The sequence below is a fragment of the Aminobacter sp. Piv2-1 genome, assembly GCF_037625995.1.
GTDB lineage: Bacteria > Pseudomonadota > Alphaproteobacteria > Rhizobiales > Rhizobiaceae > Aminobacter.
This window is the reverse complement of record NZ_JARKMU010000001.1, coordinates 506,124-561,369: the sequence shown is the minus strand read 5'-3', so window position 1 is coordinate 561,369 and position 55,246 is coordinate 506,124. Positions and strand designations below refer to the sequence as shown.

Sequence of the window (55,246 nt, the reverse complement as noted above, 5' to 3'; positions counted from 1 at the left end):
AGCCGCTCGACGCTTGGCTGGCTGCATACCGGCCTTCGGCTGCCAATCGAGCACGGCTTCCACGCACTGGCCATCGACGAACATCGTGGAACCTTTTCGCCAACGTTGTGGACGACCCGAAAGCCGCACGACCCCAAGGCGAAGGTCGCAACACCACGGTCGCTGTCGAGCGTGGAGCAGCGTTGGTTCTGCGGCGCGCATGCCAATGTCGGCGGAGGTTACCGCAGCGACCTGCTTGCACAGATTCCGCTTCGCTGGATCATGCAGAAGGCGTCCGCGCATGGGCTGACCTTCCGCAACGACGTCGAACTCGACGGCGATGCAACCACCGCGCCGATTGCCGATTCCTATCGTGCATTCCTCGGGGGTGGCTACGCTCTGCTCAAAAGTCGATACCACCGCATCATTGCCGCGCCGCCCGATAAGCGATCCGACGGCATCCACAGCACCGTCAACGAAACGATCGACAAGTCGGTGTTCGATCGGTGGCGCACCGATCCGCACTATCGCCCCGAGAGCCTTTCAAACTGGGCAAAGCGCTTCGAGTTGTCGATCGAGCAGCTGAATGGCTCCGTCCATGCGGACAAGCCTGACGTCAAGCTGGTTGAGTAGACACCCGTCATTCAGACCAGCGTGATCGGGCACCCAGTGTTCCCCTCCTACCTGTACCCGGTCGCGTCGGCCGGCTTGCCTGCCGCCTCCACCTCGTCGAGATAGCGCCAGGCGTCGGGCCGCGAGCCGTCGAGGTCGGTGAAGCCGTAGACCTGAGCGAGCCCGCCGCTCGACAGCGACTGGCCGTTCCAGCGCGCCACGTCCGGATCGGCGGCCAGTGCGGCCACGGCGCGGCCGACGAAGCGCGGCGTCTCTGAGATGACGAAATGCGGCACCTTTGTTGTCGCATCGCGCCAGTTGTCCTCGCTGACGCCAAAGTGCTCCAGCATCATCTCCGAGCGCAGCCAGCCGGGGGTGATCGCCACCGCGGTCGCGCCGTGCGTAGCAAGGTCCTTGGCGTGCGCCCAGGCCATGCGCAGCACCGAGGTCTTGGCGAGATCGTAGAAGGGCGACAGCCTGTAGTTCCTGGCATTGTAGTCGGCGGTGCCGTCGGTCACCTCGACCAGCAGGCCGCCGGGCCGCTCGATCATTAGCGGCAGGGCGAAATGCGCGGTGATCAGATGCGTGTCAACGCCAAGCCGCAGCAGGCGCAGGCCGTTGTCGAGGTTGTGGTCCCATACCGGCTTGTTCCACTCGAACAGCTTTTCGCCACCCCAGATGTCGTTGACCAGCACGTCGAGCCTGCCCTCGTCCCTGCGCAGGCGCTCGACGAGTGCGCGCACCTCCTCGGCCACCAGATGGTCGGTGGGCACGGCGATGCCCTTGCCGCCGGCGGCGGTGACGAGCTCGGCCGTCTCCTCGATGGTTTCCGGCCGGTCGTATTCGGAGCGGCGGTCGCGCGTGGTGCGGCCACTGACATAGACCGTCGCCCCGGCCGCGCCCAGTTCGACGGCGATGCCGCGGCCTGCGCCGCGTGTCGCGCCGGCAACCAGCGCCACCTTTCCCTGAAGCGTCATCGAACTCTCCCTTGCAACATTGTTGTCGCATGGCCCTCGCGGCGGCGCTGCGCCACCGCGGGCATTCGTCGCGCCCGATGCACACCTCGCGCACGCGGACTAGCATTTCACCTCGATACGATTTATAAATGAATATTCGTTTATAAACAAAAGGTCAACATGGCCCGCCCCAGAACCCTCTCCAACCTCGACATCCTCGATGCCGCCAACCGGCTACTCCACCAGTATGGCCCCGAGGCCCTCACCTTCGAAAGCCTCGGCCGCGCCTGTGGCCTGTCGCCCGCGACGCTCGTGCAGCGCTTCAAGTCGAAGGCCGGCCTCAAGCAGGCGGCCCTGCTCCGCGCCTGGGACGGCCTCGACGAGATGACCGCGGCGCTTGCCGCCTCAGCGCCGAAGACGCCCGACGGCGCCGTCAGCCTGCTTGTCGGCCTGTCGCACTATGGCGGCATCGAGACCTATGCCGAGGGGCTGCTGCTGCTGCGCGAGGACCTGCGCGATCCGGTGCTACGGGCGCGCGGCACAGCCTGGAAGGCAGCGCTGTGTTCGGCGCTCGACGAACGCCTGTCGGGCATCGCCGGCGCGCCGCAGGGCCTGGGCCTGCTGATGGCCTCCCAATGGCAGGGATCGCTGCTGTGGTGGGCGTTCGAGCCCGAGGGCAAGGTCGAGGATTTCGTCGAGGCCGGCCTCAGGCGTTTCGTGGCCGCGGTCCTCGCGGTACCCGCCGGAGAGGATTGAGCCGCCGCTCGCCCGGACGTCCAGGGCTTTCGGCTTCAGGGCCCGCCGCTCCCCATCGCCGGATCGTTTCGCCGGTGTCCTCGCGGATCGCCACGAATTCGGACGACGCCAGCACCGCATGCATGTGCAAGGTCGCCTCGCCCGGGTTGCGGAAGCCGTGGCTCTGCCCGGCAGGCACGATCATTGACTGGCCAGCGACCAGTTTCGCATGTTCATCGCCGAACCAGACCTCGGCCTCGCCGGCCAGGACCGTCAGCACTTCCTCGACCGGGTGAAAATGAGTCGGCGCGCCGGCGCCCGGCGCTACCCATTGCTCGAAGATGCAGAGCTGCCGTGCTCCGGAGCCGGCTGAAACCAGCATGCGGCTCTCGACGCCCGCGCGCCACTGTTCGCGCGCATGATCCGTGTGGACGACAGGCTGCATCGCGCTGGTCCCCCGAGCCGGCAGCGAAGGCCGCCATCTCGAGGGTAGGCCGTCAACTCACGGTTGGCAAACAGCCATCCGCCGGTCGCCGGGACTACGCCCGCTCTTCCCACACCCTGGCGAGCTCGACGATGGTCCGGACCGCCTTTTCCATGTCCTGCCGGCTCACCCATTCGAGCGGCGAGTGGAAGGCGTGGCCGCCGGCGAAGATGTTGGGGCAAGGCAGGCCCATGAACGACAGCCTGGAGCCGTCGGTGCCGCCGCGGATGCTGCCGCGCACCGGCTCCATGCCGGCGCGGCGGATCGCCTCGACCGCGTGTTCGACGATCTCGGGGTGGCGGTCGAGCACCACCTTCATGTTGCGGTACTGCTCCTTGACCACAAAGCCGTAGCTCGAGTCGGGGAAACCCTTGAGCACGTCCCTGACGATCGCCTCCAGCATCGCCTCCTTCTCGGCCAGGCCCTCGTCGCGGAAGTCGCGCACGATCAGGCTGATCGTCGCCTTCTCCATCGAGCCGGTCACACCGGTGGGGTGCACGAAGCCCTGCCGCCCGTCGGTCGTCTCGGGCGCCTGGTCCTTCGGCAGGCGGTCGATGATCGCGCCGGCGATCTTGATGGCGTTCTCCATCCGGTCCTTGGCGAAGCCCGGATGCATGGCCACGCCCTGGATGGTGATCTCGACGCCGTCGGCCGAAAACGTCTCGTCCTCGATGGTGCCGGCGGTCTCGCCGTCCATGGTGTAGGCGAATTTCGCGCCGAGCTTGGCGAAGTCGACCTTGTCGACGCCGCGGCCGATCTCCTCGTCCGGCGTGAACAGGATCTTGATCGTGCCGTGCCGGATGTCGGGATTGGCGACCAGCACCTGCGCCGCCGCCATGATCTCGGCCACGCCCGCCTTGTCGTCGGCGCCGAGCAGCGTCGTGCCGTCGGTGGTGACGATGTCGTTGCCGATCTGGTTCTTGAGCTCCAGATGCTCGCTGACCTTGATGACGCGCGACGGATCGCCCGCCAGCACGATATCGCCGCCCTCATATTTCCGGATCATCTGCGGCCTCACGCCGGTGCCGGTGAAATCGGGCGCGGTGTCCATGTGCGAACAGAAGCAGATGACCGGCACTTGCTTGTCGCTGTTGGAGGGGACCGTCGCATAGACGTAGCCGTGCGCGTCGAGATGCGCGTCGGACAGGCCCATCGCCAAAAGCTCCTCGACCAGCAGGCGGCCGAGGTTCTTCTGCTTCTCCGTCGAGGGCAGCGCCGAGGACTTCGGGTCCGACTGGGTGTCGATGACGACGTAGCGGAGGAAACGGTCGAGCACGGTGTCGGTCATGGCAAGGTCCAATGCGTCTGTCGGTCCGCCTGCTATAGCCGCCCCGCCCGCCGCCGTGAATGCCTTTCGCCGTCGTCGCCCGTTGGGCCAGCGGCTAGCGAGCGCCGGATTAAAACATGAGTTTTATTGTCATATTAATATGCAAGCCGAAAGAATCCTGATAACGACGCTCATCTTTCTTCGCCCCCACCCCGAAAGCCACGCCTATGCATCATTCTCGCCGAACCGCCTTCCGCCTCGCACTTGCAGGCACCACCGCTCTTACGCTCGCCACCGCTGCCCACTCCCAGGAACAGCAGCGTCCGGCCGGGGTCGACGACGCGTTCGTGCTCGAAAAGCTCTTCTTCTCCGGCGGCAGCGGTGGCGTGATCGACGCCGAGGGATATGTCGGCAAGGGCAGCGCCACGGGTGCAAAGATCGACACGCCCTTTATCGAGACGCCGCAGTCGATCTCGTCGGTGACGCAGCAGCAATTGGAAGATCGCAATCCGCAGAGCCTGCTCGACACGCTCGCCTATACGCCCGGCACGCGGGTCGGCGCCTTCGGCTTCGATCCGCGTTTCGATTCGTTCACCGTGCGCGGCTTCGACGTAAGTTATACCGGCGTCTTCCGCGACAACCTGCTCCAGCCGGGCGCCGGGTCCTCGCTGTTCAAGACCGAACCCTATGGGCTCGAGGGCGTCTCCATCCTGCGCGGCCCGTCATCCGCGCTCTACGGCGCTTCCGGTGCGGGCGGCCTGTACAATCTGATCAGCAAGCGTCCGACGGAGGAGACGCTGCGGGAGGTGCAGCTCCAATACGGCAGCCACAACCGGTACCAGGGACAGTTCGATCTCTCCGGGCCGGTCATGGACGATGGCCCGTTCTACTATCGCCTCACCGGCCTGTTCAGGGATTCCGACACCGAACAGGTCGCCGTTCCGGATGATCGTGCCTACATCGCACCGGCGCTGACCTGGAAGCCGGACGAGGACACCCGCCTCACCATCCTGGGCGAGTATTCACGCACGGAAACAGGAGGCACCGCCGCCTATTACTACGATCAGGCCACTGGCGAGGTGACCGACATTTTCGCTGGCAATCCGGCATTCAACGAATCCGTCCAGAACCAGGCCCGCATCGGCTACGAATTCGAGCACAGGCTCAACGACACCTTCGTGTTTCGGCAGAATGCCCGTGCGTCGACGCTCAACATCGATGCCGACTGGGCCTTCGCCTACCAGGCGAACGAAGACGACCCGCTGCTCCTCGACAGCAGCGCCGGTACGTTCGACGAACGCCTGACGGCCTACACGATCGACAACCAGCTGGAGGCGAAGTTCGACACCGCGGCCCTGCAGCACACGCTGCTCGCCGGTGTCGATTTCACCAAGGTCGACTGGCGCTCGCTCAACGGCTATGGCACCACGCCGCCGCTCGACACGCGAAATCCGACGGCGGGACGCCCGACGGCGCCGATCCCGTTCCAGACCGAAACCGTTCAGGACCAGTTCCTTACCGGTCTCTACATGCAGGACCAGATACGCTACGGCGCCTGGACCCTCACGCTGGGAGGGCGCCAAGACTGGGTCTCGACGGGTACCGACAACACCGACCTCGCGACCGGCTCGGTGACCAATATCGACCAGCAGGACAAAGCCTTTTCCTGGCGCACCGGCGTGGCCTACGAGACCGCCTGGGGCATGACGCCCTACGCCAGCTACTCGACCGCCTTCTCGCCGAATGCCGGCGTCAACCAGGAAACGGGCGACCCGTTCAAGCCCACCGAGAGCGTCCAGCAGGAGGTCGGCGTCAAGTATCTCCTGCCCGACACCAACCTTTTGCTGACGGCCGCCCTGTTCAACATCGATCAGGAAAACGGCCTTTACTACGAGGTGTTCGACCTTCCGAGCGGGCCGACCAACATCCAGGTCCAGCGCGGCAAGCTGCGCTCGCGCGGCATGGAGCTGGAAGCGACCGCGAGCCTGGACAACGGCCTGTCGCTCCTTGCCTCCTACACCTACACCGAAGCAAAGATCGTCGAGGGACCGGAAGAAACGATCGGCAACTATGTGTCCTCCGTCCCGCGTCACATGGCTTCGCTCTGGGCGCACTACGACATGCCGGAAGACAGCACATTCGATGGTCTCGGCGTCGGCGCGGGCGTTCGCTTCGTCGGATCGAGCTTCGGCAGCGACCTCAACACGACCAAGAACAGCGCGCGTGCCCTCGTCGATGCGGCCATCGATTTCGACTTTGCCGCGATCGACAAGGAACTGAAGGGGCTGAAGCTCCAGATCAACGCGACGAACCTCTTCGACCGGCGCGAGGCCGTCTGTTCGGCGGGCTTCTGCTACCGCGATCAGGGTCGCACGATCATCGGCAGCCTGAAGCACAGCTGGTGACCGCTTGACGCCGTCCTCCCCATTGGCGCCCCCGGGCCTGAAGGCGATCTTTGCCGGCGACCAGGCCTGGTGCGGCGAGAAGATGATGCTCTCTTCGGATCTCGAGGGCGCCATGCCGCTCGGCGCCTTCCTCGCCGGAGACGGTTTTGCGCACGCGCTCGATCGGCTCGCCGCCGCTCACGGCAATGCGGATCGGCGGGCCGCCGCCTCGTTCTGGTCGCTCTACTACTTCTCCGCCCTGACGATCCCCTATGTCGTCGCCGGCAGGATGCAGGCGGCATTGCCTGTCGGCTACGACGAAATGACGATTGCACTGGCAGAGGACGGATTGCCGCGCGCATTTGGCCTGCCGCACGAGGGAAGCTGGGGCGATGGCGGCGGCCTGCTGGGGCTGGTCACTCCGCTCGTGGAAGGTCACCTCGCCCGGGTCGTGGAGTTGTTCAAGGAAAAGGCCGGCATCTCGGCAAAACTCGCCTGGAACAATGCCGCAGTCTACATCGACTACGCCGTCAACGCGACCGAGCCGACTTCAAACGGCGAGGACCACTGGCCCTCGCGCCCGCTTTTCGACCGGCCACAGCTTGCCGGCGGCAGGCGCAATCCGTTTCACGGCTGCCTGCGACGGGAGATCGAGGGCGGTCAGGCGCACTGTCGCCGCCGGGTGTGCTGCCTGCGCTACATGCTGCCCGGCATTCCAAGTTGCGGCGAGCTGTGCGCCCTGCCAAGCCAAAGAAAGCAATGAGAATGCGCCTGATCCTTTTTGTCCTCGCCGCCTTCCTTTGCCTCTCGCCAGGCCCGGCCGGGGCCGAAGTGCGGTTTCCGCTGACCGTCAAAGATGCGCTCGGCCGCAAGGTGACTGTCCCGGCGGAGCCGAAGGCCATCCTGCTTGGCAGCGGCTTCAACCTGGTCGCACTCTCGCTCATCCATCCCGATCCGGTGAGCCTGCTTGCGGGCTGGTCGGACGACATGAAAAACGACAACCCCGAGATCTACGCGCGCTTCCGCGACAAGTTCCCGAAGATCGCGCAGGTTCCGATCATCGGCGACGGCAACACCGTATCGTTGGAAACGGTCCTGTCGCTCAAGGCGGACCTCGCCATCTTCTCCAACTGGCAGGCCGACATCGAGCTTGGCCGGCAGGCGATCGCCCATCTGGAGCAGGCGGGCGTTCCGGTCATTGTCGTCGACTTCAGCAGCGACGTCTTGAAGAACACTGCCGATAACATGCGCCTGCTCGGACGCGTGCTCGATCGCGAGGACCGGGCCAATGCCTTTGCCGACTTCTACGACGCGCGCGTCGAACGCATCCGGGCCCGCGTCGCGGCCCATCCCGAACCCGGGCCCACCGTGCTGATGCAAGCCTTTCCCAATCCGGACAGGTGCTGCTACGCCTTTGGCGTCGGCGGGCTGGGGGAGTTCATCGCCATCACCGGCAGCCGCAACGTCGGCGACAAGCTGCCGCGGCCGGGCGCCTTCGTCAGCAACGAATTCATCGTCGCCTCGGATCCGGACGTCTACATCGCCACCGCCTCGCCGGGTGGCACCTACAGCTCGTTTTCCGTCGGCCCCGGCGTCGATCCAGGGGAAGCGCGCACGACGCTGGCCAATGCGGTACGAGACCCCTTCCTTGCCAGGCTGAAGGCGGTGCGCGATGGCCGGGTGCATGGGCTGTGGAACTTCTTCAACGCCGTGCCGCTCAACATCCTGGCAGCCGAGGCATTCGCCCGCTGGCTGCGCCCGGACCTGTTTGCCGACATCGACCCGGCCGACACCATGAAGGAAATCAACGAGCGCTTTGCTGCCGTGCCGTTCGACGGCGCCTACTGGATCAGTCTCCGCGAAAAATGAGCATCCGCCGACAAGGCTGAGGGCGTCTTTCGACGTGCTGCGCTGTCAGCCGCAGGACCAGGACAGCAGCGGGCTGCCGGCCACGGGAAAATCCTGGGCGGGAGCTGCGGCGGACACAACGTCGCCGCAGCCTGGCAGAATGCGACAGGCCGGTTCCGGCGGTCGTCGCCGGACCGGCCCATCTCTGGCCCGCGCCGACGGCTGTCAGGAAACGTCGCTGGCACTGGCAGCGGCCTTGCGGCCCGTCAGCATGGCGCGCACCAGATTCTCGCGGTGGCGAATGCTGGAGAACACAACGCCGGCGACATGCAGGCCGACCAGCGCCAGCATCAGGTTCGCGGCGACCTCGTGGGCCTCCTCCACCCACTCGATTCCCCAGAACATATCGGTCGTCTGCAGCCATCCTGTCACGGCTACCGCCGCCACGGCCCCGAGAAGCCAGACAATCATCACGCCGCCGAGAGGATTATGGCCCAGATATCGGGCTTCCCGTCCCGCCAGGACATCCCGGGCATAGCCGAGCGTCTTGCGCGGTCTGCGAATGAACTGCGTGAAACGGGCATAGCGGGAACCGATCAGCCCCCACACCAGGCGGGAGGCGACAAGCGCGCCGGCCGCATAGCCTGCCAGATCGTGCACAATCCTTGTCTCGTCGGCGGCAAGCCACGCCACCGCGAGGCTGGCCACGAGGCTCCAATGGAAGACCCTGACGAATGGATCCCAAACCTTCACGGTGGCGGGCATTGATCAACCCTCGCTGTCTTCGCTCGAACCGCCGACCCGCTCGAGGGATTTCGGATTGAAGTAGGCCTCCACCTTCTTGCCAGCCGCGTCGATTGCGTAGGCCTCGTAGCAGCCGTCCTCGGTCTTGATGGAGCGAACCTGCCATCCATCCGACTTCAACTTGGCTTCGAGCGCCTCGCGCGGCTGCCATTCTCCAACAGGAACGTCGCATTTGTTGCCTGCGAATGCCGGTGCGCTCGCCAGCGCGCCCACCAGGACAACGGGTATGAGGATCGTTTTCATTTCAAGCTCCTTCGGTTGATCCGACACCCGCCTTCTGGAGCGCGAAGCTGACAGCAGCCTGAACGGGAACCGAGACCATGTGGGACATTGCGTTCAGGCTGTTGTCAGGTCTTCATTCTATCCGCTGGCGACCCAATCGAAGGACTTGCAGATCGACATGCGCATACTTCTGGTCGAAGACGACAGGGCGATCGGCGGCGCTTTGAAGGACCACGCCAGCGGCAACGGCCACGCCGTCGACTGGGCAAAGACCCTGGCGGAGGCAGATGAGTTCGTGTCAGTCGTGGCCTATGACCTCGTGCTTCTCGACCTGCACCTGCCCGATGGCAACGGCCTCGCCTTCCTTCAGGCGCTTCGCGATCGCGCCAACTTCGTCCCGGTTATCGTCCTGACGGCGCGCGACCAAATCTCGGACCGGATTTCCGGGTTGAACGCGGGCGCTGACGACTATCTGGTCAAGCCGTTCAATCTGGACGAACTGTCCGCACGGATACACGCCGTCGCCCGGCGCTATGGCCAGAACACGCAGACGAGGCTCGACGTTGGCCCGCTGACGATCGCACCCGCAGAGCGGACCATCACGCGCGACGATCTTTCCATCGATCTGACGGCGCGCGAGTGGGCCGTGCTCGACCGGCTGCTCCATCGTCGAGGCGCCGTTGTCTCGAAAGCCCAGATCGAAGATGCGCTCTACGAACTCGGCGCCGAAGTGGAGAGCAACACCGTTGAGGTCTACGTCAGCCGGCTGCGCAAGAAGCTCGGCAACGAGATCATCACCACCGTGCGCGGCGTAGGCTACAGGATCGTCGAGGCATGAGCAGGCAGATAAGCGTGACCCGCCAGCTCATGCGCTGGCTCATCGGCGTCGCGGTCGTTTTCTGGTTCGCTGCCGCGGGTCTGGCCGCGTTTGTCATGCACCACGAGTATCAGGAAGTCTTCGACAGCGCGCTCCAGGAAACCACCCAGCGGCTGATGCCTCTCGTTGTGGACGATCTCTACCAACGGGCCAACACATCGGTTCCGCGAAGCATCGATGAAGCGACCCTCTCCCACGAGGAGCATCTCCTTTACCAGGCGCGCGATGCCCGTGGGCAAGTTCTGCTGCATTCGCACGATGCCCCTCAAGCGCCCTTCGAGGCGCCGCTCAGGCCCGGTTTCTATCAGACGGCGACGCACCGCATCTACACCGAAACAGCTCTCAGCGGCACACTCTTCCTTCAGGTTGCCGACCCGCTCGATCACCGATGGGAAGCGATGCGCGAAAGTGCGCTCTCGCTTCTTGTCCCGGTGCTTCCCCTCGCCCCGCTGAGCCTCGTGGTGATCTGGCTGGTCGTCAGGCGGTCCCTGAAGCCGATCGGTACCTTCAGGCATGAGATCGGGGCCCGCGACAGCGCCAATCTGATGCCTATCGAGGTCGAGAAGCTGCCGGTCGAATTGGCAACGATCGCCAGTTCGGTCAATCATCTGCTTGCTCGTCTCAGCCACGCAATCGAAGCCGAGCGCGAGTTCACGGCCAACGCCGCCCATGAATTGCGCACGCCGGTCGCCGGTGCGCTTGCCCAGGTCCAGCAATTGAGCCGCGAATTGCCGAAGGGAACCGCACGGACCCGGGCCCAGGACATCGAGACCGCGCTGATGCGGCTCGCGCGCCTGACGGAGAAGCTGCTTCAGCTTGCCCGTGCCGACTCCGGCATCGGGTTGACCCAGGCACCGGCCGACCTCGCGGCCATCATTCGCCTGGTTGCCGCCGATTTCGAGCGCGGGTCCCAACATGCCGGACGGATCGTTCTCGACCTGGAGCCCTCGGCCACGCTGGTCAGAAAGGTGGATGTAGACGCATTCGGCATCGTGTTGCGCAATCTGATCGAGAACGCCCTGACTCACGGAGCTTCCGAAGGCAACGTTACAATTTCCCTGAAGGATCAGGACACCATCTCAGTTTCGAACACCGGACCGATTGTGCCGGCGGAAAAGCTCGCCAAACTGACCGCTCGGTTCCAGCGTGCATCCGCACGTGCCGCGGGAACGGGCCTTGGACTGTCCATCGCGGAGACCCTTGTACGGCAGATGGGCGGATCGTTGCGCTTCCGATCGCCGGCAAGCAACGGGACGGACGGCTTCGACGCCTTGTTGACGCTGTAGGGTAGCCGGCCCATTCTGGCGCTTCGGCCGACCATCGGCGTGTCGGCCCCTTCCCCTAATGCGGGAACTCCAGCCCCATCTCGCGGTAGCGCTCGGGGTCGTCGCCCCAGTTCTCGCGCACCTTGACGAACAGGAACAGGTGCACCTTCTGCTCGAGGATGCCGCCGATTTCCATGCGCGAGGCCTGGCCGATGGCGCGGATGGTCTCGCCCTTGTGACCGAGCACGATCTTCTTCTGGCTGTCGCGCTCGACATAGATGACCTGCTCGATGCGCACCGAACCGTCGGGCTTCTCCTCCCACTTCTCCGTCTCGACATGCGACGAATAGGGCAGTTCCTGGTGCAGGCGCAGATAGAGCTTCTCGCGGGTGATCTCGGCGGCGAGCTGGCGCATCGGCAGGTCGGAGATCTGGTCCTCGGGATAATACCAGGGGCCCTCGGGCAGGCGCATTGCCAGGAAATCGAGGAGGTCCTTGCAGCCGGAGCCGGTCAGCGCCGAGACCATGAAGGTGCGTTCGAACTCGACGCGATCGTTGGCGCTCGAGGTCAACTTGAGCAGCGCCTCCGGCTTCACCCGGTCGACCTTGTTGAGGATCAGCACCTTGGGCTGGCGCACGTCCTTGAGGCGCTCGAGGATCGCGTCGGCATCGCCCTTGATGCCGCGCTCGGCGTCGATCAGCACCAGGATCAGGTCGGCGTCCTTGGCCCCGCCCCAAGCGGTGGTCACCATGGCGGTGTCGAGGCGGCGGCGCGGCCTGAAGATGCCGGGCGTGTCGACGAAGACGATCTGGGCGTTGTCGTGGGTGGCGATGCCGCGCACGATGGCGCGCGTGGTCTGCACCTTGTGGGTGACGATCGACACCTTGGCGCCGACCAGCTGGTTGACCAGCGTCGACTTGCCGGCATTCGGCGCGCCGATCAGGGCGACGAAGCCCGAGCGCGTGGCTGCCGCTTCGGATGCGGCGGTTTCGGGGGCATCGGTCACGACGCGGTCTCCTCGTTCTTCCACACGCCCTCGCGCAACAGCACGGCGGCGGCGGCATTCTGCTCGGCCTCGCGCTTGGAGCGCCCGGTGCCGGTGGCCGGCGGATAATCCCCCACCCGCACGCTGACGGTGAAGACGGGGTCGTGGTCGGGGCCGGTTCGGCCCTCGATCTGGTAGGCGGGCACCGCGCTTGCGGCCTGGTGGGCCCATTCCTGCAGCTCGGTCTTGGGGTCGCGGCGGGCGGCGTCCACGGCCACGGCGCGCGGCTTCCAGTATTTGTGGATGAAGCGCTTGGCGGCGTCGAGCCCGCCGTCGAGATAGATCACCGCGATCAGCGATTCCAGCGCGTCGGCGCGCAGGTTGACGCGCTTGCGCTCGGCGAGGTTGCGCACCTCCGAGCCGGCGCGGATCAGGTCGGCAAGGCCGATCTGGTCGGCGATCTGGGCCAGCGCCTCGGCATTGACCAGCGCGTTGAGCCGCACCGAAAGCTCGCCCTCGGGCGCCTCGGGGAAGTCGGCCAGCAGCATGTCGGCCACCGCCAGCCCGAGCACCCGGTCGCCCAGGAACTCGAAGCGCTCGTAGTCGACGCCGGCGTGGGCGCTGCGGGCGCTGCCATGCGTCAGCGCCCGCTGCAGGCGCTGGGGATCGCGGAAGACGTGGCCGGTGCGGAGCTGCAGCGCATCGGCGAGATCGGTGGCGGTGAGCCGCTTCGCAGACATTTCCTATCTGACGAAGTTGAGCAGGCGCGAGCCGCGCATCTCGGTCGGCCACTTCCATATCTCGAGCGGGCTGGCGCCGCTGGCGATGGAGAAGAAGATGATGTTGGCGCGGCCGACGAGGTTCTCGGCCGGCACGAAGCCGACGGTGAAGCGGCTGTCGGTCGAGTTGTCGCGGTTGTCGCCCATCATGAAGAAATGGCCCTCGGGCACGACGAATTCGCGCGTGTCGTCGCCGATCGCGTTCGGCGTGAGGTCGAGCGTGTCATAGGAGACGCCGTTCGGCAGCGTTTCGCGGTAGACGTCGACCGGGCGGTTTTCCTCGGTGATGTCGGGATTGTCGATCTGGCCGACCTTTTCGCGCGGCACCGCGGTGCCGTTGATGTAGAGCACGCCGCCCTTCATCTGCACCCGGTCGCCGGGCAGGCCGATCACGCGCTTGATGTAATCGAGCGACGGGTTCGGCGGGAACTTGAAGACGACCACGTCGCCGCGCTCGGGATCGCTGCCGAAGATGCGGCCGGAGAACAGGTTGGGCGACAGCGGCAGCGAGAAGCGCGAATAGCCGTAGGCCCATTTGGTGACGAACAGATAGTCGCCCTCGAGCAGCGTCGGCCGCATCGAGCCCGACGGGATCGAGAACGGCTGGAACAGGAAGGTGCGGATCACCAGCGCCAAGAGCAGCGCCTGGACGATGACGCTCACGGTCTCGCCCAGCCCGCCGGACTTCTTCTGTTTTTCAGCCACGCTCATGTCGTCCTCGATTGTAGGTCGCGATGGGTATAAGGGCTCGCAGGCCCGGGGGCAATGTCTCTGCCGCCGCCAAGAGCCTAGGAAGATGGCGGTTGTTCGGCGGGCTGCAGCTCGATCACAACAAAGGCCTGCGCCAGCGGAAAATCGTCGGTGATGGTGAGGTGCACCACCGCGCGCTGGCCTTGCGGCGTCATCGTCGCCAGCCGCGCGGCAGCGCCGCCGCTCAGTTCCATCGTCGGCCGCCCGCCCGGCTGGTTGACCACGCCCATGTCGCGCCAGAACACGCCCTCGGCGATGCCGCAGCCGAGCGCCTTGGCGCAGGCCTCCTTGGCGGCGAAGCGCTTGGCATAGGAGGCGATGCGCCCGCGCCTGCCCTCGGCCCGTTCCTGCTCGGCCTCGGTGAAGATGCGCTGGATGAAGCGTTCGCCGTGGCGCTGGATCGATTTTTCGATCCGTCTGATGTCGACCAAGTCGCTGCCGATGCCGATGATCATGGCGCTGCGCTTCCTTCAGGGGCAGTCCACTGCATGCCCCCCTCTGCCCTGCCGGGCATCTCCCCCTCAAGGGGGGAGATTAGCAGCTGCAGCCGATGCGCGCCCCCTGCGACATCCGTGATTGGCGACGGTCGCAATGACAGCCAATCTCCCCCCTTGAGGGGGAGATGGCCGGCAGGCCAGAGGGGGGCGAGCGGGCTCAAGCCTCAGATGTTCCGGCTGCCCGGCTTGATCGCCGGGATCGCGGCCAGTTCCGGCGGCAGCTGGTCGGCCGGATAGGCCGGCACCTCGTATTCGGCGAGCGCCACCAGCGGCACGCCGACGTCGGTCTTGCCGGCCGAACGGTCGATGATGCAGGCCGCGGCCACCACCTCGGCGCCGAGCCCGCGCAGGCATTCGATGGTCTCGCGGATCGACAGGCCCGTGGTGACGATGTCCTCGACGATGACGACGCGCGCGCCCTTCTCGATCTCGAAGCGGCGCAGGCGGAACACCCCCTGCTCGCGCTCGACCCAGATCGCCGGCACCTTGAGATGCCGCGACGTCTCGTAGGCCGGGATCAGCCCGCCGATCGCAGGCCCCACGACATAGTCGATGTCGCCGCCCACCTCGTCGCGGATCTTTGCGGCCAGCGCCTTGCACAGCGCTTCGGTCTTGTCGGCGTGCATGAACACCCGTGCCTTCTGCAGGAAGACGGGGCTGCGCAGGCCCGAGGTCAGGATGAAATGGCCTTCGAGCACGGCGCCCGCCGAGCGGAAGATGTCCAGGACTTCGCTTGTCTGCATTTTTTCCTTCCTGTCGTCGTCCAGCGCGCGGCGGCCGTCAGCCGTTGACGCGGCGCGCGTCGCTGACGCTGTTGTTTTCCTTGAGCTGGGAGATCAGCCGGTTCAGGTGCTTCAAATCCCACACTTCGAGATCGAGCAGCATTTCGGTGAAGTCGGGCGCCGTGCGCACCATCGACAGCGAGTGGATGTTGGCGTCGTTGGCCGCCACCACCTGGGCGATGTCGGCGAGCGAACCCGGCGCGTTGATCGCCGTCACCGAGATGCGGGCGGGGAAGCGCTCCTTCGAGCCCTCGTCGAGGTCCCAGCGCACGTCGATCCAGCGCTCCGGCTGGTCGTCGAAGGCCATCAGCGACGGCGACTGGATCGGATAGATGGTGATGCCCGAGCCCGGCTGCATGATGCCGACGATGCGGTCGCCCGGCACCGCCCCCTCCGGTGCGAACTTGACCGGCAGGTCGCCGCTGACGCCGCGGATCGGCACCGCCGGCCCCCAGCGCTTCGTCTCCTGGCGCTGGCTCGGCGCGCCGCGCCCGGGGATCTGGAACAGCATGCCGGCGGCGTTGCGGATCTTCGACCAGCCCTCCTCGCGCTGCTTGGGCGTCGTCGGCGTCGCCCGCTCCTCCTTGTAGTCGGGGAACACGGCGCGCACCACGTCGTTCGACGACAGCTCGCCGCGGCCGACCGCCGCCAGCACGTCCTCGATGTCCTTGCGCGCCAGCCGGTGCAGCACCGGCTTCAGGCCGTCCTTGGAGAACTTCTTGCCGGCGCGCTCGAAGGTGCGCTCGAGGATGCGCGTGCCCAGCCCCGAATATTGCTTGCGGATGGCGTTCTTGGTCGCCCGCCGGATCGCGGCGCGCGCCTTGCCGGTCACCACGATCGATTCCCACGCCGCCGGCGGCACCTGCGCCTTGGAGCGGATGATCTCGACCTCGTCGCCGTTCTTGAGCTCGGTCATCAGCGGCATCACCCGGCCGTTGACCTTGGCGCCCACGCAGGTGTCGCCGACGTCGGTGTGCACCGCATAGGCGAAGTCGATCGGGGTGGCGCCGCGCGGCAGCGCGATCAGCATGCCCTTGGGCGTGAAGCAGAACACCTGGTCCTGGAACAGCTCGAGCTTGGTGTTCTCGAGGAAGTCCTCGGGGCTGTCGCCCTCCGCCAGCTGCTCGATGGTGCGCCTCAGCCAGGCATAGGCGTTGGTGTCCTTCGAAATCTGGTGGCCGGCGCCGTTGAGCTTGGCGACGTTGTCCTTGTAGATCGAGTGCGCCGCCACGCCGTATTCGGCGATCTTGTTCATATCGCGGGTGCGGATCTGCAGCTCGATGCGCTGGCGCGAGGGGCCGACGATGGTGGTGTGGATCGAGCGGTAGTCGTTCTGCTTGGGCGTCGAGATGTAGTCCTTGAAGCGCCCCGGCACCATCGACCACGAGGTATGGATGGCGCCGAGCGCGCGGTAGCAGTCCTCGACGCCGTCGACGACGACGCGGAAGCCGAAGATGTCCGACAGCTGCTCGAAGGACAGCGCCTTGGTCTCCATCTTGCGGAACACCGACCAGGGCTTCTTCTGCCGGCTCGTCACCTTGGCCTTGATGGCATATTTCTCGAACAGCTCCGACAGCGACTTCTCGATGTCGGCGAGCACGCCCTTGTTGCGCTCGGAAAGGTCCTTCAGCCGCTCCGTCACGGTCCGGTAGGCTTCCGGATTGATGTAGCGGAAGGCGAGCTCCTCGAGCTCCTCGCGCATCCCCTGCATGCCCATGCGGCCGGCGAGCGGCGCATAGATGTCCATCGTCTCCTCGGCGATGCGCAGGCGCTTGCTCTCGGGCACGTGGTGCAGGGTGCGCATGTTGTGCAGCCGGTCGGCCAGCTTGACCAGGAGCACGCGCACGTCCTCCGAGATCGCCAGCAGCAGCTTGCGCAAATTCTCCGCCTGCTCGGCCTTCTTGGAGACGAGGTCGAGCTTCTTGAGCTTGGTCAGGCCCTCGACCAGCTTGCCGATGTCGGAGCCGAACAGCTCGTCGATCTCGGCGCGCGTCGCCGAGGTGTCCTCGATGGTGTCGTGCAGCAGGGCGACCGCGATCGTCGCCTCGTCGAGATGCATGTCGGTGAGGATCGCCGCCACTTCCAGCGGATGCGAGAAATAGGGATCGCCCGAGGCGCGGCGCTGATGGCCATGCTTCTGCATGGCATAGACATAAGCCTTGTTGAGCAGCGCCTCGTTGACGTCAGGCTTGTAGCGCTGGACGCGCTCGACAAGCTCATACTGACGCATCATGGGCGGCTTCCCGGAACTTGAAATGAATCATGCGCCGCAAGGGCTTGCGACGCATGTCATAGATAAACACTGATATGGCGGCGCGGAAGTGCCGATTGGCCGGTTTGACGCGAGTTTAACGCGACGCGAGGCCTTTTTGAGAATTCGCCCTGCCGAGTCGGATGGCGTGGCTTTCGAGAACCGGAGCGGAGCGGACTTTCGGGTCCGTGAGCACCGGAAGCGCAGAAAGTCGCGTCAGGCGGCCGGCAGGGTAGAATTCGCAAAAGGTCTCAGTAGTCGTCGCTCTTTTCCGGCGCCACCAGGCTCTCGATGCCGGCGAGCAGGTCTTCCTCCGACATGCGGTCGAAGTTGATGTTCTCTTCGGGCTCGTCGCTGTCGATGGCAGAAGCCGTGGCCTGGTCGGCGGCTTCCGGCGCCTCGGGCTCCGGCTCGTCGACCTCGACATGCTTCTGCAGCGAGTGGATCAGGTCTTCCTTGAGATCGTCGGGAGACAGCGTCTCGTCGGCGATTTCGCGCAGCGCCACGACCGGGTTCTTGTCGTTGTCGCGCGGCAGCGTGATCTGCGCGCCCTGCGAGATCTGGCGGGCGCGATGGCCGGCCAGCAACACCAGCTCGAAGCGGTTGCCGACCTTGTCGATGCAGTCTTCAACGGTTACGCGGGCCATGAAGTGCCCCTTTCATGCATGGATGTGACGGAAAGCTTGACGGCTGCCTTATCGCGAAAGCCCGGATAATTCAAGCATGAAGCCGGCGCGCGTGCATGTCGCTTCCAGGCCGGTCGCGTCCAGCCACAATTTTTTTACCCCGAGGCAACCCTACCCCTCTTGGAATGACGGCGGACGGGCGATATTTCCCGGATTGGGGTAAGACCATTGTTTGGGGGAGAACGGACGCTCCCAGGAGCGAATTTGGCATCGGCCTATTTCAACAAGGAATTTTCCTATGTTTGATCCTCGCGAGAAGATCGCACTGTTTATCGACGGAGCAAATCTCTACGCCACCTCCCGCTCCCTCGGCTTCGACATCGACTACCGAAAACTGCTCGCAAGCTTCCAGAAGCACGGCTACCTGCTGCGCGCCTACTACTACACCGCCCTCGTCGAGGATCAGGAATATTCCTCGATCCGGCCGCTCATCGACTGGCTCGACTACAACGGCTTCAAGGTCGTCACCAAGCCCGCCAAGGAGTTCACGGACGCCACCGGCCGGCGCAAGATCAAGGGCAACATGGACATCGAGCTGACGGTCGATGCCCTCGAGCTCGCCGACGTCGTCGACCACTACGTCATCTTCTCGGGCGACGGCGATTTCCGCACCCTCGTCGAGGCGCTGCAGCGCCGCGGCAGGAAGGTCAGCGTGGTCTCCACCATGGCCTCTCAGCCGCCGATGATCTCGGACGACCTGCGCCGGCAGGCCGACCATTTCATCGACCTGATGACGCTCAAGGCCGAAATCGGCCGCGAGCCGTCGGAGCGCCCGGCCCGCAAGCCCGATCCGGTCGAGCCAACGCCGGACGACGCCTGACCCATGCTGTCACCCGCTTCAGTCCAGCCGGTCGATCCCGACCGGGATTGCCCGCTCTGCCCGCGCCTGCACGGCTTCATCGCCGGCTGGCGCGAGCGCGAGCCGGGCTGGTACAACGCGCCCGTCCGCTCCTTCCTGCCCCCGGAGGGCGAGGCCAGCGTCAGGTTCCTCATCGTCGGCCTGGCGCCGGGCCTGCGCGGGGCGAACCGGACGGGACGGCCGTTCACCGGCGACTATGCCGGCGACCTGCTCTACGCCACGCTCAAGCGCTTCGGCATGGCGCGCGGCGAGTTCCTCGCCCGCCCCGACGACAGCCTGGAACTCATCGGCACGGCGATCACCAACGCGGTGCGCTGCGTGCCGCCGGAAAACAAGCCGGTCGGCGCCGAGATCAACACCTGCCGCACCTTCCTCGTGCCGACGATCCAACGCTTTCCCAATCTGAAGGCCATCCTGACGCTCGGCTCGATCGGCCACCAGTCGACCGTCCGCGCTCTCGGCGCGCGTGTCGCAGCCGTCCCCTTCAAGCACGGCGCCCGCGCCGATGTCGGCGGCATCGCGGTGTTTTCGAGCTATCACTGCTCGCGCTACAACACCAATACGGGCGTGCTGACGGAACAGATGTTCGTCAATGTTTTCCGTGACGTAGCGGAATTCTTGCGAAAATAGTCGGCTGGCGGCCCGGCCGGCCGGGCTTCCCGAAAAAAGCCCGATCGCGCGCGAGGCGACGATCGGGCAAGGCGCAGTGGAATATGGAACGGCTGGCTATCGCGCCAGCCGCATGATCGCGAACGGACGATCATCCTGGCCGCAGGCTGCTCGGCGATGAAGGCCGCGCGCCGGCGGCGACGATGCCCCGCTCAGGCAACGGACCGCATGGGCCGCGCGTTCAGCCGGCCCAACCCCTGCCCGGGGTGAAGCCCCTGCCGCGCGACGACGCAGAAGTTGCGCCGCTCCTGTTGGGTCCGGCGGCCAGCTGCATGGCAGCGGCATCCTTCGGCTTTTCGCTGCTGGCCACGGACTTCGCGGCAGTCTGGGCCGTCGCCGGGATAGCGGCAAATGCCGCGGACGTCAGCATCAGCGACGCCGCCGCCGCCATCATGATCGTCTTCATCGATTGGTTCCTTTAACCGGCCACTCGGCCATCTGCTGCGCAGCAAGGCACCGCGCCGGTGCCGAACCACGCTTGCGCCAGAAGCGTGGTCTGCATGGTGGAATGGACGCAAAGCGCCAACGCGGGCATACGGCAAATGCCGTATTTCGACCGCGGACCGGCGCGCAAGCGGCGGCGAATCTCGATCATGGATAACAAAATTGACTCGGCGGCCCGATGAGGGTACCCAATGCTCGTCGATATTTGCTTGTTCGATTTTTGTTTTTGCACAGTGACACTGTGCGTCGACGAACGTCCTTTCAAATGAAATCGAGACGTGAAACCGCCTCGCAGTCGCTTGGCGGTTATTGGATATGCCACAAAAGGGGTTTGTCATGGCCACTGGCACAGTGAAATGGTTCAATTCCACCAAGGGCTTCGGCTTCATTCAGCCTGACGATGGCGCGGCAGACGTGTTCGTTCACATCTCCGCCGTCGAGCGCGCCGGCATGCGCGAACTCGTCGAAGGCCAGAAGATCTCCTACGAGTTGGAGCGCGACAACAAGTCGGGCAAGATGTCTGCAGGCAAGCTGCAGGCCGCCTGATCGGTCCTTGTGCCCCTCGACCACGGATGCACTGGCACCGCCAGGGGCACGACAACCAAAGAAAGGCCAGACAGCTTGTCTGGCCTTTTTTATTGACCGCGATTTCGAAACAAGGGGCCGGGAGCCAGTTCGCTGCCTTTGGCGGGGAGAGAGTTTCCACGGTTGGGCTTTTTTTTCGTCAAGGCCAGTATTTTGCCTGTCGACGACTTGTCATCGGCCAATTTGCCTCGTCGCGATCCGTGCACGCCTGACTTTGTCAGGAACTCTGTCAGCAGACCGCGTGGAGAAATTCTCCCGTTTTTCCACCCCCTCCAAAACCTCCGGTATTCTCGTGCCATCGCCCTTGTCGGGACCTGGTGCGCACCGGGTGTCAGGAAGGGCGGCGGTGACCTCCCGCCACGGCTGCGGTAGCCGTGGCTCCGAGGGCCCGTCGACAGGCCGGCGTCGTCCGGCGCGCGCCGCAAATGGCGGGTGCCGGACGGTGCGGAGAAGCCGCGGGTTCAGGCCACGAAAAGACCGTGGGACGGACCTGTGACCGGCCGACCGAGGGACAGACACCGGGCGGGGCGCGCGGTTCGCGCCACGTATCAAACTATCGGAAGGCTCGGCCGCGCGCCCCGCTTCCCGAACCTTTCACCACAATGGCCAGACCGGAAACGGGGTGTGGCAATGGAGACGTGCGACTTCCCTTCTCCCCTTGCGGGGGAAGGTGGCCGAGCGAAGCGAGGTCGGATGAGGGGTGTTGGAAGTAATGAGAGACGGCAGGAGAAGGCGCTGGATGGCAAAGGATCTCAAGGACGGCTCCCGGCAGCACCCCTCTTCCGCCCCTTCGGGGCACCTTCTCCCACAAGGGGAGAAGGGAAGGCACGCCCCCTACCCGCGCTCCTTGAGCAAGCGCCCCTTCTCGCGGTTCCAGTCGCGCTGCTTTTCGGTCTCGCGCTTGTCGTGCAGCTTCTTGCCGCGGCCGACGGCGAGCAGCATCTTGGCCATGCCGCGATCGTTGAAATAGATCTTGAGCGGCACGAGCGTCATGCCCTCGCGCTCGATGCTCTGGGCGAGCTTGGCCATCTCGCGCTTGTTGACCAGAAGTTTGCGGCGACGCCGCGTCTCGTGGTTGAAGCGATTGGCCTGCAGGTATTCCGGCACGTAGGAATTGATCAGCCACAGTTCCCCGCCCTCGAACGAGGCGTAGGAATCCTGGATGTTGGCCTGCCCCAGGCGCAGCGACTTGACCTCGGTGCCGCTCAAGACCATGCCTGCCTCGATCGTGTCGAGCACCTCATAGTTGAAGCGCGCCTTGCGGTTTTCCGCGGCGATCTTGTTGTTGGGGTCGGATTTCTTGCCCTGTACCATGTCTCTCACTCGCTCAGGCGAGCCAAATGTTGGTGTTTTCGTGGCCGGCGCGGCAGGATTGCCGCCGCGCGGACGGCGCGAAAGACGCCTTCAGATGACCGCGCGAGCGGGCTCTTTCAAGGGCTTCGCGCAGATCAGTTGATGAGGCCGACGAATTTCATCGCCGCGTCGATCTTCTCGGCGGTCGACTGCTCGATGGTGACCAGCGGCGAACGCAGCACGTTCTCGATGCGGCCGAGGCGCGACAGCGCGTATTTCGCGCCCGAAGCGCCCGGCTCGATGAAGATCGCCTTGTGCAGCGGCATCAGGCGGTCCTGCAACTCCAGCGCCTTGTCCTTGTCGCCGGACAGGCTGGCGTTCTGGAACTCGGCGCACAGCCTGGGGGCGACATTCGAGGTCACCGAAATGGCGCCGACGCCGCCATGGGCGTTGAAGCCGAGCGCCGAAGCGTCCTCGCCCGACAGCTGGATGAAGTCCTTGCCGCAGGTGATGCGCTGCTCGGAGACGCGCTCGACCTTACCGGTCGCGTCCTTGACGCCGGCGATGTTCTTGAAGTCGTGGGCAAGCCGGCCCATCGTCTCCGGCGTCATGTCGATGATCGAGCGCGGCGGGATGTTGTAGATGATGACCGGCAGGGTCGTCGCCCGGGCAACGGCCGCGAAATGCGCATAGAGCCCGCGCTGCGTCGGCTTGTTGTAATAGGGGGTGACGACCAGCACGGCGTCCGCACCGACGCTTTCGGCGAACTTCACCAGGCCGACGGCCTCTTCGGTGTTGTTCGAACCGGCGCCGGCAACCACCGGCACGCGGCCGCGCGCCACCTCGACGCACATCTTCACCACGTGGCGGTGCTCGTCATGGGTCAGCGTCGGCGACTCGCCGGTCGTGCCGACCGGAACGAGGCCCGTGGTGCCCTCGGCGATCTGCCATTCGACGAGTTCGCGAAAGGCTTTCTCGTCGAGACGGCCATTCTTGTCGAATGGTGTCACGAGCGCGGTAAGTGAGCCTCTCAGCATGTCGTCCAACTCCAGGGAACGCTACGGTTTCGCGGTCTTTTTGATGTCGCCGGCTTTCTAGCCGAAAGCAGGGCCGCGCACCATAGTCTCGACACCAATTTGCGGCAAGTGGGGCGCATTGGGCATCCGGGGCAATTCGAGTGAATGCGCTAACCTTTCGTTTACCGCCTCTTCACCAGCGGCTGTTAGAGTTTCTACTACCCGCTTCCAAAGGCAAAGTGTAAGGACAAGGAATGGCGAAGCTCATTCCGGCCGGCAGGCCGTATCCTGCTGTATTCCTGGGCGCATTTCTTGCGATGTCGACGACCATTGCGTCGGGATCGAGCCTCGACCAGCAGACGACTTCGGCACTTCCTTTCGCCAGCGTCGGCAAGCCCGACGCAATGCGCGCCGCATTTGGCAACATCGACGGGTTGAAGGGCGGCCTCGACGCGCTGTCGAGCGGCAATCTGGCGCAGGCACGCGCGATACGCGATGGCCTGCCGGAAACGGCCCTCGACCGGCATATCCTGATGTGGGCCATCGCCATCAATGGCGGCGACCAGGTGCCGAGCGGCGAGATCGCCGCGGCGGCGCAGGCGCTGCCGTCCTGGCCGGGACTGGCCAACCTGCGCCGCAACAGCGAGCGCGCCATGGCGCGCGAGAACCCGTCAGCCGACATCGTCGTGTCGGCCTTCGGCGGCAGCGAGCCGCAGACCATCGAAGGGGCGATCCTGCTTGCCCGCGCGCAGCTGCAGCTGGGCGACGGCAAGGCGGCACTCGCAACGCTTCGCCCCTACTGGCGCGCCGAGAAGCTCGACGCGGACAAGGAAGCGACGATCATCAAGGAATTCGGTTCGCTGATCCCGGCCGCCGACCATCGCCTCAGGATGGAGCGCATGCTCTACGCCGACCGGGTCGAATCGGCGCAGCGCGTGGCCGCGCTCGCCGGCGCCAAGCCGCTGGCCGACGCCTGGGGCGCGGTGATCAAGGGAGACAAGAAGGCCGCGGCCCTGCTGGACGCAGTCCCCGCCAGGCAGCGGGCCGCCGGCTACATCTACGCCAAGGCGCGCTATCTGCGTAAGGAACAGAAATTCACCGAAGCCGCAGCGGCCATGCTGAAGGCGCCGAAGGACCGCGCCGCACTCATCGATCCGGACGCCTGGTGGATGGAGCGCAGGACCTTGTCGCGCGAACTCCTCGACAAGGGCGACGTCAAGACGGCCTACCGCATCGTCGCCACACGTGCCGCCGAAAGCCCCGTCAATGCCGCGGATGGCGAATTCCAGGCCGGCTGGTATGCGCTGCGCGGCCTCAACGACGCGGCAACGGCGGCACAGCATTTCGCCCGGATCGCCGAGATCGGCAGCAGCCCGATCTCGCTGTCGCGCGCCTATTACTGGCTCGGCCGTGCCGCCGAAGCCGGCGGCCCCGGCAACGCCAAGGACTATTTTGCCCGCGCGGCGGTCTATGGCACGACCTTCTACGGCCAGCTCGCCGCCGAAAGGATCGGCCAGAAATCGCTCAACGTCGTCTATCCAAAACCGACCGACCAGGACCGGCAGGGCTTCGAGCAGCGCGAGGCGGTGGGCGCCATCCGGCGCCTGGAAAGTGCTGGCTATGCCCGCTATGCCGAGTTGCTCTATCGCGACCTCGCCTCGCAGCTGAACAGCCCGGGCGAGCTGGCATTGCTCGCGGCGATGGCCGAGAAGCAGGAAAACCACTACCTGGCGCTCCGCATCGGCAAGATCGCCGCGCAGCGTGGCATCGACGTCGGCGCCCTGTCGCATCCGATCGGCGTCATTCCCGACACCGCCAACATTTCCGGCTCCGGCAAGGCGCTGGCCTATGCGATCGCGCGCCAGGAAAGCGAGTTCAAGGTGTCGGCGGTGTCCGGCGCCGGCGCGCGCGGCCTGCTGCAGCTTCTGCCCGGTACCGCCAAGGACGTGGCCAAGAAGGCCGGCCTGACCTATTCGAAGGACCGCCTGACGACCGACGCCGGCTACAATGCGACGCTGGGTGCCGCCTTCCTCGGCGAGCAGCTCAGCCGCTTCAACGGCTCCTACGTGCTCACCTTTGCCGGCTACAACGCCGGCCCGCGGCGCGCCGCCCAATGGGTCGAGCGCTATGGCGACCCACGCGGCAAGGACGTCGACACCGTCGTCGACTGGATCGAGCGCATTCCGTTCACGGAGACCCGCACCTACGTCCAGCGCGTGATGGAAAACTATCAGGTCTACAAGATGCGGCTGTCGGGCCGCTACGACATCGAGGGCGACCTGGTCAACGGCCGCTGAACCGGCTCCGTCGCCGTTTGACCTCGCCTGCGGGCCGCGATAGCAAGTCTTCGGGCACAGTCGGCGCGATGCGGGGACGCGAATGGGCAGAGGCCAGGGCTTTTCGGACTTCTTCTATTCGGCGCAGGATGGCCTCAGGCTGCATGCGCGCCTCTACGGCGAAGACGACAACGGCAGGCTTTCCGTCGTCTGCCTGCCGGGCCTGACCCGCAACGCCCGCGACTTCCACGAACTGGCGCTCAGGCTTTCGTCGAGCCGCGACAAGCCCCGGCGCGTCATATGCCTGGACTATCGCGGCCGCGGCCAGTCGGAATACGACCGCAACTGGCAGAACTACAGCGTCGCGACGGAGGCCACCGACGTGCTCGACGGTCTGACGGTGCTCGGCATCGCCGGTGCGGCCTTCATCGGCACCTCCCGCGGCGGGCTCATCGTCCATATTCTCGCGGCCATGCGCCCTGCCCTGCTCAAGGCTATCGTCCTCAACGACATCGGCCCGGTGATCGAGCCGACGGGGCTCGCCCACATCCGCTCATATCTCGAAACCTCTCCCCGTCCGGCAGACTTCGACCAGGCCGTCACCATCCAGCGCGGCATCCATGGCCCGGCCTTTCCGGCCCTGTCGAAGGCCGACTGGCAGCGATTCGTCCGCGCCATCTACCGCGACGTCGGCGGCAAGCCCGTGCCCGACTTCGACCCGAAGCTCTTGAAGACGGTCCAGGCCATGAATCTCGACCGGCCGCTGCCGGATCTCTGGCCGCAATTCGAGGCGATGGCCGCCGTTCCGGTGCTGGCGATCCGCGGCAGCAATTCGCGGCTCCTGTCGGCGGCAACGCTCGAACAGATGGCCAAGCGCCACCCGCGCTGCGAGACGGTCACCGTCCAGGGCCAGGGGCATGCGCCGCTGCTCGATACCGGCGACCTGCCGGAGAGAATCGCGGCGTTCATGGACGCGGCGGAGAGCGGCGGCCGGTAGGGAAGCTACGAGAGGGGACAAAATCAGCGCGAGACCACTGCTCTTGGGCAGCGTCTCCTTGCGCACACCTGTATTGCTTACCGCTTAAGAATCAAAAAAACCCGGCGGTTGCCCGCCGGGTTTTCCTCAAATCAGCTGTAGAGCCGATTAGAACGAAGCGTCGAGACGGAGGAAGCCCTTGAACACGCCGTCCGGATTGGTGTCACCGTCAACGTAGTTGACAGCCAGCTTGGCATTGAGGTTTTCGACGATCGTGTAGTCGACAACCGCACCGATTGCCCAGTCGTCGTTCCCCTCATCAAGGTCGCTGCTGAACACGATCGGGGCATGGGCGTCGGCGAAGTACTGGCCACCGGCACCGATCGCCAGCTTCTCGTTGACCTGGTACTTCAGGTAGCCGCCGACCGACCACTCGTAGCCCTGATAGAAGTCGCCAAGGCTCCAGAAGGTCGGACCCGATTCGTAAGCTGCGAGCAACTCGAGGGTCAGAGCGTCGGTGGCCTTGATCTTGGCGATGCCCTTCAGAGCGAACTCTTCGACGAAATCGTCATAGCCGGCGAACAGGTCGACCGAACCCCAGCCCTGAGCGATCGACACCTTGCCGGTGATGAGCGGAACGTAGTCGAAGTTGTCGCGCTCTTCTTCCAGGCCGACCGACACAGCGATGCCGTTGCCGGCGTCGAAGGTGTAGCGGATCTGGTTGACGAAGTCGCCGCCGCCGCTGTCGAACTCGCCCGACAGATCGCCGTCGAACAGGGTGTCGTTGCGACCGACCATCAGGCCGCCGAGTTCGAAGTAGGCGTAGCGCAGCTTCGTCGCCGTCGACGAGTTGCTGTAGCCGTCATAGATCAGAACGTCGTCTTCGTCGACGAAGGTGTCCGAGCCGCCGCCGTTCTTGAACTCGACTTCGATGTAGCGCTTGAAGGTGCCGTATTCGGTTTCCGAACGGGCATCGAACTTCAGGCGGGCGAGGGCAGTCTTGCGCCAGCCGTCATCGTTGTCGGCCCAGCCGATCTCGTAGCGGACGAGGCCGCCGATCTTGAGGCAGGTCTCGGTGCCCGGGATGTAGTAGAAGCCGGCGCCGTAGACGTCGCAGATACGGACATATTCCATGGGCTCCGGCTCGGCGACGACGACAGCGTCGGCCGCACGGGCGCCGGAGACTGCGAGCAGAGCCGCAGCGGAGCCGAGAAGAAGGCTCTTGATGTTCATTTTCTGACCTCCAGTCAGAATCGCGACCGGAAGCCGAAAATTTGCGCCAAAACCTCAGCCTGAACGCTGCGATACTCCGCATGCGACGGAGCAAGCGATTGAAATATCGGGAGATTGTCTGATTTCAGAATGAGGTGGCCTGGGAGCTGGCGGAGAGGATGGGATTCGAACCCACGAGAAGCTTTTGACCTCTACTCCCTTAGCAGGGGAGCGCCTTCGACCACTCGGCCACCTCTCCGTTGCGCCGCTGGATAAAGAAAAGGCGCGGCACAATCAATAAGCCTTTGCGTTTGCCGACACAAAAAGCGGCGACAGGCGGCTGCGGCCATCGAATCGGCAGCCGAATCCGTGCCTGGAGAGGCAGAAGTATCCTCACGATTCGTCGCCGACCGAGTTCCTGCACAGCCGATTCCGTGCCGGAACTCGGCCCGCAAACGCCGCCATTTCTTAATGAGTTCTTTATAGGGGGTATCAAATCGTGTCATTTGTGCAACAACGCCTCCGGATAGAACGCCACAAGCCTCTCCCTGGACACGTTGGCTGTTGAACCGCGCCGGCTCATCGGTAATGTCGGCCTCGAAGAAGCAGCGCGGTGCGCAACTTTTTCAAACGGGGATGGGGCAGGGAACGCTGTCCTTCAGCAAAAAATACCCAGACCCTCTTTTGAAACTTTTGACTGGAGGTCAGAAAATGAACATCAAGAGCCTTCTTCTCGGCTCCGCTGCGGCTCTGCTCGCAGTCTCCGGCGCCCGTGCGGCCGACGCTGTCGTCGTCGCCGAGCCGGAGCCCATGGAATATGTCCGCATCTGCGACGTCTACGGCGCCGGCTTCTACTACATTCCGGGCACCGAGACCTGCCTCAAGATCGGCGGCCTCGTCCGCTACGAGATCGGCTGGGCCGACAACGATGACGGCTGGCGCAAGACTGCCCTCGCCCGCCTGAAGTTCGATGCCCGTTCGGAAACCGAATACGGCACCTTCAAGCGCTACATCGAAGTCGAGTTCAAGAACGGCGGCGGCTCGGACACCTTCGTCGACGAAGACGACGTTCTGATCTATGACGGCTACAGCAACTCGTCGACGGCGACGAAGCTGCGCTACGCCTACTTCGAGCTCGGCGGCCTGATGGTCGGTCGCAACGACACGCTGTTCGACGGCGGCCTCTCGGGTGAATTCGACCTCGGCGGTGGCGACTTCGTCAACCAGATCCGCTACACCTTCGACGCCGGCAACGGCATCGCTGTGTCGGTCGGCCTGGAAGAAGAGCGCAACAACTACGACTACGTCCCGCTCGTCACCGGCAAGGTGTCGATCGCTCAGGGCTGGGGTTCGGTCGACCTGTTCGCCGGCTATGACGACTTCTACAGCGAGTTCGCTCTGAAGGGCATCGCCAAGATCAAGGCCACCGACGCCCTGACCGCCGAGCTGATCGCGACCTACGAGTCGGGCCCGACCTTCTGGAGCCTTGCCGACTTCTACGACGGCTACGAGTGGTCGGCCGGCGGCTACCTGAAGTACCAGGTCAACGAGAAGCTGGCGATCGGCGCCGGCGGCCAGTACTTCGCTGACCGTCACACCTGGGTCGACGCAACCTCCTACGCCGAGACCGACGCCGACGATTGGGCGATCGGCGCGGTTGTCGACTACACGATCGTCGAGAACCTGAACGCCAAGCTGGCTGTCAACTACAACGACGGCGACAGCTACGACGACGGCGCGTTCAGCGGCTTCCTCCGCCTCGACGCCTCGTTCTAATCGACTGACGTCGTAAGCTATCGGCAGCCCGGGTTTCTCGCGAGACCCGGGCTGTCTTTATTCTACCGGCGGGACGCGCCGGGAACCTAACCGAAGGAAGGAGCAGCAGGACGCTGTAAGGCACGGATCGCGACAAGGGGAATATATTCGTGATGTTCCCGCAGGTTTGTCGTCGTCCACCGTCATCTTGTAGGCCGCCACCCGCTGGAGTACCAATTCCCTCCAGCGACAGGATGGCTGCCGACACTCATATGAAGAAGTCAACTTCACGGATCGATATTATGAGCGGCCACCATTCAGCCGCCCTGATGACCAATTGCAAAATTACTTATGATTTCGGCACTATCAAAGAAGTAAAGTCATTCAGGATTTTAGAACTTTTTTCTCAGTATAAAGACATTTTATGGGATGACGGAAAGCACAAATACAACGTCAGCTCCTTCATCGGCGAGATCGATGAAATTCTTCTTGGCGAACGCTTCAGCGCGTTTTCCCAGGAGACGCTCGATAGCCTGATAGGTTCCCTGCGCCAACGCGGTAACAGCAACGCGACCATCAACCGGAAGATGGCCGCTTTGAGCAAACTGCTGCGCAAGGCCTACAAGATGGGTGACATCCACAGCCTGCCGGAGTTCCGCCGCCAGAAGGAACGGTCAGGACGAATCCGCTTTCTCGAGATCGAGGAGGAGGACCGGCTCTTCGCCGCCATCAAGGCCAAGAGCGAGGACTGCCACCGGCTTGCGGTGTTCCTGGTCGATACCGGATGCCGCCTCGGCGAGGCGATCGGCCTGATCTGGAACGACATCCAGGACACGCGCGTCAGCTTCTGGATCACCAAGTCGGGCCGCAGCCGCACGATTCCGCTGACCGCACGGGCGAAGGAAGCCACCAGATGGCCGGCCGAGCGCGGTCCGCGCCCCAAGGGGCCGTTCGCGATGCTGACCCAGCCGCAGTTCCGTGCCGTCTGGAACGAGGCCAAGGACGAGGTCGGCCTCGGCAGCGATGCCCAGGTGGTGCCGCACATCCTGCGCCACACCTGCGCCTCGCGGCTGGTGCAGGGCGGCATCGACATCCGCCGCGTGCAGATGTGGCTCGGCCACCAGACGCTGCAGATGACGATGCGCTATGCCCACCTCGCCACCAACGACCTCGACCGCTGCGTGGTGGTGCTGGAGCGCCACTGAGGCTGCTCCGGCGATGCGGATCGAATCGCCAACGGATGGAGGCAACGACAGCGGCAGCGCAACAAAGCGCTGCGCGCCGGGCATTTGTATCGTATAGGCAGGTGAATTCACCGGCTTCCGCCGCCCGCCGCGGCCCTTCGACAGACCACGAGTTGCCTCATGTCCATGCGACCGCCGCTTACGCCCGTCATCCAGGCCCTGCCCGTCACCGTTCCGTTCGTCGGACCGGAAGCTCAGGAACGCGAGCGCGGCAAAGCTTTCCGGGCACGCATGGGCGCCAACGAAAGCAGCTTCGGCCCCTCCCCCCGCGTCGTCGCGCGCATGGCCGAGGCTGCGGCCGAGATGTGGAAGTACTGCGACCCGGACAATCATGACCTCAAGGTCGCGCTGGCGCGCCATCTGGGCCTGGATGTTTCGAACATCGTCGTCGGCGAAGGCATCGACGGGCTGCTCAACCTCGTCGTGCGCATGTATGCCAGGGAGGGGGTGCCGGTCGTCACCTCGCTTGGCGCCTATCCCACCTTCAATTTCCATGTCGCCAGTGTCGGCGCGCGGCTGGTGCCGGTGCCGTTCCGCAACGACAAGGAGGATCTGGAGGGCCTGATCGCTGCGGTAAAGCGCGAGAATGCGCCGATCGTCTACCTGTCCAACCCCGACAATCCGATGGGCAGCTGGTGGGAGACGCCGGACCTGCTCCGCTTCATGGACGCCTTGCCCGAGACGACGATGCTCGTCCTCGACGAGGCCTATGGCGAGACGGCACCTGCCTCGGCCCTGCCGCCGATCGACGTTTCGCGGCCGAACCTGGTGCGGATGCGGACCTTCTCCAAGGCCTACGGCCTGGCCGGCATACGCTGCGGCTACGCCTTCGGCGATGCCGAGGTGATCGCCAATTTCGAGAAGGTCCGCAACCACTACGGCGTTAGCCGGATGGCCCAGATCGCGGGCGCCGAGGCGCTGGCCGACCAGGCCTATCTGGCCGAAGTGGTGGCGAAGGTCGCCGCCGGGCGCGACCGCATCGCAGGAATCGCGCGCGACAACGGCCTCAAGCCCCTGCCCTCGGCGACCAACTTCGTCACCATCGACTGCGGCCGGGACGCTAGCTTCGCGCTTGCGGTGATGCGCGACCTGCTCGCCCGCGACGTGTTCATCCGCAAGCCGATGGCACCAGTGCTCGACCGCTGCATCCGCGTCAGCGTGGGACTGGACCACGAGATCGACATCTTCGCCGAAGAGCTGCCGAAGGCGCTCGAGGCTGCCCGCGGCAGCTGACCGGTCGCAATCCTGCAACCTCGAATGGCAGGCGCGGCTGCGCCTCGCCCGGGTGCGCGAAGATATATGCGCATATCCTAATTTATCCACCGCAGCGCCGCATCATCAACACAGTTCCTGCCTAGGGCCGGATCTGGGCGGACGGGAACATGGGGGTTCAACAGCAATCAGAACCGACGGGGAGACCCTATGCCTCTGCACAGCGCCAACGAGCAGTATCTGCTCGAGCTCATCAACGCGGAACGCGCCAAGGTAGGCGCCCAGCCTCTGGCATTCGACAACGACCTCAGCGAAGCAGCCGAAAACCACGACAAGTGGATGCTCGCGACCGACATTTTTTCCCATACCGGTTCCGGCGGTTCTTCGCCGACCGGCCGCATGAAGGCGGCTGGCTACGTGCTGACCGGTACATGGGCGACCGGTGAAAACATCGCCTGGGCCACCACCCGCGCGCCCACCGGCTACACCGACGAGGTGAAGCTGCTGCACACCAACCTGATGAACTCGTCGGGCCACAGGGCAAACATCCTGAACCCAACCTTCCGCGAGGTCGGACTGGGCTTCGAGGTCGGCGACTACAAGGGCCGCACAAGCGCCTTCGTGACGGAAGACTTCGCCAAGTCCGGCACCGACCTGTTCCTCACCGGCGTTGCCTTCGACGACAAGGACGGCGACCGCTTCTACGATCCGGGCGAAGGCATGGGCGCGATCGCCGTGACCGCCAGGAACTCGCTTGGCCAGACCTTCAAGACCACGACCTCGGCGGCCGGCGGCTATGACCTGGTGCTGAAGCCAGGCACCTACACGGTGACCTTCTCGGGCACCAACATCGCCACCTCGACCAAGACCGTGTCGATCGGCACCAAGAACGTGAAGGTTGACCTCATCGATCCGGTGCTGAAGTCCGGCACGCTGGGCGTGAGCGCGTCCGCCGAGAACCCGACGGGCGACGTCGCGCCGGCCCAGCAGGCCGCGCCGACGACGACCGCAGACGCCACCGACGACGGCGCAGGCACCGGAGGCGGCAAGCCCGCCAACGACTGGCTCGCCGACTTCTTCAAGAACATGGAGAAGGGTCCTGGAGCGGACCACTCGGCCCACGCTGCGGCCAAGGCCGCCGGGGCGACGGACGGCCCGGGCAAGCACTCGGTGAGCCTCAAAGGCGACCAGTTCGCGTTCGGAGCGAACGTGGCGGCGCATGCCAACGCCGAATGGGCAAACGACGCTGCCGCCGGCGGCCATGCCCAGCAGGCCCTGGACCACGCGATCTCGGTGCTGCAGACGCACCTGCCTGCCGACACGGTCGCCGACGCCGGTGACGCGGCCCAGGCCGCCGTCACCAAGATCCTGGCGCAGATGGCGGCCCATTCCGGCCATCACCAGGGCGACCTCGTCGCCTGACGCCAACACTTGAGACGCCGGCGGGACCTTTGGCCCGCCGGCCACGCAATTGATCCGGCATCGAGGGAACAGCCCTGACCCAACCGATCTCGACAGCCCGCCCAAAGACCTCCGAACTCGGGGAGGCGCTCGCTTCGTTCCGCAGCACCTTCATTGCGGTTGCCGGCTTCAGCGGCCTCATCAACGTGCTGATGCTGTCCGGCTCGCTGTTCATGCTGCAGGTCTATGACCGCGTGCTGCCGAGCCGCAGCGTGCCGACGCTGGTGGCCCTCATCGTCATGGTGGCCGTGCTCTATGCCTTCCAGGGCGTGCTCGAGACGGTGCGCGCCCGGGTGCTGACGCGGGTCGGCGCCGGCATCGACGAACTGATCTCCGGCCGCGTGTTCGACTGCATCGTCAGGCTGCCGCTGCGCATTCGCGACCGAGGCGAAGGCCTGCAGGCGCTGCGCGACCTCGACCAGGTGAGCGGCTTCCTCTCCGGCGGCGGACCTGCGGCGCTGTTCGACCTGCCTTGGATCCCGCTCTATGTGATCATCTGCTTCCTGTTCCATCCCTGGATCGGGGTTGCAGCCCTTGTCGGCGCATTCCTGCTGGTTTCACTGACAATCCTTGCCGACCGGCTGGTGCGAGCACCCACCAGGGCGATGTCGGAGTTCAGCACGCGGCGCAGCGCGATCGCCCAGGCAAGCGCCCGGAATGCCGAGGTGCTGACAGCCATGGGCATGGGCGAAAACCTCGCCCGGCGCTGGACTGCAGCAAACAACGACTTCCGCGCGGCACAGGAGCGCGCGAGCGACATCACCGGCGGCTTCGGCGCGGTGTCGCGCATTCTGCGCATGATGTTGCAGTCGATGGTTCTGGCACTGGGCGCCTACCTGGTCATCTACCAGGAGGCGACACCCGGCATCATCATCGCCAGTTCCATCCTGACCTCGCGGGCGCTGGCTCCGATCGAAGCGGCGATCGCCCATTGGAAAAGCTTGCTTGCGGCCCGCCAGAGCTGGCAACGCCTCGACGGCATGTTTGCCGCGATGCCGGCTGCAGGTGAAGGCATGGTGCTGCCGGCGCCGAAGTCCGAACTGGCCGTGGAAAGCATTGGCGTCGCCTCCCCCGGCGACCGGCGCATCCTGATCCAGGATGTCGCGTTCACGCTCACGGCAGGCTCCGGCATGGGCGTGATCGGTCCGAGCGGCTCGGGAAAATCGTCGCTGGCGCGCGCGCTGGTGGGGGTGTGGCCGCTCATGCGCGGCCAGGTCCGGCTCGACGGTGCCGCGCTCGAACACTGGCCTACAGGCGAGCTCGGACGCCATGTCGGCTACCTGCCGCAGGACGTCGAACTGTTTTCCGGCACGGTGGGCCAGAACATCTCGCGCTTCGAGGAGAACGCAGCGCCGGACGCGATCATCGCGGCTGCCCAGGCGGCCGGCGTGCACCAGATGATCCTCAGGCTGCCCGAGGGCTACCGGACCGAGATCGGCGACGCGGGTGCTGCCCTTTCGGCCGGGCAGCGACAGCGCGTCGCGCTGGCGCGGGCGCTCTATCGCGATCCGTTCCTGGTGGTTCTGGACGAGCCCAACTCCAACCTCGACGCGACCGGCGAACAGGCGCTGACGCAGGCGATCGAACGGATCAGGGCGCGCGGCGGCATCGTCATCGTTGTCGCGCACCGACCGAGCGCGCTGGCCGCGCTCGACCATCTCTTGGTGCTCGGCGGCGGCCGGCAACAGGCCTTCGGGCTGAAGAGCGACATTGCCCGGCAGGCAATGCAGCCACTGCAAGCCGTAACGACCGAACGGACGGGCTCGTGACGACACTCTTGACCAATCAGACGGCGATGGACGGCTTCAAGCGAGCCCGCGAGGTTGCACTTCAAGCCCAGGAAAGGGTCGTGGCGCTGCTCGACCGCGGCGCCGCACCGATGGCCGGCGCGAGCCCGCAGCAAGAGAAGCTGCGCCATGCCATCAGGCGCAACGTGCGGCTGGGCGCGATCGCCTCGCTGGCGCTCGTCGGCGGGCTCGGCCTGTGGGCGGCAACGAGTTCGCTGTCCGGCGCGGTGGTCGCCGCCGGACACCTGGCGGTCGATTCCAACGTCAAGGCCGTGCAACATCCGCAGGGCGGCGTGGTCGGAGCGCTCAACGTGCACAATGGCAGCGTCGTGGCGGCCGGGGACGTTCTGGTCCGGCTCGACGACACGGTGGCCAAGGCCAATCTGGCCATCGTCGACAACGGGCTCGACGAACTCACGGCGCAGCGAGCCCGGCTGATGGCCGAGCGGGACGGTTCCGACAGCGTCGCCTACCCGGACGATCTGATCTCCCGCGCGTCCAACCCGGAGGTGGCACGGGTGATCGAAGGCGAGAACAGGCTGTTTGCCCTGCGGCGGCAGGCCCGCGACGGCCAGGTCTCGCAGCTCGGGGAACGGATCGCCCAGTATCGCCAGGAGATCGCCGGGGTCGAGGCGCAGCAGAAGAGCAAGCAGCAGGAGATCGCCCTCATCAAGCTCGAACTCGAGGGAGTCGAGGCGCTGTGGAAGAAGAAGCTGGTGCCCATTTCCCGGCTGGCGGACCGCCAGCGGGCGCAGGCGCAGCTCGACGGCGAGGACGGCGCGCTGACCGCCGCCGCCGCACAGGCGCGCGGACGCATCAGCGAAACCGAGCTCGCCATCATCCAGATCGACCAGGACATGCGCAGCCAGGTGGCAGGCGAATTGCGCGAGATCGACGCCAAGGCAGGCGAATTGCGCGAACGCCAGGTCGCGGCCCGGCAATCGCTGAACCAGACAGACATCCGTGCGCCGCAGGCCGGACGGGTGCACCAGTTGGCGGTCCACACGGTGGGCGGCGTCGTCACGCCCGGCGAGGCGATCATGCAGATCGTGCCGAGCGCGGATGCGCTGGTGGCGGAGGCGCGGGTGGCGCCGCAGGACATCGACCAGCTGCGCGTCGGCCAGCCGGCGACGCTGCGGCTGTCGGCCTTCAACCAGCAGACCACGCCGGAGGTGGAGGGCACGGTCGACCGGATCTCTGCGGACCTCATCGAGGACGCCAAGGCAGGCATTTCCTACTATGCGGTGCGCATCGCCCTGTCGCCGAGGAGCCTGGAACAGGCCGGGTCGCCGGAACTCAAGCCGGGCATGCCGGCCGAGGTTTTCCTCAAGACGGCGGACCGGACCGTGCTCTCCTACCTGCTCAAGCCGCTGACCGACCAGGCGAGCCGCGCCTTCAGGGGCGACTGACCGGGGCCCGGCTCGTCCACAGTCCGCCGAGACTCGCCACTTGAATTAATTGAACGTTTGTTTTATTAATTGCGGCCATTCTGGAGGAGTGGCTGGTGGCGCGCACTGCGGGTTCGGACGGCGAGAAGACAGAAGCGGCGATCCGCGACGCAGCAGTTGCGCTGATTGCACGCCACGGCTTCGAGGCGGTGACGATGCGCCAGCTGGCCGCCGAAGTGGGCGTGCAGGCAGCCGCGCTCTACCGCTACTTTCCGACCAAGGAAGATCTGCTCCGCACGCTGATGCGGGAGCACATGGAGGGGCTGCTGGCGGCGTGGGAAGCGGCGCGCCCCGCCAATGACGACCCGGTCGCCCGGCTGACCGCCTTCGTCTCCAACCACATCCGGTTCCATGTCGAGCGCCGCCACGCGACCCATGTTTCCAACATGGAGCTGCGCAGCCTTTCGCGCGATAATCTGACCGCGATCCTGAAGCTGCGCACGGCCTATGAGAAGGAACTCAGGTCCATCCTGCGCGACGGGGCGGAAGCGGGCGTGCTCGAGGTCGACGACACCGGCCTGACCGCCATGGCGATCATCCAGATGATCACCGGCGTGATCGTCTGGTTCCGCCCCGACGAACGGCTGTCGGTCGACGAGGTGACTGCCACCTACCTGGCAATGACGATGCGCCTGACCGGCGCCAGGACCAAGACGGAGGAACGCCATGTACGACAGGACGCTGAACTTCGGGCTCGGTGAGGACATAGACAGCCTGCGCGAGGTGATCCGGCGCTTCGCCCAGGATCGCATCGCACCGCTTGCCGCGGAAATCGACCGCTCGAACGAATTCCCCGCCGAACTCTGGCAGGAGCTCGGCGCGCTCGGCCTGCTCGGCATGACGGCCGAGCCCGAATATGGCGGCTCGGGCCTGGGCTATGTCGCCCATGTGGTGGCGATGGAGGAAATCTCGCGCGCCTCGGCGTCGGTCGGGCTCTCCTACGGCGCGCATTCGAACCTCTGCGTCAACCAGATCAAGCGCTGGGGCACGGCGGAGCAGAAGGCGAAGTACCTGCCCAAGCTGTGCAGCGGCGAGAATGTCGGCGCGCTCGCCATGTCGGAAAGCGGCTCGGGCTCGGACGTCGTGTCGCTGCGGCTCAAGGCCGAAAAGCGCAACGACGCCTATGTGCTCAACGGCTCGAAGATGTGGATCACCAACGGGCCGGACGCCGACACGCTGGTGGTCTATGCCAAGACCGATCCGGAGCGGAAGTCGCGCGGCATCACCGCGATGATCGTCGAGAAGACGATGAAGGGCTTTTCGGTCGCCCAGAAGCTCGACAAGTTGGGCATGCGCGGCTCGAACACCGGCGAACTGGTGTTCGACAATGTCGAAGTGCCGTTCGAAAACGTGCTGCACGAGGAGGGGCGCGGCGTCGAGGTGCTGATGTCGGGTCTCGACTATGAGCGCGTGGTGCTGGCCGGCGGGCCGCTCGGCATCATGGCAGCCTGCCTGGACGTGGTGGTGCCTTACGTGCACGACCGCAAGCAGTTCGGCCAGGCGATCGGCGAGTTCCAGCTGGTGCAGGGCAAGCTCGCCGACATGTACACGACGATGAATGCCTGCCGCGCCTATGTCTATGCGGTGGCGGCTGCCTGCGACCGCGGCGAGACGACGCGCAAGGACGCGGCCGGCTGCATCCTCTACGCCGCCGAAAAGGCAACGCAGACCGCGCTCGACGCCATCCAGCTGCTCGGAGGCAACGGCTACATCAACGACTATCCCACCGGCCGGCTGCTGCGCGACGCCAAGCTCTACGAGATCGGCGCCGGCACCAGCGAGATCAGGCGCTGGCTGATCGGCCGCGAGATCGTGGGGGAATAGCCCTGCGCGACAACGCCGCGCAGGGCCAGTTTTCAATGCTCAACCAGGCTCACACCCCTCGCCTGCGCCCAGCGACCAAGGACCTGCAGCTCGTCCTGCCTGGCCGTCCGGTTGCCGAAGCCTCGCACCTGGACCGCGCGGTTGCGCGGGTCGAGTTCGATCGTCAGCATGCGATCGGCACGACCTGCTCCTGTCCGCCGCAACGACCAGATGGAGGCCTGGCCTGCGATGCATTTTTCGGCGTAGGTCCAGACGCAATGATGCATGGCCCGGCTTTCGGCAACGAGGTCGTCCGCCTTGGTGATCTGCACCACCGCGAACTCCTCGCCACGGGCATTGGCCTTTCTCTCGCTTGGACGCCACGACCAGTTGGCAAGCGGCGAGCCCGCCCAGCCGCCCTCGTCCTTGTTGCCGCCGCCTCGCCGGATGTCGGCATGCCTTTGGGCAGCCTGGATGCGCGCCACCATCGCAATGTCGCGGTGCCAGTCGCGCATCTGCCGCTCAAGCGACGTCAGCGTGCGCCCGCGCAGACTGTATTGCGGGTCGCGCTCGAGCCGCGCCGCGAGATAGTCGCAGAGATCGTCGATCTCTTCGATCGGAAGCGGGTTGGCCGCAAAGAAGCGGGCTGCCTCCCGCCAGAAGGCAAGCTCACGTCTCGGCGTGCGCGAGATCTTGGACCGGGCGATACGCTGGGCGACGCCCAGGTCGTCGGCGTAGGTGCGCGCGATCGCCAGCCAGAAGGTTTCGCAGAAGTCGAGCACTGCCGGCGGGTTGAGGAAGCAATGGACCTCCATTCGCGTCAGCCACTCGGCAGCACCTGCCTTGTACAGCGACTGTCCGCCGGCCGCGGCGACGTACCAACGCTTGCGCAGCCCGATCTCGTTGGCGTCGAGCCCACCCGCGTCGAGCCAGATGTGCTCGAGGTGCGCTGCCACGGGGTAGATCGCGAAGAGATGCCGCGCCGCAGCCAGCCGCAGCCGTCCGGGGTCACGCGTCTTGAGCTGGGGACGCCAGGCGTCGCGATGCCTGATGGCGCTGCCAAAGCCGTCGAACGCCTCGTCCAGCGCCCGCCTGAAATCTGGCGGCTGGCGGACCGGACGGACGACCTGCCTCAGCGTCGCTTCATACGCAGCAATACGATCGCGCTCGGCCTCGTGCCGGCGCCTTATTCTGGAACGTGCCATAGCCGTTCAACCTCATCGAGAACCTGTCAGCCGGGCGCAAAGCGACAACCGGCACGGAATGTGTCGATTTCGATCGCGCAGACATGACGGACCTCCTTGGGTTGAACGGGCCGGCTACATAGTCGCAGGAATTGCAGGATGCAAGCCATGTTGACGCTTGGGAATGTCGGGGGCGGTGCAGTGTGGCAAGGCTGCATCAGGACCATGCCTGCCATCACGGCCACCAGTCGGTTTGCCGCAAATGCGCGTTCATGGCATGATCTCGTTTTCTGCCACAGATCGAGGTTCGTGCCATGACTGCGCCAGAGACGCCTAAGGGTTTCGCCGAGGAACCGCAGAAGCCCTACAGCTCCAGGATCCGGGAAGAACTGCTGCGCAAGCCGCCACGCTTCGAGCGCCTGCGCGTCGGCGATGGCGGACGCGTCGTCATCCCGGCGGCAATGCGCGAGGAAATGGGCATCAAGCCCGGCGACGACCTGGTGGCGCATGTCGAGAACGGAGAACTGAGGCTGATCTCGCACCAGATGGCGCTCACCCGGGTCCAGGAGGAAATGGCGAAGTACAAGAAGCCGGGCGAGAGCGTTGTCGACGAGTTCCTGGCCGAGCGCCGCGCGATGTGGGGTGAAGAGTGATCGTGCTCGACGCCTCTGCCGTGCTGGCCGCCATGCTGCAGGAGCCTGGAGCCGACAAGGTGCATGCCGTCGTCGACAAGAGCGTGATCTGTGCGGTCAACGTCACTGAGGTCATCTCGAAGCTGATCGACAAGGGGTACGATGAAATTGCCGTGCGCCAGCAGTACGAGAACTTGCGTCTCGACGTGGTACCGTTCGACCATCACCTGGCGCTGGTCGCCGGGCATCTTCGTGCGCCGACGCGCCACAACGGCCTGTCGCTGGGCGACCGCGCCTGCCTGGCGCTGGCGATACTGACCGAACGCACGGCCGTCACCGCCGACCGGAAATGGGCCGACCTCGACGTCGGCTGCAAGATCGAAATCATCCGCTGAGGACACATGGCAACCCTTCAATCCCAGCTCTCCCCCTCCTCCGAAAGCTTCAAGGCCAACGCGGCGCGGCTGCGCGGGCTGGTGGCCGACATCAGGGAGAAGGCCGAGCATGTCGAGCGCGGCGGCACCGAGGATGCGCGCAAGCGGCATACGTCGCGCGGCAAGCTGTTGCCGCGCGAGCGGCTGGCGCAGCTGCTGGACGCCGGCTCGCCCTTCCTCGAGGTCGGCCAGTTCGCCGCCTTCGGGCTCTATGGCGGCGACATTGCCTCGGCGGGCGTGATCGCCGGCATCGGCCGGGTCGAGGGCACCGAGGTGATGATCGTGGTCAACGACGCCACGGTGAAGGGCGGCACCTATTATCCGATGACGGTGAAGAAGCATCTCAGGGCGCAGGAAATCGCCCTGCAGAACAACCTGCCCTGCATCTACCTGGTAGATTCCGGCGGCGCCAACCTGCCCAACCAGGACGAGGTCTTTCCCGACCGCGACCATTTCGGCCGCATCTTCTTCAACCAGGCCAACATGTCAGCAGCGGGCATTCCGCAGATCGCCTGCGTCATGGGCTCGTGCACGGCCGGCGGTGCCTATGTGCCGGCGATGTCGGACGAGACGGTGATGGTGCGCAACCAGGCGACCATCTTCCTGGCCGGGCCGCCGCTGGTGAAGGCGGCCACGGGCGAAGACGTCAGCGCCGAGGAGCTGGGTGGCGCCGACCTGCACACGCGCGTCTCGGGTGTGGCCGACCACTATGCGGTGGACGATGAACACGCGCTGGCGATCGTCCGGCGCATCGTCAAAAACCTGAATCGGAAGAAGCACATCGGGCTGGTCCTGAAGACCTCGATTCCGCCCGTTCATGCGCCGGAAGAGGTCTATGGCGTCATCCCGGCCGACATTCGCCAGCCCTATGACGTGCGCGAGGTGATCGCGCGTACCGTCGATGGTTCCGAGTTCGACGAGTTCAAGCAGAACTACGGCACGACGCTGGTGACGGGCTTCGCCCATATCCACGGCATGCCGGTGGGCATCATCGCCAACAACGGCGTGCTGTTTTCCGAGAGCGCGCTGAAGGGAGCGCATTTCATCGAGCTCTGCTGCCAGAGGAAGATCCCGCTGGTGTTCCTGCAGAACATCACCGGCTTCATGGTGGGCGCGAAATACGAGGCGGGCGGCATCGCCAAGGACGGCGCAAAGCTGGTGACCGCGGTGGCGACCGCGCAGGTGCCGAAGGTGACGATCATCATCGGCGGCTCGTTCGGCGCCGGCAATTACGGCATGTGCGGCCGCGCCTATTCGCCCCGCTTCCTGTGGATGTGGCCGAACGCCCGCATCTCGGTGATGGGCGGCGAGCAGGCGGCGACGGTGCTTGCCATGGTCAAGCGCGAGGGCATCGAGCGCAAGGGCGGCACGTGGTCGAAGGAGGAGGAGGCCGAGTTCCGCGCGCCGATCCTCGAAAAATACGAGCGCGAGGGCCATCCGCTCTATTCGTCAGCCAGGCTGTGGGACGACGGCATCATCGACCCGGCGAAGACGCGCGAGGTGCTAGCACTGAGCCTTTCGGCGGCGCTCAACGCGCCGGTCGGCGACACCAGGTTCGGCGTGTTCAGGATGTAGCGGGAGGACCGCGCCCGATGCAGGGTTCGCATATAGATGCGTTGATGAGGTTGGCGGGGGCCGTACCCCCACCCCTTCCCCCTCTCCACAAGGGGGAGGGAGACGATCTCGCGGCCGCTGCGACCAAAGTGGCCGAAGATTGGAGCTGGGCCGCAGTGGAGCAAGATTCCCCTCCCCCTTGTGGAGAGGGGTTTGGGGAGGCGTTGCATCTAGACGCGTTTGCGCGGCCATACGATCGGGCGTGGAGCCGATTGGTGAAGGATGCAGGAGCCTCGAGCGACCGCCCGCAACACCATTCAGGATCAGGCAGCCGCCTGCGGCAGGTAGCGCAGGACGACGCCGCCGGTCTTGAGCGGCGTGGTCTGCGTGAGCTTCATCGCAAGCTCGCGGCCGGGCTTGAACAGCGGTGTGCCGGCGCCGAGCACGACGGGCGCGAGGCAAAGTCGGTATTCGTCGACGAGCCCGTGGGCAAGCAGCGTGTCAAGCAGGTCGGCGCTGCCGAAGACGAAGATGTCCTTGCCGGGCTCGCGCTTGAGCCGCTCGACCGCCTCGGGCAGCTCGCCCTGGAGCAGGCGGCTGTTGTTCCAGCTCGCGTCCTTCAACGTGCGGGAGGCGACGACCTTTTCGAGGCCGTTCATCATGTCGGCGATTGCGCCGGTCTCCTTGGACCAGTAGCCGGCCATGCCCTCATAGGTCTTGCGGCCGAAGAGCAGCGTGCCGATCTCGGCGCCCTGCTCGAGCGAGAAGGCTTCGAGCTCGTCGCCCCAGACGCTGGTGTGGAAGGCGAGGTCCCAGGGGGTCGGGCCCTCGAAACAGCCGTCGAGGGTCATCAGGTTCCAGGCGACGATCTTGCGCATGTCAGCTCCTCCAATGTGCTTGCATTATGCAACTGGTTTTCAGACTACACGACTGATCCTTTTTTGCAACCAGTTTTATTTTACGTGGCAAGAAAGTCGATCGGGCGTGGCAATACCCCCACCCCTAGCCCCTCCCCACAAGGGGGAGGGGAACAACGTCGGCACTCCTGCCACCCGGTTCGTCGACGGCCGACTTTGAAAGGTCGTGCAACAAAGTCCCCCTCCCCCCTGTGGGGAGGAGCTAGGGTTGGGGGTACAGGCCGGGCCGTTGAGGCAAGCAGACGCCCTCGCGGTTCCCGACAGAAGGAGGCCGCATGACACAGCGCATCTCCGTCATCGTCGCCGACATCACCACGCTCGACGTCGACGCCATCGTGAATGCGGCCAACCGCTCGCTGCTGGGCGGTGGCGGGGTGGACGGTGCGATCCATCGGGCCGCCGGGCCGGACTTGCTGGCCGAATGCCGTCTGCTCGGCGGCTGCGAGACCGGCGACGCCAAGATCACCGGCGGATACCAGCTCAAGGCACGCCATGTCATCCACGCCGTCGGCCCTGTCTGGCACGGCGGCGGCGCAGGCGAAGCGGATCTGCTCGCCTCCTGTTACACCCGCTCGCTCGCCCTTGCCGCCGAACGCGGCCTGGCGAGCATCGCCTTCCCGTCGATCTCGACCGGCATCTACGGCTATCCCAAGGACGAGGCGGCAAAGGTCGCCGTGGCCGCCGTCGCTCGACATATGCGGGCTACAGCCATGCCGGGCAGCGTGATCTTCTGCTGTTTCGACGATGCAGCCGCCGCATTCCATCGCACCGCGCTCGATGCTCTCGGGAGTGACGATGAATAGCGCGCTCCTTTCCATGCTTCACTTCGTTCCGGGGGAATGATGTTCTCGAAAATCCTCATCGCCAACCGCGGCGAGATCGCCTGTCGCGTCATCCGCACCGCCCGCAAGATGGGCGTGAAGACGGTAGCCGTCTATTCGGATGCCGATTCGCGGTCGCTGCATGTCGCCATGGCCGACGAGGCCGTGCATATCGGCCCCTCGCCGGTGGCCGAGAGTTATCTGCGCGGCGACGTGATCATCGCCGCGGCCAAGGCGACGGGCGCGCAAGCGATCCATCCCGGCTATGGCTTCCTGTCCGAAAACCCCGATTTCGTCGACCAGGTGACGGCAGCCGGGCTGGTGTTCATCGGCCCCTCGGCGGCCTCGATCCGCGCCATGGGGCTCAAGGATGCGGCCAAGCGGCTGATGGAGAAGGCCGGCGTGCCTGTCGTGCCCGGCTACCACGGCGAAGCGCAGGAGATCGTCATCCTCGCCAGCAAGGCGCGCGAGATCGGCTATCCGGTGCTGATCAAGGCGCGCGCCGGCGGCGGCGGCAAGGGCATGCGCAGGGTCGACCATCCCGACGACTTCGCCGATGCGCTGTCGGGCGCGCGGCGCGAGGCCAAGGCCGCCTTCGGCGACGACCGCGTGCTGGTCGAGAAATATGTCGACAAGCCGCGCCACATCGAGGTGCAGGTGTTCGGCGACAATTTCGGCAACGCCGTGCACCTGTTCGAACGCGACTGCTCGGCGCAGCGGCGACACCAGAAGGTGATCGAGGAGGCCCCTGCCCCCGGCATGACGGCGGAATTGCGCGCGGCGATGACCGACGCGGCGGTGAAGGCGGCCAAGGCGATCAAATATTCGGGCGCGGGCACCATCGAGTTCATCGTCGATGCCTCGGACGGGCTGAAGCCCGACCGGTTCTGGTTCATGGAGATGAATACCCGCCTGCAGGTCGAGCATCCGGTGACCGAGATGGTGACCGGCGTCGACCTCGTCGAGTGGCAACTGCGCGTTGCTTCCGGCGAAGAACTGCCGATGGCGCAGGAGGAGATCAGTCTCGCCGGCCACGCCTTCGAGGCGCGACTCTATGCCGAGGACCCGGCCAAGGGCTTCCTGCCGGCAATCGGTACGCTGCACCACCTGCGCTTTCCCGCCGAGACGGCGCCGGGGACCGCACTGCGTGTCGAGACCGGCGTGCGCGAGGGCGATGCGGTCTCGCCCTACTACGACCCGATGATCGCCAAGATCGTGGCGCACGGCCCCGACCGCACCACCGCGCTCGACGCGCTGGCCGATGCCGTCTCGCGCACCGAAGTGGCGGGCTCGACCACCAACGCCGCCTTCCTGGCCGCGCTGGCGCGAGACCCCGACTTTGCCGCGGGCGACGTCGACACCGGCCTCATCGGGCGCAAGCAGGAGGCATTGACCATCACCACGGTGGCACCGACCAGCCGCGCGGTGGCGCTTGTGGCGCTGGCGGCGACGGGTGCAAACGGACCCGACGGCTCCACCGATCCGTGGTCGAATCTCGCGGGCTACGCCCATTTCAACCCGATGGCGCGGCGCGTCGCCCTCGCCTACGCCGGAACGACAATCGCCGCGCATGTGACGGCGCGCGCCGACGGGCGCTTCGAAGTGCGGCCGGACGGCGCCGACGCCTTCGTGCTGTCGCCGCAAACCGTCTCCGATGGTGGTTCGACAGTCGCCCTGTGGCCCGGCCACGCCACGGTGTTCGAGAACGGCCAGTCCTTCGACTTCGCGCTCAGCGACCCGTTTGCGCGGGCGGCCGAGATCGGCGAGAGCGGTTCGAGCATGCGCGCGCCGATGCCGGGCCTGGTCAAGCTGGTGCGCGCCAGCAAGGGCGATGCAGTGACCAAGGGCCAGCCGCTGCTGGTGCTGGAAGCGATGAAGATGGAGCACACCATCGCCGCCACCCATGACGGCGTGATCCACGAGATCGCAGCCGAAGGCTCCCAGGTGACGGACGGAACCGTGCTGGTGCGCTTCGAGGAGGGACAGGGGTGAAGGGAGTAAGGCAGTAGGGGAGTAGGAAAACCGGAACTTATGCCCTACTGCCCTATTCCCCTACCTCGCTGCCGGATACCTACATGGACATCAACAACGAAGCCGTACCGCACAGGCAGTACGAAGACGTGCTCGCGCTGCTCACCGGCACCATGCTGGTGGCGCTGGGGCTGGTGCTCTACACCCATGCGGGGCTGATCACCGGCAGTTCGGCGGGGCTGGCACTACTGATCCAATATGTGACGGGCTACGGCTTCGGCGCGGTGTTCTTCGTCATCAACCTGCCCTTCTACTATCTCGCAGTGAAGCGGATGGGCTGGCCGTTCACCCTGCGCACCTTCGCCGCCGTGGCGCTGATTTCGGTGCTGTCGCGGCTGACGCCGCAGTGGATCGGCATCGAAAGCCTCGACCCGCTCTATGCGGCAGTCGCCGGCGGCGGGCTGATGGGCATGGGGCTGCTGGTCTTGTTCCGGCACCGCGCCGGCCTCGGCGGCTTCAACATCCTGGCGCTCTACCTGCAGGACAATCACGGCATCCGCGCCGGCTATTTCCAGCTCGCGGTCGACCTCTCGATCCTGGTCGTGTCGCTGTTCTATCTCGATCTCGACAAGGTGGCGCTTTCGGTGGCTGGGGCAGCCGTGCTCAACCTCATCATCGCCATCAACCATCGCCCCGGCCGCTATGTCGGCATGAGCTGAGCCTCAAAACGAAAGAGCCGCGCTCGATGGCGCGGCTCTTGCCGAAGCGGCCCGGGAGGGCGGTCAGTTCAGGGTCGGCTGCTTGGTCTTGCGCAGATAGGGCAGCACGCGCTCGAACTCGCCGAAGCGCTTGATGGCGTCCTCGTCGGACACGGCAGCCATGACGATGACGTCCTCGCCCTGCTTCCACTGCACCGGCGTGGCAACCTGATGCTTGGCCGTCAGCTGGATCGAATCGAGCGCCCGCAGGATCTCGTCGAAGTTGCGGCCGGTCGACATCGGATAGGTCAGCATCAGCTTGATCTTCTTGTCGGGACCGATGATGAAGACCGAGCGCACGGTGGCGTTGTCGGCCGGCGTCCTGCCTTCGGACGTCTCGCCGGCACCGGCCGGCAGCATGTCGAAGAGCTTGGCGACGGCAAGCGTCGGGTCGCCGATCATCGGATATTCGACCTTGTTGCCCGACAGCTTCTCGATGTCGGCCTTCCACTTGTGGTGGCTCTCGACCGGGTCGACGGAGATGCCGATCATCTTGGCGTTGCGCTTGGCGAAATCAGCCTTGAGCCCGGCCATGTAGCCGAGTTCGGTGGTGCAGACCGGCGTGAAATCCTTGGGGTGAGAGAACAGGATCGCATAGCCGTCGCCGATCCAGTCGTGGAAGGCGATCGGGCCTTCCGTGGTGTCGGCTCTAAAATCCGGAGCGGAATCATTGATACGAAGACTCATTGTCGGCTTCCTCCAATCCAAACTCGACGCTTCGAAAAACCACGCCCGTGCCGTCGCTGAAACGGTGTGCCAGGTCGTGAATGGCGGCATTGTGCGCCAACGCAATTCAAAAGAAAACACCGCGGCCGCGCTCCGACCCAGCGACAAAATGACAATGGCCGGGACGGTGCCCGGCCATCGATCGGGGCTGCCTGCCGCGGCCTATTGCGGGATCGGCGCGTATTTGCCGTTGCTCCACTGGTTGATGTCGTAGCTGGCGTTCTTGAGATCGCCCTTCTCGTCGAAGGTCACCTTGCCAACCACGGTGTCGATGGGCTCGCCGTTCTTGAGGGCCGCTGCGACCTTGGCCGGATCGTCGGAGCCGGCACGCTCGATGCCCTGGGCGAAGGCCTGGATGACGGCATAGGAAAACAGCGTGAAGCCTTCCGGCACGAAGCCGCCAGCCTTGATCTTCTCGACCGCTTCCTTGGCCTCCGGCTTGGACTGCGGGTCGGACGGGAAGACGAACATCGTGCCCTCGCCGGCGGGACCGGCGATCTGCCAGAATTCCGGCGAGGCGATGCTGTCGGGCATGATCAGCTGGAACTTGAAGTTCTGCTCGGCCGACTGGCGCAGGATGAGGCCGGCCTCGGGATGATAGCCGCCGAAATAGACGACGTCGGCCTTGAGCTCCTTGAGCTTGGTGACCAGCGCCGAATAGTCCTTCTCGCCGGCATTGATGCCTTCGTAGAGGATCTCCTTGAGGCCGGCGGCGCCCATGGTCGAGCGCACCGCGTCGGCCACGCCTTGGCCGTAGGCGCTCTTGTCGTGCAGGACGACGACGTTCTTGCCGGCATATTTCTTGGCGATCCACGGGCCGATGAAGGCGCCCTGGGCGTCGTCGCGGGTGTAGAGCCGCATGATGGTCGGCCAGCCCTTGGCGGCGGCATCGTCGGTCAGCACCGGGTTGGACGAGGCCGGAGACATCATCAGCGCGCCGCTTTCGGCATAGACGGCGGAGGCCGGTATGCTCGAGCCCGAGCAGGCATGGCCGTCGATGAAGTTGATGCCGTTGGCGACGATGCGGTTGGCGACCGAGACCGCCTGCTTGGGATCGCAGACGTCGTCCTCGACGGAAAGCTTGATCTGGCGGCCCATGACGCCGCCCTTCTCGTTGATGGCCTTCACCGCCGCCTCTGCACCCTGGCGGAACTGGTCGCCGATGTTGGCGAGCTGCCCGGTCATCGGCCCGACTACGGCAAAGGTGATCTCCTGCGCGAACGCCGCGCCGGCGCTGAGCGACAAGCCGACGAGCGCCGCCCCGATGGTACGTTTCAGATGCATCTTGTCTCCTCCCTCGAGCCTGCACGAGATGCCATTTCGCGTCTCGCTTGCAATTGGCGCATGCTTTCCACCCGCGCCCGACGTTGTCTTGGCGCATGGGCGAGGAGCCATTGTGCCTGTGCTGCTTTCGCCTAGCAATCCGTGCGTGTGCCGGGCCCTGAAAGCGAGAAAGCCGCGCCGGCCTTGTTTCGGCCGGTCGCGGCTTTGTCACGGAACGCTCCGCGGGGCATCTTCGTCCCCGTCGCAGCCTTGCCTGCCCTGTCAGTTCGGCGCGCCTCGCCCGTCCTTCAAGCCGTCGCGCTCTTGTTGTTGGGGACCGCCGCCCGCGGCAGCCCCGACCTTCCCCCGAAGATCTTTCTCAGTGCGCCGTCATCCATTCGCGCGCTTCGCGCAGGGCCCGTGCAATGTCGGTCTTGGACATCGCCATCGACAGTTCCGAACGAAGCTCGGCGGCACGGGCCGATCCCTTGATGGCGGCGATGTTGAACCACTTGTGGGCGGCGACGACGTCGACGTCGCAGTCGCGGCCGGTCGAATACATCATGCCCAGTTCCACAAGGATGTCGGCCTGAGCGGTGCTGCCCATCGCACCGAAGCCAGCTTCAAAGATCTCGAAACGTGCCATTTTCTTGTCCCCTGTCCGTCTCCCGGAGCGGGCCAACCGGTGTCGTCCGGAGCCGCTCTTTCGATGCTTCCGAGGATGCCGGCGAACCTTGAATCCGCCGTAAAATGGCTTGCTTAACCCGAGGAAAACAAACCTCAAACAAAGGGTAAACCTCGGAATTCATTAAGGATAGGAAGCCTTGCGGCGGCTGGGATTTGAGAAAAATGCGCTGAAAATTCGCGTCCCGCCGTGAAAGTCTTTGATAACCACGCCACAGCTTTGCGCTGGCCGAGGGCGCCCTGCCGGAGACGAAATACGCCGATGGAAGTGCCAAAAATTGCTTCGGCCTTACCCGGCGGCACCGCTTCCGTTTTCGGCGCGGCTGATTTACGCTTACGTTTGCGTAAACCTCAGGCGGGGGAGCCTGTGAGCAAGACACCAACCGGGAGGACTTCAATGTTTGGCAAGATGAGCCTGGCCGTCGCGGCCACCATGATGCTGGCGGGTGCGGCGATGGCCGATCCGATCGAAGGCAACTGGAAGACCGAAGCCGGCTCGACCGCGGCGATCGAGACCTGCGGCGGCAGCTTCTGCATCACCCTCAAGGACGGCAAGCATGCCGGCAAGAAGATCGGCACGTTCAAGGCCGACGGCGACAATGCCTATTCGGGCAAGATCACCGATCCGGCCAACGACAAGACCTACTCCGGCAAGGCCACGCTGGCCGGCTCGAACCTCAAGATGAGCGGCTGCGTGCTCGGCGGCCTGATCTGCAAGAGCCAGAACTGGAAGAAGCTGTAAGAGACCGAGTAGGGAATAGCGAATGGTGAGCAGGGAGTAGTGAAGAGGCCCGCGCCGAAGCCGACGCGGATCCCCCGCTCACTACTCACTAGTCCCTACTCGCTTCCGTCAAACCCTCGCCCGCTGGCCGAACAGGATCTTCTGCGCTTCCTTGTCGTCGGCGAGATTGCTGCGATGGTCCTCGCCGACGGCCAGGCCGCGGATGACCGCCGGGCGGGCGAGCAGGGTTTCGAACCAGCGCTTGAGGCGGGGGAACTCCTCGAGGTCCTGGCCCTGGTTCCTGTAGGGCTTGACCCAGCCGAGCGAGGCGATGTCGGCGATGGAGTAGTCGCCGGCGAGGAATTCGCGGTCGGCGAGGCGCTTGTCCATCACGCCGTAGAGGCGGTTGACCTCGTTGGTGTAGCGGTCGATGCCGTAGGCGATCTTCTCCGGCGCATACTGGCGGAAGTGATGGGCCTGGCCGGCCATCGGGCCGAGGCCGCCGACCTGCCAGAACAGCCACTGGTCGACTTCGGCGCGGCCACGCTCGCCGGCAGGATAGAACCTGCCGAACTTGCGCCCGAGATATTGCAGGATGGCGCCGGACTCGAAGATCGAGATCGGCTCGCGGCCCCACTTGCCGTCTGCCCCCGGACCTTCCGGGTCGACGATGGCCGGCATGCGGTTGTTTGGCGCGATCTCCAGGAATGACGGCTCGAACTGCTCGCCCTTGCCGATGTCGACATATTTGACCGTGTACGGGACGCCGAGCTCCTCGAGCATGATGGATATCTTCCAGCCGTTGGGCGTCGGCCAATAGTAAAGGTCGATCGGCAGGGTCTGCGTGGTCATCTCCACGGTCTCCGTTGGTCAGCGATGAGCTGGAGATATGCGTGGGAAGCGCAAACACAACCCCGCCAGCCTGTCGTTCGCCGTCAATAAATTTGAACCGAAGATGAACGGGGGTCTCAGAGCCCGTTCAGCCGCCGCGCCGCATATTGCCCGTCATCCAAGGGGGATACACCAAATGCTCGCTCGCCGGTTCACCATCGTCTGCCTGCTCTCGGCACTGTTCGGCATCCTGTTTGCCACGCTGGTCGCGGAGACCAGCCGCCCGGCACGGTCGTGGGGCATTGGCCAGGTGGTGCCCTGCGTTTTCGAGGAAGGCATGAACTGCAAGCCGCCCTTGCGACACTAACAAACGAAGAGATCAACCAGTTCCAACCGAAAAGAACACGAAGATGACCCGCACCGCCCTCCAGATCGCAAAGTTCGCCCGGCTCCTGCCGCGTGCCGTGCTGATCCTGCTGGTGCTTGCCGCCCCGGTGCTGGCCGTGCCGCAGCTGCGCGCCGACAACGGCTCGACGATCGAGGCGCCGGCGGCGCGCAAGGGCGGCGTGGGTTTCGTGCTGCTGGTCAGCCTGCAGCGCGGCTGACCTTGGGAGACGCTGCGGCAGCCCCCTCCCAACCGTCACGATTGATCTCTATAATGGGTCATGGAAAAGCGAATCTATCCTGAACCCATCGAATCCATCCTGACGCCGGAGCCATTTCCCCGGCAGAGCTTCACCGACGCCGCGAAGGCTGTCGTGGCGCTGAAGCGCCTCTATGACCGCAACACCGCGTTCTTGCGCGAAGCCTTCGCCTCGCTCGCGCACGGCACGCCGGCCAGGCGCTTCCGCGCCTGCTATCCGGAAGTCGGCGTCATCACCTCGTCCTACTCCCAGGTCGATTCCCGCCAGGCCTACGGCCACATGCCGACGCCCGGCAACTTCACCACGACGATCACCCGGCCCGACCTGTTCGAGAGCTACCTGACCGAGCAGCTCAAGCTGATCATGCGCAACCACGGCGTAGCGGTCACGGTGTCGGAATCGTCGACGCCGATTCCGCTGCACTTCGCCTTCATCGAGGGCACCCATGTCGACGGCGCCGCGGCCGACCGCATCCAGCGCCCGATCCGCGACCTGTTCGACGTGCCGGATCTCGACGGCACCGACGACCACATCGCCAACGGCACCTTCGAGGTCATGCCCGGCGAGGCGCGGCCGCTGGCGCCGTTCACCGCCCAGCGCATCGACTATTCGCTGCACCGGCTGGCGCACTACACGGCGACCACGCCGAACCACTTCCAGAATTTCGTGCTGTTCACCAACTACCAGTTCTACATCGATGAGTTCGTGGTTCTCGCCCGCGGCTTGATGGCCAAGGGCGGCGGCGGATATTCCGAGTTTGTCGAACCGGGCGGCGTGGTGACCAAGGCCGGCGCCACGGAACCTTCCGCCGGCACGCCGCCGGCGCGCCTGCCGCAGATGCCGGCCTACCACCTCAAGAAGCCCGGCCATGGCGGCATCACCATGGTCAATATCGGCGTCGGCCCGTCCAACGCCAAGACGATCACCGACCACATCGCGGTGCTGAGGCCGCATGCCTGGCTGATGCTCGGCCACTGCGCCGGCCTGCGCAACACCCAGGCGCTAGGCGACTACGTGCTGGCGCATGCCTATGTGCGCGAGGACCACGTGCTCGACGACGACCTGCCGGTGTGGGTGCCGATCCCGCCGCTGGCCGAGGTGCAGGTGGCGCTGCAGGAGGCGGTGGCAGAGGTGACCGGGCTCACCGGCTACGACCTCAAGCGGATCATGCGCACCGGCACCGTGGCGACCATCGACAACCGCAACTGGGAACTGCGCGACCAGCGCGGCCCGGTGCAGCGGCTGTCGCAGTCGCGCGCGATCGCGCTCGACATGGAGTCGGCCACCATCGCCGCCAACGGCTTCCGCTTCCGCGTGCCCTACGGCACGCTGCTGTGCGTCTCGGACAAGCCGCTGCACGGCGAACTGAAGCTGCCCGGCATGGCGACCGAATTCTACAAGCGGCAAGTGGCCCAGCACCTGACGATCGGCATCCGTGCCATGGAAAAGCTCGCCGAAATGCCGATCGAGCGGCTGCACTCCCGCAAGCTGCGCAGTTTCTCGGAGACGGCGTTCCAGTAGGGCGCCGCGCCGCACCATCAATGGGCCGCAATTCCGGCGACATGAAGCTGGCATGACGACAATGGCCTTTCGCAAGCTCGGCAAGACCGCCTGTTTCGCGGCGATGATGCTGCTTTCGCTGCCGCTGGTCGCCGGGTTCTTCGGCGCCTGGCATCCGGCGCTCGATTCCTTCGCGCATTTCCGCGCCCATCTCGCGGTGCTGATGATGCTCGCCGCGCTGCCGCTACTGCTGACGTCGTTCCGCTGGACGGCTGCGGCAGCCCTCGCCTTCGGCACGGCAGCACTTGTGTCCACCTCGTCGATGCTGACCCCGCCCTTCATCGGTCCGGTGCAGGCCTCGTTCGAGCCGCGGGCGGAAGGCCGGCCGGTGTATCGCCTGCTGCAGATGAACCTGCGCTACGACAACGCCACGCCCGAACGCGTCCTGTCGCTGGCGGGCCGCATGCAGCCCGACGTCGTCACGCTGGAGGAGGTGTCGGACATGTGGGAGGCGAAGCTCCGGCCGCTCTCCGCCCGCTACCCGTACAGCAAGTTCTGCAGCCATCCGAACGGCGTGTTCGGCGTGGCGATCCTGTCGCGCCGGCCCTTCGCGGAAGGGTCCGAGCCGCAATGCTTCGACGGCGGGGCGCTTGCGGTCGCCAAGGTCGACTTCGGCGGGCGCACGGCAGACGTGGCAGCACTGCACCTCGGCTGGCCCTGGCCGTTCGAACAGTCCCAGCAGATCGACAGGCTCGAGGGCCCGCTCGCCGCGCTCGACCGGAATGCGGTGCTCGGCGGCGACTTCAACGCCACACCCTGGAGTGCGGCGGCGGCGCGCGTCGCCAAGGCAGGCGACCTCACGCTGGTGCCGGCCGCCGGCCGGACATGGCTGGAACTGGCGCTACCCGAGTTCCTGCGCTTCGCCGGCCTCACCATCGACCACGTGATGGCCAAGGGCGATGTCATGGTGCATTCCGTCACGATGGGCGAGTATGCCGGCTCGGACCACCGGCCGCTGCTGGTGGAGTTTTCCTTCCGCGACACCGCGACCCAGCCCGAGGACAGCGAGAGCACGACCGTGTCGGCAGACGTTGTCGCCACGCCGAGAAGCTAGCGTCGGTCCCCGCGCGCCAGCGCCTCGATCAGGCGGTCGACCCGGCCGCCTTCGGCATGCTCGCGCGCATCGAATGCGAGCTGGCGCGCCTCGTAGCCGGCAATGACCCGGTCGACGCGGGCCTTGATCTCGCGCCGCGTGGCGATGCAGCCCCGGTCCACGGGCAGCGACAGGCCGCGCACCGCGCGCTCGGCCGCGTCGACCATCTCGCGGGCGAGCCGGGCATGGGTCTCCTCATGCCGGCGGGCACCGGCGAGGAAAGTACGCCAGCGACTTTCGACAGCCGTCGGCAGCGGTTCGGACGCCTCGGGATAGATGAAGGTTGTCGACAGCCTGGCGTCGGCACGGCGCAGGCGGCACATGCCGCCGCGCTCGCCGACGTCGAAAGACCAGGTGACGGTGTATTTGGTCTGCGCGATGGCACGCGTCAAAAAGCCGTGGCGCGGGCCGTTGCGGTCCATCGACCGCAGCAGCTCGGCTCCGGTGTTGCCGGAAACGGCGTAGCCGCGCGTACTGGTGGTCTGCCTGACGCCGGCATCCGCCGGCCCAAGGGCGGTCACGGCCCCGGCCAGGACTGCGATCAAGGCACATGCGATGCGGGACACGCCGAACTCCGCTGCTCGCGCAAGCTCAGCATATCCCGCCGCTTGTTTCAACGCGCCCGGCCGGCCGCGTAGCCGGATCACATGTTGGGGTAGACCGGCCCCTCGCCGCCCTGCGGCGGCACCCAGTTGATGTTCTGGTTCGGGTCCTTGATGTCGCAGGTCTTGCAGTGGACGCAGTTCTGCGCGTTGATGACGAATTTCGCATCGGCATGGCCGGGATCGCCGGCGATCGCGTTGCCGTCGGCATCGACCCACTCGTAGACGCCCGCCGGGCAATAGCGCGTCGACGGACCGGCATAGACGCCGTACTCCGAACGCTTCTGCAGATCGCTGTCCTTGACCTGGAGGTGAACCGGCTGGTTCTCCTCGTGGTTGGTGTTGGACAGGAACACCGACGACAGGCGGTCGAAGGTGAGCACGCCGTCGGGCTTGGGGTAGTCGATCTTCTTGTGCTTCGACGCCGGTTCTAGCGACTGGGCATCAGTCTTGCCGTGCTTGAGCGTGCCGAAGGGCGAGACGCCGAACAGCGTGTTGAGCCACATGTCGAGACCGCCGAGGCCGACGCCGAGGATGGTGCCGAAGCGCGACCACAGCGGCTTGACGTTGCGGACCTTCTTCAGGTCCTTGCCGATGTCGGTGGCGCGCCAGGCGGCCTCGTAGGTTGCCAACTCATCATTGGCGCGA

At 65.4% G+C, this 55,246-nt stretch carries 55 protein-coding genes and 1 tRNA gene (2 of these 56 only partly in view); 32 read left to right on the top strand and 24 right to left on the bottom strand.

What is annotated here, in order from left to right:
• Positions 1-612, top strand: the 3' portion of a protein-coding gene (locus AmiPiv_RS02670; protein ID WP_340035692.1) for a DUF2235 domain-containing protein. 564 nt of this gene lie to the left of the window's left edge; only the last 612 of its 1,176 coding nucleotides appear in the window; its start codon lies off the left edge, out of view; the stop codon is at positions 610-612.
• A 47-nt stretch (positions 613-659) separates the two neighbouring features.
• On the opposite strand, the gene AmiPiv_RS02665 is transcribed toward AmiPiv_RS02670, so the two are convergent.
• A complete protein-coding gene (locus tag AmiPiv_RS02665; RefSeq protein ID WP_340035691.1) occupies positions 660-1,568 on the bottom strand; it encodes an SDR family oxidoreductase in 909 nt (302 codons plus the stop codon).
• Between the two features lie 159 nt (positions 1,569-1,727).
• Here AmiPiv_RS02665 and AmiPiv_RS02660 point away from each other — a divergent pair, with 159 nt between their 5' ends.
• A complete protein-coding gene (locus AmiPiv_RS02660) occupies positions 1,728-2,303 on the top strand; it encodes a TetR/AcrR family transcriptional regulator (protein ID WP_340035690.1) in 576 nt (191 codons plus the stop codon).
• On the opposite strand, the gene AmiPiv_RS02655 is transcribed toward AmiPiv_RS02660, so the two are convergent.
• Together AmiPiv_RS02655 and pepT are read right to left on the bottom strand one after the other, a co-directional pair.
• On the bottom strand, positions 2,254-2,727 hold the full coding sequence (locus AmiPiv_RS02655) for a cupin domain-containing protein (protein ID WP_340035689.1): 474 nt from the start codon (positions 2,725-2,727) through the stop codon (positions 2,254-2,256). The two genes, AmiPiv_RS02660 and AmiPiv_RS02655, sit on opposite strands and share 50 nt — an antisense overlap.
• Before the next feature lie 94 nt (positions 2,728-2,821).
• Positions 2,822-4,054 (bottom strand): peptidase T, encoded by a 1,233-nt coding sequence (gene pepT / locus AmiPiv_RS02650; RefSeq protein ID WP_340035688.1) that lies wholly within the window; start codon positions 4,052-4,054, stop codon positions 2,822-2,824.
• A 206-nt stretch (positions 4,055-4,260) separates the two neighbouring features.
• Between pepT and AmiPiv_RS02645 the strand changes: the two genes are divergently transcribed.
• The 3 genes from AmiPiv_RS02645 (at position 4,261) to AmiPiv_RS02635 (ending at position 8,286) form a co-directional block, all read left to right on the top strand.
• Positions 4,261-6,438: a TonB-dependent siderophore receptor gene (locus tag AmiPiv_RS02645; protein WP_340035687.1), complete on the top strand. Its 2,178-nt coding sequence runs from the start codon at positions 4,261-4,263 to the stop codon at positions 6,436-6,438.
• 82 nt (positions 6,439-6,520) lie between these two features.
• Positions 6,521-7,180 carry a siderophore-iron reductase FhuF gene (fhuF, locus tag AmiPiv_RS02640; protein WP_340035925.1) on the top strand — a complete coding sequence of 220 codons (660 nt, stop codon included), beginning with the start codon at positions 6,521-6,523 and terminating at the stop codon, positions 7,178-7,180.
• Between the two features lie 2 nt (positions 7,181-7,182).
• A complete protein-coding gene (locus AmiPiv_RS02635; RefSeq protein WP_340035686.1) occupies positions 7,183-8,286 on the top strand; it encodes an ABC transporter substrate-binding protein in 1,104 nt (367 codons plus the stop codon).
• A 204-nt stretch (positions 8,287-8,490) separates the two neighbouring features.
• Here AmiPiv_RS02635 and AmiPiv_RS02630 read toward each other — a convergent pair whose 3' ends face one another.
• Together AmiPiv_RS02630 and AmiPiv_RS02625 are read right to left on the bottom strand one after the other, a co-directional pair.
• Positions 8,491-9,030, bottom strand: coding sequence for a cytochrome b/b6 domain-containing protein (locus AmiPiv_RS02630; protein ID WP_340035685.1), 540 nt, complete (start codon positions 9,028-9,030; stop codon positions 8,491-8,493).
• A gap of 3 nt (positions 9,031-9,033) precedes the next feature.
• Complete coding sequence (locus tag AmiPiv_RS02625) at positions 9,034-9,312, bottom strand: PepSY domain-containing protein (RefSeq protein ID WP_340035684.1); 279 nt, start codon at positions 9,310-9,312, stop codon at positions 9,034-9,036.
• A gap of 157 nt (positions 9,313-9,469) precedes the next feature.
• On the opposite strand from AmiPiv_RS02625, the gene AmiPiv_RS02620 reads away from it, so the two are divergent.
• On the top strand, positions 9,470-10,129 hold the full coding sequence (locus AmiPiv_RS02620; protein ID WP_340035683.1) for a response regulator transcription factor: 660 nt from the start codon (positions 9,470-9,472) through the stop codon (positions 10,127-10,129).
• Entirely contained in the window at positions 10,126-11,454 is a 1,329-nt protein-coding gene (locus tag AmiPiv_RS02615; protein ID WP_340035682.1) for a sensor histidine kinase, read from the top strand. The genes AmiPiv_RS02620 and AmiPiv_RS02615 overlap by 4 nt, the downstream gene beginning before the upstream one ends.
• A 55-nt stretch (positions 11,455-11,509) precedes the next feature.
• On the opposite strand, the gene era is transcribed toward AmiPiv_RS02615, so the two are convergent.
• The 7 genes from era to rpoZ all read right to left on the bottom strand — a co-directional run bounded on the left by era (position 11,510) and on the right by rpoZ (position 18,124).
• Complete coding sequence (era, locus tag AmiPiv_RS02610) at positions 11,510-12,439, bottom strand: GTPase Era (protein WP_340035681.1); 930 nt, start codon at positions 12,437-12,439, stop codon at positions 11,510-11,512.
• Positions 12,436-13,158 carry a ribonuclease III gene (rnc, locus tag AmiPiv_RS02605; protein ID WP_340035680.1) on the bottom strand — a complete coding sequence of 241 codons (723 nt, stop codon included), beginning with the start codon at positions 13,156-13,158 and terminating at the stop codon, positions 12,436-12,438. The genes era and rnc overlap by 4 nt, the downstream gene beginning before the upstream one ends.
• A 3-nt stretch (positions 13,159-13,161) precedes the next feature.
• Positions 13,162-13,908 (bottom strand): signal peptidase I, encoded by a 747-nt coding sequence (gene lepB, locus AmiPiv_RS02600; protein WP_340035679.1) that lies wholly within the window; start codon positions 13,906-13,908, stop codon positions 13,162-13,164.
• 77 nt (positions 13,909-13,985) lie between these two features.
• Complete coding sequence (gene acpS, locus AmiPiv_RS02595) at positions 13,986-14,402, bottom strand: holo-ACP synthase (protein ID WP_340035678.1); 417 nt, start codon at positions 14,400-14,402, stop codon at positions 13,986-13,988.
• Positions 14,403-14,608: 206 nt separating this feature from the next.
• Entirely contained in the window at positions 14,609-15,187 is a 579-nt protein-coding gene (gene pyrE / locus AmiPiv_RS02590; protein ID WP_340035677.1) for an orotate phosphoribosyltransferase, read from the bottom strand.
• A gap of 37 nt (positions 15,188-15,224) precedes the next feature.
• Entirely contained in the window at positions 15,225-17,459 is a 2,235-nt protein-coding gene (locus AmiPiv_RS02585) for a RelA/SpoT family protein (protein WP_340035676.1), read from the bottom strand.
• A 269-nt stretch (positions 17,460-17,728) separates the two neighbouring features.
• The gene (gene rpoZ, locus AmiPiv_RS02580) at positions 17,729-18,124 is read right to left on the bottom strand and encodes a DNA-directed RNA polymerase subunit omega (RefSeq protein ID WP_340035675.1); all 396 of its coding nucleotides are present in this window, start codon (positions 18,122-18,124) and stop codon (positions 17,729-17,731) included.
• Between the two features lie 277 nt (positions 18,125-18,401).
• Here rpoZ and AmiPiv_RS02575 point away from each other — a divergent pair, with 277 nt between their 5' ends.
• The 4 genes from AmiPiv_RS02575 (at position 18,402) to AmiPiv_RS02560 (ending at position 20,681) form a co-directional block, all read left to right on the top strand.
• Positions 18,402-18,983 carry a LabA-like NYN domain-containing protein gene (locus tag AmiPiv_RS02575; RefSeq protein ID WP_340035674.1) on the top strand — a complete coding sequence of 194 codons (582 nt, stop codon included), beginning with the start codon at positions 18,402-18,404 and terminating at the stop codon, positions 18,981-18,983.
• Between the two features lie 3 nt (positions 18,984-18,986).
• Positions 18,987-19,652 carry a uracil-DNA glycosylase gene (locus AmiPiv_RS02570; RefSeq protein WP_340035673.1) on the top strand — a complete coding sequence of 222 codons (666 nt, stop codon included), beginning with the start codon at positions 18,987-18,989 and terminating at the stop codon, positions 19,650-19,652.
• Positions 19,653-19,963: 311 nt separating this feature from the next.
• Complete coding sequence (locus tag AmiPiv_RS02565; RefSeq protein ID WP_340035672.1) at positions 19,964-20,113, top strand: hypothetical protein; 150 nt, start codon at positions 19,964-19,966, stop codon at positions 20,111-20,113.
• Positions 20,114-20,450: 337 nt separating this feature from the next.
• A complete protein-coding gene (locus tag AmiPiv_RS02560; RefSeq protein WP_340035671.1) occupies positions 20,451-20,681 on the top strand; it encodes a cold-shock protein in 231 nt (76 codons plus the stop codon).
• An 873-nt stretch (positions 20,682-21,554) separates the two neighbouring features.
• Here AmiPiv_RS02560 and smpB read toward each other — a convergent pair.
• Together smpB and dapA are read right to left on the bottom strand one after the other, a co-directional pair.
• On the bottom strand, positions 21,555-22,034 hold the full coding sequence (gene smpB, locus AmiPiv_RS02555) for an SsrA-binding protein SmpB (protein WP_340035670.1): 480 nt from the start codon (positions 22,032-22,034) through the stop codon (positions 21,555-21,557).
• Between the two features lie 134 nt (positions 22,035-22,168).
• Positions 22,169-23,050 (bottom strand): 4-hydroxy-tetrahydrodipicolinate synthase, encoded by an 882-nt coding sequence (dapA, locus tag AmiPiv_RS02550; protein WP_340035669.1) that lies wholly within the window; start codon positions 23,048-23,050, stop codon positions 22,169-22,171.
• A gap of 233 nt (positions 23,051-23,283) precedes the next feature.
• Here dapA and AmiPiv_RS02545 point away from each other — a divergent pair, with 233 nt between their 5' ends.
• Positions 23,284-25,326 carry a lytic transglycosylase domain-containing protein gene (locus tag AmiPiv_RS02545; RefSeq protein WP_340035668.1) on the top strand — a complete coding sequence of 681 codons (2,043 nt, stop codon included), beginning with the start codon at positions 23,284-23,286 and terminating at the stop codon, positions 25,324-25,326.
• 82 nt (positions 25,327-25,408) lie between these two features.
• Positions 25,409-26,302: an alpha/beta fold hydrolase gene (locus AmiPiv_RS02540; protein ID WP_340035667.1), complete on the top strand. Its 894-nt coding sequence runs from the start codon at positions 25,409-25,411 to the stop codon at positions 26,300-26,302.
• A 147-nt stretch (positions 26,303-26,449) separates the two neighbouring features.
• Here the strand turns inward: AmiPiv_RS02540 and AmiPiv_RS02535 are convergent, their stop codons facing one another.
• Together AmiPiv_RS02535 and AmiPiv_RS02530 are read right to left on the bottom strand one after the other, a co-directional pair.
• On the bottom strand, positions 26,450-27,514 hold the full coding sequence (locus AmiPiv_RS02535; protein ID WP_340035666.1) for a porin: 1,065 nt from the start codon (positions 27,512-27,514) through the stop codon (positions 26,450-26,452).
• Positions 27,515-27,661: 147 nt separating this feature from the next.
• Positions 27,662-27,752 (bottom strand) — tRNA-Ser (locus AmiPiv_RS02530).
• A 452-nt stretch (positions 27,753-28,204) separates the two neighbouring features.
• On the opposite strand from AmiPiv_RS02530, the gene AmiPiv_RS02525 reads away from it, so the two are divergent.
• From AmiPiv_RS02525 to AmiPiv_RS02490, 8 genes are all read left to right on the top strand, one after another.
• A complete protein-coding gene (locus tag AmiPiv_RS02525) occupies positions 28,205-29,269 on the top strand; it encodes a porin (protein WP_340035665.1) in 1,065 nt (354 codons plus the stop codon).
• A 308-nt stretch (positions 29,270-29,577) separates the two neighbouring features.
• Positions 29,578-30,453: a site-specific integrase gene (locus AmiPiv_RS02520; protein ID WP_340035924.1), complete on the top strand. Its 876-nt coding sequence runs from the start codon at positions 29,578-29,580 to the stop codon at positions 30,451-30,453.
• A 159-nt stretch (positions 30,454-30,612) separates the two neighbouring features.
• Positions 30,613-31,725, top strand: a complete 1,113-nt coding sequence (locus tag AmiPiv_RS02515) for a pyridoxal phosphate-dependent aminotransferase (RefSeq protein WP_340035664.1) — start codon at positions 30,613-30,615, stop codon at positions 31,723-31,725.
• A gap of 189 nt (positions 31,726-31,914) precedes the next feature.
• Positions 31,915-33,126 (top strand): CAP domain-containing protein, encoded by a 1,212-nt coding sequence (locus AmiPiv_RS02510; protein WP_340035663.1) that lies wholly within the window; start codon positions 31,915-31,917, stop codon positions 33,124-33,126.
• Between the two features lie 86 nt (positions 33,127-33,212).
• Positions 33,213-34,934, top strand: coding sequence for a type I secretion system permease/ATPase (locus AmiPiv_RS02505; RefSeq protein ID WP_340035923.1), 1,722 nt, complete (start codon positions 33,213-33,215; stop codon positions 34,932-34,934).
• A 110-nt stretch (positions 34,935-35,044) separates the two neighbouring features.
• On the top strand, positions 35,045-36,361 hold the full coding sequence (locus AmiPiv_RS02500; protein WP_340035922.1) for an HlyD family type I secretion periplasmic adaptor subunit: 1,317 nt from the start codon (positions 35,045-35,047) through the stop codon (positions 36,359-36,361).
• A gap of 95 nt (positions 36,362-36,456) precedes the next feature.
• The gene (locus tag AmiPiv_RS02495) at positions 36,457-37,101 is read left to right on the top strand and encodes a TetR/AcrR family transcriptional regulator (protein ID WP_340035662.1); all 645 of its coding nucleotides are present in this window, start codon (positions 36,457-36,459) and stop codon (positions 37,099-37,101) included.
• Positions 37,067-38,224, top strand: a complete 1,158-nt coding sequence (locus AmiPiv_RS02490; RefSeq protein ID WP_340035661.1) for an isovaleryl-CoA dehydrogenase — start codon at positions 37,067-37,069, stop codon at positions 38,222-38,224. The genes AmiPiv_RS02495 and AmiPiv_RS02490 overlap by 35 nt, the downstream gene beginning before the upstream one ends.
• A 32-nt stretch (positions 38,225-38,256) precedes the next feature.
• Here the strand turns inward: AmiPiv_RS02490 and AmiPiv_RS02485 are convergent, their stop codons facing one another.
• On the bottom strand, positions 38,257-39,408 hold the full coding sequence (locus AmiPiv_RS02485) for a PcfJ domain-containing protein (RefSeq protein ID WP_340035660.1): 1,152 nt from the start codon (positions 39,406-39,408) through the stop codon (positions 38,257-38,259).
• 293 nt (positions 39,409-39,701) lie between these two features.
• Between AmiPiv_RS02485 and AmiPiv_RS02480 the strand changes: the two genes are divergently transcribed.
• Genes AmiPiv_RS02480 through AmiPiv_RS02470 form a run of 3 tightly spaced genes read left to right on the top strand, consistent with a single transcriptional unit; the run spans position 39,702 to position 42,028 of the window.
• A complete protein-coding gene (locus AmiPiv_RS02480) occupies positions 39,702-40,040 on the top strand; it encodes an AbrB/MazE/SpoVT family DNA-binding domain-containing protein (RefSeq protein ID WP_340035659.1) in 339 nt (112 codons plus the stop codon).
• 2 nt (positions 40,041-40,042) lie between these two features.
• On the top strand, positions 40,043-40,414 hold the full coding sequence (locus AmiPiv_RS02475) for a type II toxin-antitoxin system VapC family toxin (RefSeq protein WP_340035658.1): 372 nt from the start codon (positions 40,043-40,045) through the stop codon (positions 40,412-40,414).
• A 6-nt stretch (positions 40,415-40,420) separates the two neighbouring features.
• Positions 40,421-42,028 carry a carboxyl transferase domain-containing protein gene (locus AmiPiv_RS02470; protein ID WP_340035657.1) on the top strand — a complete coding sequence of 536 codons (1,608 nt, stop codon included), beginning with the start codon at positions 40,421-40,423 and terminating at the stop codon, positions 42,026-42,028.
• Between the two features lie 302 nt (positions 42,029-42,330).
• Here the strand turns inward: AmiPiv_RS02470 and AmiPiv_RS02465 are convergent, their stop codons facing one another.
• The gene (locus tag AmiPiv_RS02465) at positions 42,331-42,885 is read right to left on the bottom strand and encodes a dihydrofolate reductase family protein (RefSeq protein WP_340035656.1); all 555 of its coding nucleotides are present in this window, start codon (positions 42,883-42,885) and stop codon (positions 42,331-42,333) included.
• A 314-nt stretch (positions 42,886-43,199) separates the two neighbouring features.
• Here AmiPiv_RS02465 and AmiPiv_RS02460 point away from each other — a divergent pair, with 314 nt between their 5' ends.
• From AmiPiv_RS02460 to AmiPiv_RS02450, 3 genes are all read left to right on the top strand, one after another.
• On the top strand, positions 43,200-43,727 hold the full coding sequence (locus tag AmiPiv_RS02460) for an O-acetyl-ADP-ribose deacetylase (protein ID WP_340035655.1): 528 nt from the start codon (positions 43,200-43,202) through the stop codon (positions 43,725-43,727).
• Positions 43,728-43,766: 39 nt separating this feature from the next.
• Positions 43,767-45,737 carry an acetyl/propionyl/methylcrotonyl-CoA carboxylase subunit alpha gene (locus tag AmiPiv_RS02455; protein WP_340035921.1) on the top strand — a complete coding sequence of 657 codons (1,971 nt, stop codon included), beginning with the start codon at positions 43,767-43,769 and terminating at the stop codon, positions 45,735-45,737.
• Positions 45,738-45,820: 83 nt separating this feature from the next.
• A complete protein-coding gene (locus AmiPiv_RS02450; protein ID WP_340035654.1) occupies positions 45,821-46,435 on the top strand; it encodes a YitT family protein in 615 nt (204 codons plus the stop codon).
• 63 nt (positions 46,436-46,498) lie between these two features.
• On the opposite strand, the gene AmiPiv_RS02445 is transcribed toward AmiPiv_RS02450, so the two are convergent.
• The 3 genes from AmiPiv_RS02445 to AmiPiv_RS02435 all read right to left on the bottom strand — a co-directional run bounded on the left by AmiPiv_RS02445 (position 46,499) and on the right by AmiPiv_RS02435 (position 49,109).
• A complete protein-coding gene (locus AmiPiv_RS02445; protein WP_340035653.1) occupies positions 46,499-47,161 on the bottom strand; it encodes a peroxiredoxin in 663 nt (220 codons plus the stop codon).
• Positions 47,162-47,362: 201 nt separating this feature from the next.
• The gene (locus AmiPiv_RS02440; protein ID WP_340035652.1) at positions 47,363-48,484 is read right to left on the bottom strand and encodes an ABC transporter substrate-binding protein; all 1,122 of its coding nucleotides are present in this window, start codon (positions 48,482-48,484) and stop codon (positions 47,363-47,365) included.
• 358 nt (positions 48,485-48,842) lie between these two features.
• Positions 48,843-49,109, bottom strand: coding sequence for a sel1 repeat family protein (locus AmiPiv_RS02435; protein WP_340035651.1), 267 nt, complete (start codon positions 49,107-49,109; stop codon positions 48,843-48,845).
• Between the two features lie 435 nt (positions 49,110-49,544).
• Between AmiPiv_RS02435 and AmiPiv_RS02430 the strand changes: the two genes are divergently transcribed.
• The gene (locus AmiPiv_RS02430) at positions 49,545-49,889 is read left to right on the top strand and encodes a DUF2147 domain-containing protein (RefSeq protein ID WP_340035650.1); all 345 of its coding nucleotides are present in this window, start codon (positions 49,545-49,547) and stop codon (positions 49,887-49,889) included.
• A gap of 108 nt (positions 49,890-49,997) precedes the next feature.
• Here AmiPiv_RS02430 and AmiPiv_RS02425 read toward each other — a convergent pair whose 3' ends face one another.
• Positions 49,998-50,720, bottom strand: coding sequence for a glutathione S-transferase family protein (locus AmiPiv_RS02425; protein ID WP_340035649.1), 723 nt, complete (start codon positions 50,718-50,720; stop codon positions 49,998-50,000).
• Positions 50,721-50,895: 175 nt separating this feature from the next.
• Here AmiPiv_RS02425 and AmiPiv_RS02420 point away from each other — a divergent pair, with 175 nt between their 5' ends.
• Genes AmiPiv_RS02420 through AmiPiv_RS02405 form a run of 4 tightly spaced genes read left to right on the top strand, consistent with a single transcriptional unit; the run spans position 50,896 to position 53,957 of the window.
• Entirely contained in the window at positions 50,896-51,066 is a 171-nt protein-coding gene (locus tag AmiPiv_RS02420) for a hypothetical protein (protein WP_340035648.1), read from the top strand.
• Between the two features lie 43 nt (positions 51,067-51,109).
• Entirely contained in the window at positions 51,110-51,304 is a 195-nt protein-coding gene (locus AmiPiv_RS02415; RefSeq protein ID WP_340035647.1) for a hypothetical protein, read from the top strand.
• A gap of 60 nt (positions 51,305-51,364) precedes the next feature.
• Complete coding sequence (locus AmiPiv_RS02410) at positions 51,365-52,864, top strand: AMP nucleosidase (protein WP_340035646.1); 1,500 nt, start codon at positions 51,365-51,367, stop codon at positions 52,862-52,864.
• Between the two features lie 52 nt (positions 52,865-52,916).
• A complete protein-coding gene (locus tag AmiPiv_RS02405; RefSeq protein WP_340035645.1) occupies positions 52,917-53,957 on the top strand; it encodes an endonuclease/exonuclease/phosphatase family protein in 1,041 nt (346 codons plus the stop codon).
• Here AmiPiv_RS02405 and AmiPiv_RS02400 read toward each other — a convergent pair.
• A complete protein-coding gene (locus AmiPiv_RS02400; RefSeq protein ID WP_340035644.1) occupies positions 53,954-54,562 on the bottom strand; it encodes a DUF922 domain-containing protein in 609 nt (202 codons plus the stop codon). The two genes, AmiPiv_RS02405 and AmiPiv_RS02400, sit on opposite strands and share 4 nt — an antisense overlap.
• 77 nt (positions 54,563-54,639) lie before the next feature.
• Positions 54,640-55,246: the 3' end of an electron transfer flavoprotein-ubiquinone oxidoreductase gene (locus tag AmiPiv_RS02395; RefSeq protein WP_340035643.1), read on the bottom strand. 1,076 nt of this gene lie beyond the right edge of the window; the window shows 607 of its 1,683 coding nt (coding positions 1,077-1,683); the start codon falls outside the window, past its right edge — the gene reads right to left on this strand; the stop codon is at positions 54,640-54,642.

Bases quoted from the DNA above. Each gene is read 5' to 3' on its own strand.
- AmiPiv_RS02665 (WP_340035691.1), bottom strand. From the start codon at position 1,568: ATGACGCTTCAGGGAAAGGTGGCGCTGGTTGCCGGCGCGACACGCGGC.
- AmiPiv_RS02660 (WP_340035690.1), top strand. From the start codon at position 1,728: ATGGCCCGCCCCAGAACCCTCTCCAACCTCGACATCCTCGATGCCGCC.
- AmiPiv_RS02655 (WP_340035689.1), bottom strand. From the start codon at position 2,727: ATGCAGCCTGTCGTCCACACGGATCATGCGCGCGAACAGTGGCGCGCG.
- pepT (WP_340035688.1), bottom strand. From the start codon at position 4,054: ATGACCGACACCGTGCTCGACCGTTTCCTCCGCTACGTCGTCATCGAC.
- AmiPiv_RS02645 (WP_340035687.1), top strand. From the start codon at position 4,261: ATGCATCATTCTCGCCGAACCGCCTTCCGCCTCGCACTTGCAGGCACC.
- fhuF (WP_340035925.1), top strand. From the start codon at position 6,521: ATGATGCTCTCTTCGGATCTCGAGGGCGCCATGCCGCTCGGCGCCTTC.
- AmiPiv_RS02635 (WP_340035686.1), top strand. From the start codon at position 7,183: ATGCGCCTGATCCTTTTTGTCCTCGCCGCCTTCCTTTGCCTCTCGCCA.
- AmiPiv_RS02630 (WP_340035685.1), bottom strand. From the start codon at position 9,030: ATGCCCGCCACCGTGAAGGTTTGGGATCCATTCGTCAGGGTCTTCCAT.
- AmiPiv_RS02625 (WP_340035684.1), bottom strand. From the start codon at position 9,312: ATGAAAACGATCCTCATACCCGTTGTCCTGGTGGGCGCGCTGGCGAGC.
- AmiPiv_RS02620 (WP_340035683.1), top strand. From the start codon at position 9,470: ATGCGCATACTTCTGGTCGAAGACGACAGGGCGATCGGCGGCGCTTTG.
- AmiPiv_RS02615 (WP_340035682.1), top strand. From the start codon at position 10,126: ATGAGCAGGCAGATAAGCGTGACCCGCCAGCTCATGCGCTGGCTCATC.
- rnc (WP_340035680.1), bottom strand. From the start codon at position 13,158: ATGTCTGCGAAGCGGCTCACCGCCACCGATCTCGCCGATGCGCTGCAG.
- lepB (WP_340035679.1), bottom strand. From the start codon at position 13,908: ATGAGCGTGGCTGAAAAACAGAAGAAGTCCGGCGGGCTGGGCGAGACC.
- acpS (WP_340035678.1), bottom strand. From the start codon at position 14,402: ATGATCATCGGCATCGGCAGCGACTTGGTCGACATCAGACGGATCGAA.
- pyrE (WP_340035677.1), bottom strand. From the start codon at position 15,187: ATGCAGACAAGCGAAGTCCTGGACATCTTCCGCTCGGCGGGCGCCGTG.
- AmiPiv_RS02585 (WP_340035676.1), bottom strand. From the start codon at position 17,459: ATGATGCGTCAGTATGAGCTTGTCGAGCGCGTCCAGCGCTACAAGCCT.
- rpoZ (WP_340035675.1), bottom strand. From the start codon at position 18,124: ATGGCCCGCGTAACCGTTGAAGACTGCATCGACAAGGTCGGCAACCGC.
- AmiPiv_RS02575 (WP_340035674.1), top strand. From the start codon at position 18,402: ATGTTTGATCCTCGCGAGAAGATCGCACTGTTTATCGACGGAGCAAAT.
- AmiPiv_RS02570 (WP_340035673.1), top strand. From the start codon at position 18,987: ATGCTGTCACCCGCTTCAGTCCAGCCGGTCGATCCCGACCGGGATTGC.
- AmiPiv_RS02565 (WP_340035672.1), top strand. From the start codon at position 19,964: ATGGCAGCGGCATCCTTCGGCTTTTCGCTGCTGGCCACGGACTTCGCG.
- AmiPiv_RS02560 (WP_340035671.1), top strand. From the start codon at position 20,451: ATGCCACAAAAGGGGTTTGTCATGGCCACTGGCACAGTGAAATGGTTC.
- smpB (WP_340035670.1), bottom strand. From the start codon at position 22,034: ATGGTACAGGGCAAGAAATCCGACCCCAACAACAAGATCGCCGCGGAA.
- dapA (WP_340035669.1), bottom strand. From the start codon at position 23,050: ATGCTGAGAGGCTCACTTACCGCGCTCGTGACACCATTCGACAAGAAT.
- AmiPiv_RS02545 (WP_340035668.1), top strand. From the start codon at position 23,284: ATGGCGAAGCTCATTCCGGCCGGCAGGCCGTATCCTGCTGTATTCCTG.
- AmiPiv_RS02540 (WP_340035667.1), top strand. From the start codon at position 25,409: ATGGGCAGAGGCCAGGGCTTTTCGGACTTCTTCTATTCGGCGCAGGAT.
- AmiPiv_RS02535 (WP_340035666.1), bottom strand. From the start codon at position 27,514: ATGAACATCAAGAGCCTTCTTCTCGGCTCCGCTGCGGCTCTGCTCGCA.
- AmiPiv_RS02525 (WP_340035665.1), top strand. From the start codon at position 28,205: ATGAACATCAAGAGCCTTCTTCTCGGCTCCGCTGCGGCTCTGCTCGCA.
- AmiPiv_RS02520 (WP_340035924.1), top strand. From the start codon at position 29,578: ATGACCAATTGCAAAATTACTTATGATTTCGGCACTATCAAAGAAGTA.
- AmiPiv_RS02515 (WP_340035664.1), top strand. From the start codon at position 30,613: ATGTCCATGCGACCGCCGCTTACGCCCGTCATCCAGGCCCTGCCCGTC.
- AmiPiv_RS02510 (WP_340035663.1), top strand. From the start codon at position 31,915: ATGCCTCTGCACAGCGCCAACGAGCAGTATCTGCTCGAGCTCATCAAC.
- AmiPiv_RS02500 (WP_340035922.1), top strand. From the start codon at position 35,045: ATGGCCGGCGCGAGCCCGCAGCAAGAGAAGCTGCGCCATGCCATCAGG.
- AmiPiv_RS02490 (WP_340035661.1), top strand. From the start codon at position 37,067: ATGTACGACAGGACGCTGAACTTCGGGCTCGGTGAGGACATAGACAGC.
- AmiPiv_RS02485 (WP_340035660.1), bottom strand. From the start codon at position 39,408: ATGGCACGTTCCAGAATAAGGCGCCGGCACGAGGCCGAGCGCGATCGT.
- AmiPiv_RS02480 (WP_340035659.1), top strand. From the start codon at position 39,702: ATGACTGCGCCAGAGACGCCTAAGGGTTTCGCCGAGGAACCGCAGAAG.
- AmiPiv_RS02470 (WP_340035657.1), top strand. From the start codon at position 40,421: ATGGCAACCCTTCAATCCCAGCTCTCCCCCTCCTCCGAAAGCTTCAAG.
- AmiPiv_RS02465 (WP_340035656.1), bottom strand. From the start codon at position 42,885: ATGCGCAAGATCGTCGCCTGGAACCTGATGACCCTCGACGGCTGTTTC.
- AmiPiv_RS02460 (WP_340035655.1), top strand. From the start codon at position 43,200: ATGACACAGCGCATCTCCGTCATCGTCGCCGACATCACCACGCTCGAC.
- AmiPiv_RS02455 (WP_340035921.1), top strand. From the start codon at position 43,767: ATGTTCTCGAAAATCCTCATCGCCAACCGCGGCGAGATCGCCTGTCGC.
- AmiPiv_RS02450 (WP_340035654.1), top strand. From the start codon at position 45,821: ATGGACATCAACAACGAAGCCGTACCGCACAGGCAGTACGAAGACGTG.
- AmiPiv_RS02445 (WP_340035653.1), bottom strand. From the start codon at position 47,161: ATGAGTCTTCGTATCAATGATTCCGCTCCGGATTTTAGAGCCGACACC.
- AmiPiv_RS02440 (WP_340035652.1), bottom strand. From the start codon at position 48,484: ATGCATCTGAAACGTACCATCGGGGCGGCGCTCGTCGGCTTGTCGCTC.
- AmiPiv_RS02435 (WP_340035651.1), bottom strand. From the start codon at position 49,109: ATGGCACGTTTCGAGATCTTTGAAGCTGGCTTCGGTGCGATGGGCAGC.
- AmiPiv_RS02430 (WP_340035650.1), top strand. From the start codon at position 49,545: ATGTTTGGCAAGATGAGCCTGGCCGTCGCGGCCACCATGATGCTGGCG.
- AmiPiv_RS02425 (WP_340035649.1), bottom strand. From the start codon at position 50,720: ATGACCACGCAGACCCTGCCGATCGACCTTTACTATTGGCCGACGCCC.
- AmiPiv_RS02420 (WP_340035648.1), top strand. From the start codon at position 50,896: ATGCTCGCTCGCCGGTTCACCATCGTCTGCCTGCTCTCGGCACTGTTC.
- AmiPiv_RS02415 (WP_340035647.1), top strand. From the start codon at position 51,110: ATGACCCGCACCGCCCTCCAGATCGCAAAGTTCGCCCGGCTCCTGCCG.
- AmiPiv_RS02410 (WP_340035646.1), top strand. From the start codon at position 51,365: ATGGAAAAGCGAATCTATCCTGAACCCATCGAATCCATCCTGACGCCG.
- AmiPiv_RS02405 (WP_340035645.1), top strand. From the start codon at position 52,917: ATGACGACAATGGCCTTTCGCAAGCTCGGCAAGACCGCCTGTTTCGCG.